The organism is Microcoleus harperi Pol14_C6, assembly GCF_036701295.1.
Classification (GTDB): domain Bacteria; phylum Cyanobacteriota; class Cyanobacteriia; order Cyanobacteriales; family Microcoleaceae; genus Microcoleus.
This window is the reverse complement of sequence record NZ_JAUBQN010000019.1, coordinates 57,672-115,342: the sequence shown is the minus strand read 5'-3', so window position 1 is coordinate 115,342 and position 57,671 is coordinate 57,672. Positions and strand designations below refer to the sequence as shown.

At 45.3% G+C, this 57,671-nt stretch carries 41 protein-coding genes and 1 pseudogene (2 of these 42 cut by a window edge); 26 read left to right on the top strand and 16 right to left on the bottom strand.

Translation table 11 applies throughout. The annotated features are described in order from the left end of the window. Positions 1-2,812, bottom strand: the 5' portion of a protein-coding gene (locus QUA27_RS15050; protein ID WP_333068831.1) for an nSTAND1 domain-containing NTPase. The gene continues 1,277 nt to the left of window position 1, outside the view; 2,812 of the gene's 4,089 nt are visible here — the first part of the coding sequence; it begins with the start codon at positions 2,810-2,812; its stop codon lies beyond the left edge, outside the window. 637 nt (positions 2,813-3,449) lie between these two features. Here QUA27_RS15050 and QUA27_RS15045 point away from each other — a divergent pair. Further along, positions 3,450-3,929: a hypothetical protein gene (locus tag QUA27_RS15045; protein ID WP_333068830.1), complete on the top strand. Its 480-nt coding sequence runs from the start codon at positions 3,450-3,452 to the stop codon at positions 3,927-3,929. Between the two features lie 74 nt (positions 3,930-4,003). On the opposite strand, the gene QUA27_RS15040 is transcribed toward QUA27_RS15045, so the two are convergent. The 3 genes from QUA27_RS15040 to QUA27_RS15030 all read right to left on the bottom strand — a co-directional run bounded on the left by QUA27_RS15040 (position 4,004) and on the right by QUA27_RS15030 (position 8,726). Next, positions 4,004-4,906, bottom strand: coding sequence for a peptidoglycan-binding protein (locus QUA27_RS15040; RefSeq protein WP_333068829.1), 903 nt, complete (start codon positions 4,904-4,906; stop codon positions 4,004-4,006). A gap of 139 nt (positions 4,907-5,045) precedes the next feature. After that, positions 5,046-5,891 (bottom strand): glycoside hydrolase family protein, encoded by an 846-nt coding sequence (locus QUA27_RS15035; RefSeq protein WP_333068828.1) that lies wholly within the window; start codon positions 5,889-5,891, stop codon positions 5,046-5,048. 507 nt (positions 5,892-6,398) lie between these two features. Continuing rightward, positions 6,399-8,726 (bottom strand): S8 family serine peptidase, encoded by a 2,328-nt coding sequence (locus tag QUA27_RS15030; RefSeq protein WP_333068827.1) that lies wholly within the window; start codon positions 8,724-8,726, stop codon positions 6,399-6,401. A gap of 377 nt (positions 8,727-9,103) precedes the next feature. On the opposite strand from QUA27_RS15030, the gene QUA27_RS15025 reads away from it, so the two are divergent. The 3 genes from QUA27_RS15025 (at position 9,104) to grxD (ending at position 10,555) form a co-directional block, all read left to right on the top strand. Beyond that, positions 9,104-9,727 carry a hypothetical protein gene (locus tag QUA27_RS15025; protein ID WP_333068826.1) on the top strand — a complete coding sequence of 208 codons (624 nt, stop codon included), beginning with the start codon at positions 9,104-9,106 and terminating at the stop codon, positions 9,725-9,727. A gap of 42 nt (positions 9,728-9,769) precedes the next feature. Further along, entirely contained in the window at positions 9,770-10,030 is a 261-nt protein-coding gene (locus tag QUA27_RS15020; protein WP_333068825.1) for a BolA family protein, read from the top strand. Positions 10,031-10,231: 201 nt separating this feature from the next. Then, a complete protein-coding gene (gene grxD / locus QUA27_RS15015) occupies positions 10,232-10,555 on the top strand; it encodes a Grx4 family monothiol glutaredoxin (protein WP_172192602.1) in 324 nt (107 codons plus the stop codon). Between the two features lie 312 nt (positions 10,556-10,867). Here grxD and QUA27_RS15010 read toward each other — a convergent pair whose 3' ends face one another. Then, a complete protein-coding gene (locus tag QUA27_RS15010) occupies positions 10,868-11,116 on the bottom strand; it encodes a DUF6761 family protein (protein WP_006634037.1) in 249 nt (82 codons plus the stop codon). A gap of 595 nt (positions 11,117-11,711) precedes the next feature. On the opposite strand from QUA27_RS15010, the gene QUA27_RS15005 reads away from it, so the two are divergent. Continuing rightward, complete coding sequence (locus QUA27_RS15005) at positions 11,712-12,446, top strand: response regulator transcription factor (protein ID WP_333068823.1); 735 nt, start codon at positions 11,712-11,714, stop codon at positions 12,444-12,446. A gap of 26 nt (positions 12,447-12,472) precedes the next feature. Here the strand turns inward: QUA27_RS15005 and QUA27_RS15000 are convergent, their stop codons facing one another. Further along, positions 12,473-12,823 carry a 4a-hydroxytetrahydrobiopterin dehydratase gene (locus QUA27_RS15000; protein WP_333068822.1) on the bottom strand — a complete coding sequence of 117 codons (351 nt, stop codon included), beginning with the start codon at positions 12,821-12,823 and terminating at the stop codon, positions 12,473-12,475. A gap of 362 nt (positions 12,824-13,185) precedes the next feature. Beyond that, positions 13,186-13,455, bottom strand: coding sequence for a hypothetical protein (locus QUA27_RS14995; protein WP_333068821.1), 270 nt, complete (start codon positions 13,453-13,455; stop codon positions 13,186-13,188). A gap of 59 nt (positions 13,456-13,514) precedes the next feature. Between QUA27_RS14995 and QUA27_RS14990 the strand changes: the two genes are divergently transcribed. Next, entirely contained in the window at positions 13,515-16,670 is a 3,156-nt protein-coding gene (locus tag QUA27_RS14990; RefSeq protein WP_333068820.1) for a tetratricopeptide repeat protein, read from the top strand. 146 nt (positions 16,671-16,816) lie between these two features. Here the strand turns inward: QUA27_RS14990 and QUA27_RS14985 are convergent, their stop codons facing one another. Then, positions 16,817-18,184: an aldehyde dehydrogenase gene (locus QUA27_RS14985; protein WP_333068819.1), complete on the bottom strand. Its 1,368-nt coding sequence runs from the start codon at positions 18,182-18,184 to the stop codon at positions 16,817-16,819. 178 nt (positions 18,185-18,362) lie between these two features. Between QUA27_RS14985 and QUA27_RS14980 the strand changes: the two genes are divergently transcribed. After that, positions 18,363-19,283: a glycine betaine ABC transporter substrate-binding protein gene (locus QUA27_RS14980; protein ID WP_333068818.1), complete on the top strand. Its 921-nt coding sequence runs from the start codon at positions 18,363-18,365 to the stop codon at positions 19,281-19,283. 139 nt (positions 19,284-19,422) lie between these two features. On the opposite strand, the gene QUA27_RS14975 is transcribed toward QUA27_RS14980, so the two are convergent. From QUA27_RS14975 to QUA27_RS14965, 3 genes are all read right to left on the bottom strand, one after another. Further along, on the bottom strand, positions 19,423-19,539 hold the full coding sequence (locus QUA27_RS14975; protein ID WP_333068817.1) for a DUF4926 domain-containing protein: 117 nt from the start codon (positions 19,537-19,539) through the stop codon (positions 19,423-19,425). Positions 19,540-19,633: 94 nt separating this feature from the next. Further along, positions 19,634-21,907, bottom strand: a complete 2,274-nt coding sequence (locus QUA27_RS14970; protein WP_333068816.1) for a RelA/SpoT family protein — start codon at positions 21,905-21,907, stop codon at positions 19,634-19,636. 151 nt (positions 21,908-22,058) lie between these two features. After that, positions 22,059-22,196, bottom strand: a complete 138-nt coding sequence (locus QUA27_RS14965; RefSeq protein ID WP_333068815.1) for a hypothetical protein — start codon at positions 22,194-22,196, stop codon at positions 22,059-22,061. Positions 22,197-22,370: 174 nt separating this feature from the next. Between QUA27_RS14965 and patD the strand changes: the two genes are divergently transcribed. The 9 genes and pseudogenes from patD (at position 22,371) to QUA27_RS14920 (ending at position 30,307) form a co-directional block, all read left to right on the top strand. Next, complete coding sequence (gene patD / locus QUA27_RS14960) at positions 22,371-22,769, top strand: heterocyst frequency control protein PatD (RefSeq protein ID WP_333068814.1); 399 nt, start codon at positions 22,371-22,373, stop codon at positions 22,767-22,769. Positions 22,770-22,814: 45 nt separating this feature from the next. Next, positions 22,815-23,399 (top strand): TFIIB-type zinc ribbon-containing protein, encoded by a 585-nt coding sequence (locus QUA27_RS14955; protein ID WP_333068813.1) that lies wholly within the window; start codon positions 22,815-22,817, stop codon positions 23,397-23,399. Positions 23,400-23,816: 417 nt separating this feature from the next. Then, entirely contained in the window at positions 23,817-25,490 is a 1,674-nt protein-coding gene (locus tag QUA27_RS14950; RefSeq protein WP_333068812.1) for a dipeptide ABC transporter ATP-binding protein, read from the top strand. Positions 25,491-25,616: 126 nt separating this feature from the next. Then, positions 25,617-26,690: an RNA polymerase sigma factor, RpoD/SigA family gene (locus QUA27_RS14945; protein WP_333068811.1), complete on the top strand. Its 1,074-nt coding sequence runs from the start codon at positions 25,617-25,619 to the stop codon at positions 26,688-26,690. Positions 26,691-26,866: 176 nt separating this feature from the next. Beyond that, positions 26,867-27,352: a GNAT family N-acetyltransferase gene (locus QUA27_RS14940; protein WP_333068810.1), complete on the top strand. Its 486-nt coding sequence runs from the start codon at positions 26,867-26,869 to the stop codon at positions 27,350-27,352. 193 nt (positions 27,353-27,545) lie between these two features. Next, the gene (locus tag QUA27_RS14935; protein WP_333068809.1) at positions 27,546-27,752 is read left to right on the top strand and encodes a glycogen debranching protein; all 207 of its coding nucleotides are present in this window, start codon (positions 27,546-27,548) and stop codon (positions 27,750-27,752) included. A 374-nt stretch (positions 27,753-28,126) separates the two neighbouring features. Beyond that, positions 28,127-29,122, top strand: a complete 996-nt coding sequence (locus QUA27_RS14930; protein ID WP_333068808.1) for an AEC family transporter — start codon at positions 28,127-28,129, stop codon at positions 29,120-29,122. Between the two features lie 75 nt (positions 29,123-29,197). Continuing rightward, positions 29,198-29,680: pseudogene (locus QUA27_RS14925) on the top strand (PDDEXK family nuclease); the annotation flags it as partial. A 213-nt stretch (positions 29,681-29,893) separates the two neighbouring features. Further along, positions 29,894-30,307, top strand: coding sequence for a nuclear transport factor 2 family protein (locus tag QUA27_RS14920; RefSeq protein WP_190657739.1), 414 nt, complete (start codon positions 29,894-29,896; stop codon positions 30,305-30,307). 286 nt (positions 30,308-30,593) lie between these two features. On the opposite strand, the gene QUA27_RS14915 is transcribed toward QUA27_RS14920, so the two are convergent. Together QUA27_RS14915 and QUA27_RS14910 are read right to left on the bottom strand one after the other, a co-directional pair. Beyond that, a complete protein-coding gene (locus QUA27_RS14915; RefSeq protein WP_333068806.1) occupies positions 30,594-32,126 on the bottom strand; it encodes an ATP-binding protein in 1,533 nt (510 codons plus the stop codon). A gap of 43 nt (positions 32,127-32,169) precedes the next feature. Continuing rightward, a complete protein-coding gene (locus QUA27_RS14910) occupies positions 32,170-37,509 on the bottom strand; it encodes a trifunctional serine/threonine-protein kinase/ATP-binding protein/sensor histidine kinase (RefSeq protein WP_333068805.1) in 5,340 nt (1,779 codons plus the stop codon). A gap of 413 nt (positions 37,510-37,922) precedes the next feature. Between QUA27_RS14910 and QUA27_RS14905 the strand changes: the two genes are divergently transcribed. Then, positions 37,923-38,411, top strand: a complete 489-nt coding sequence (locus QUA27_RS14905) for a hypothetical protein (RefSeq protein ID WP_333068804.1) — start codon at positions 37,923-37,925, stop codon at positions 38,409-38,411. Between the two features lie 123 nt (positions 38,412-38,534). Here the strand turns inward: QUA27_RS14905 and QUA27_RS14900 are convergent, their stop codons facing one another. From QUA27_RS14900 to QUA27_RS14890, 3 genes are all read right to left on the bottom strand, one after another. Then, positions 38,535-39,203, bottom strand: a complete 669-nt coding sequence (locus tag QUA27_RS14900) for a 2OG-Fe dioxygenase family protein (RefSeq protein ID WP_190663232.1) — start codon at positions 39,201-39,203, stop codon at positions 38,535-38,537. 188 nt (positions 39,204-39,391) lie between these two features. Next, positions 39,392-40,156 (bottom strand): HpcH/HpaI aldolase family protein, encoded by a 765-nt coding sequence (locus QUA27_RS14895; RefSeq protein ID WP_333068803.1) that lies wholly within the window; start codon positions 40,154-40,156, stop codon positions 39,392-39,394. 89 nt (positions 40,157-40,245) lie between these two features. Then, complete coding sequence (locus tag QUA27_RS14890; protein ID WP_333068802.1) at positions 40,246-40,758, bottom strand: hypothetical protein; 513 nt, start codon at positions 40,756-40,758, stop codon at positions 40,246-40,248. 161 nt (positions 40,759-40,919) lie between these two features. Between QUA27_RS14890 and QUA27_RS14885 the strand changes: the two genes are divergently transcribed. The 9 genes from QUA27_RS14885 to QUA27_RS14845 form a co-directional block, all read left to right on the top strand. Continuing rightward, positions 40,920-42,992 carry an FAD-dependent oxidoreductase gene (locus QUA27_RS14885; RefSeq protein ID WP_333068801.1) on the top strand — a complete coding sequence of 691 codons (2,073 nt, stop codon included), beginning with the start codon at positions 40,920-40,922 and terminating at the stop codon, positions 42,990-42,992. Between the two features lie 292 nt (positions 42,993-43,284). Beyond that, on the top strand, positions 43,285-49,101 hold the full coding sequence (locus tag QUA27_RS14880) for a HAMP domain-containing protein (protein ID WP_333068800.1): 5,817 nt from the start codon (positions 43,285-43,287) through the stop codon (positions 49,099-49,101). Positions 49,102-49,259: 158 nt separating this feature from the next. Next, entirely contained in the window at positions 49,260-50,087 is an 828-nt protein-coding gene (locus QUA27_RS14875; RefSeq protein ID WP_333068799.1) for a CheR family methyltransferase, read from the top strand. Continuing rightward, the gene (locus QUA27_RS14870) at positions 50,059-50,766 is read left to right on the top strand and encodes a chemotaxis protein CheB (RefSeq protein WP_333068798.1); all 708 of its coding nucleotides are present in this window, start codon (positions 50,059-50,061) and stop codon (positions 50,764-50,766) included. The genes QUA27_RS14875 and QUA27_RS14870 overlap by 29 nt, the downstream gene beginning before the upstream one ends. A 7-nt stretch (positions 50,767-50,773) precedes the next feature. Further along, positions 50,774-52,840 carry a hybrid sensor histidine kinase/response regulator gene (locus QUA27_RS14865; RefSeq protein WP_333068797.1) on the top strand — a complete coding sequence of 689 codons (2,067 nt, stop codon included), beginning with the start codon at positions 50,774-50,776 and terminating at the stop codon, positions 52,838-52,840. Positions 52,841-52,981: 141 nt separating this feature from the next. After that, the gene (gene map, locus QUA27_RS14860) at positions 52,982-53,809 is read left to right on the top strand and encodes a type I methionyl aminopeptidase (RefSeq protein ID WP_333068796.1); all 828 of its coding nucleotides are present in this window, start codon (positions 52,982-52,984) and stop codon (positions 53,807-53,809) included. A gap of 205 nt (positions 53,810-54,014) precedes the next feature. Beyond that, entirely contained in the window at positions 54,015-54,707 is a 693-nt protein-coding gene (locus QUA27_RS14855; RefSeq protein ID WP_333068795.1) for a response regulator transcription factor, read from the top strand. Positions 54,708-55,302: 595 nt separating this feature from the next. After that, positions 55,303-55,662, top strand: a complete 360-nt coding sequence (locus QUA27_RS14850) for a hypothetical protein (protein ID WP_333068794.1) — start codon at positions 55,303-55,305, stop codon at positions 55,660-55,662. A gap of 548 nt (positions 55,663-56,210) precedes the next feature. Beyond that, positions 56,211-57,671, top strand: the 5' portion of a protein-coding gene (locus QUA27_RS14845; RefSeq protein ID WP_333068793.1) for an nSTAND1 domain-containing NTPase. The gene runs 3,723 nt beyond the window's last position; only the first 1,461 of its 5,184 coding nucleotides appear in the window; the start codon lies at positions 56,211-56,213; the stop codon falls past the right edge of the window.

Here is a 57,671-nt window from a genome sequence, read left to right as displayed (position 1 = left end):
CACTGCCAGTGGCCAGCAGCTTGCCATTGGGGCTGAAACTGACAGCATAAACCGAGTTTGTATGCCCGGTGAGGGTTTTAATTTCTTTGCCGGTAGTGGTATTCCACAGCTTGACGGTATTGTCATGACTGCCAGTGGCCAGCAGCTTGCCATCGGGGCTGAAACTGACAGCATAAACCGAGTTTGTATGCCCGGTGAAGGTTTTAATTTCTTTGCCGGCGGTGGTATCCCACAGTTTCACGGTGTTGTCATCACTGCCGGTGGCCAGCAGCTTGCTATTGGGGCTGAAGCTGACAGCATTAAGTAAGTTTGTATGCCCGGTGAGGGTTTTAATTTCTTTACCCGTGGAGGTATCCCATAGTTTCACGGTAGTGTCACCACTGCCAGTAGCTAGCAGCTTGCCATTGGGGCTGAAACTAACAGTCCTAACCGAGTTTGTATGCCCGGTGAGGGTTTTAATTTCTTTACCCGTGGAGGTGTCCCACAGTTTCACAGCGTTGTCGCCACTGCCAGTGGCCAGCAACTTGCCATTGGGGCTAAAACTGACAGCCGAAACCCAGCTTGTATGGCCGCCCAAAGTGTTTGGTGCTGCCACATTGGAAACTGTATTTAATAATGACAGTTCTACGTGGGTGTGGGTATGGACATCTACCCAAGGTGTACGTCGCATTTGCAGAACTGCTTTTAAACTTGTTTTGATAGCTTTTGAGCCATCTAAATGTAAAAGCGTATCGGAATATTGAGCCAGAGAATTAATTTCATTAATAGCAGCACGCCACCAACCAATACCAGCTACTCCAGCTAAACCCAAAGCTATTACCGAAAAGCCACTTAGTCCAATAATTGTTAGTCGCCGTCCGCGTTCCCGTTCCTGTCTCTCTCTATCTCGTTCTTTAACGCTAACCTGAATAAAATCTCGCTCCTCCTGTGTCATCTCATCTGCACGTTTACGCAACCAATCTTCCGCCACAGTCAACGGCACACCACGCAACAATGCCCCAGAGTCATGGTTATCATTTTTCCACTCCCGCAGGGCCACCTTCAACCGTTCTTGCCAAGTCCGAAACTGACGGTTAGCATTCATCCACTCCCGCAGAGTTCCCCATTCCCGAATCAGTGCTTCATGCACCACTTCTACTGTATCTTCCTCTTCTTGTCGTCCCGTTACTATCAACCGCGCTTGATATCCCGCTAAATAACTCACCAAATTCCAGTTATCTTCCCCCACTTCCGCACGGCTAGCAACGCGCCTGGTATCCTCCGTTCCTTCCCCCGGACGCACTAATTGCACAAATATTCGCTGTGCCTGTTTTTTCTCGGTTTCACTCAGTTTTTGATAAACCTGTTCGGCATGATTGGCAATGGCTTTTTTCACTCCGCCAATTTCTTCATAAGCTTGGTGAGTTAACTCTCGGTTTATTTGCTTTTCCCACAAGCGAGTTAAGGCAAATTCTAATAAGGGTAAATTCCCTGGTTCTTCTCCCACATCATCGAGAATGCTTTGGGTTAATTGTCCCTCTAATTGTACTTCCAATTTTTGAGCAGGTAATTCAATCGCTGCCTGTAATTCCTCCCGTTTCATGGAACTGAGTAACTGCGGTGTATACTCCTGCAAGGCATCGCGCAACGGACGATAAGAAAGCACATAACCGTAAAAATCAGCTCGTAAAGTCAAAACCAAGGTAATGTTTTCTTGAGCAATTGCCGTTAGCAATCCATCAGCAAATCGTTCCTGTTCTTCCTTGACCTGACAAAGGGTGTACAGTTCCTCAAATTGGTCTGCAACTAACAACAACCGTTTACCTGGGTTGCGCTCAAAAATGCGAGATATTACTTGCAGCAAGGTAATTTTACCTTGCTGCATATCACTTGCCAATCCCACCGCTGACCGCAGTTGTTGAGTTTCACCTGCTTCGGGTTCTAAGTGCCGCACCAAGGTAAAAGCTAACTGCACCAACGGTTCTTTGCCGGGACGGAAAGATTCAATTAACCAGTTTTCTTCTTTTCGCAATTTGGGAATTAATCCTGCATATACCACAGAAGATTTACCACTGCCACTTGGCCCAACCACGGCTACCAAAGGTTGTTTGTACGTTACTTCTACTAAATTACTGACAAATTTTTCCTGTCCGAAAAAGAAGTTGGCATCTTCTTCGCCAAAGGCAGACAATCCTTGGTAAGGATTGGGCGGAATCTCATCTTCAACAGCAATTACACCCTGAGCAATCGGAGCATAAATTAAATTCTTTTTCTTGAAAACAGGAGTTTCATGCTCTCGGAAACTCATCATCTGCGAGCAACCTAACTCGTAGGATTCTTCGAGCGTATATCCAGCAGCAATCGCATCATAAAACCCTACAGCAAAGGCAAGGGCTGCTCGATCTCCCACGGCTCGATTCATGCCAATGACATAATTAACGTATTGGCTAATTGCCTCCGCCTGTACTTCGGAATAACAAGCATTGAGAATTACACAATCTACACCTTTCTGGGCAAACAATTTAAACATACTAGCTAGGGCGTTTGTCTGCACCAGCGCCATTTTTCCGGTATCGTCTTCTAGGACAATTCCCTCTGAGCCAGCACCATGTCCGCAAAAGTGGACAATGTTGGGTTGATAATCTAAAATAGCTCGGTAAAAGTCACGGGAACGCACGGCCCATTTTTGTTCTAATTTATACTGTTCTCGTTTATTTGCCCGTCGCAATCCTTCGTCAATTTCCCGGATCTCTTGCTCCAATCGCAGGGGAACGGTATTGGTGGGATTGGCTGCCAGAATCAGAATTGTTTTGACTGGGGTGTTGTTAGTCATGGGTTCGGGAATTGCTCTGGTTTTCTGGAGCTTTTACCTTTGTTTGCTTAAGGAGAGTTCTTTTACTTAAACGGGTAAAGGTATTTCTATTACTATACAGTTCAGTCTTAGTACCAATAGTCCGGACAGTTTTTATATGGCCCAATGGCTTATTCTCGCTTGACTTTGAGCCACTGCGGATAATTAAATCGATGTCAGCTCCACCCCTGACGCGGCATTTAATTCGACTTTTTTATGATTCTTGCCCTCTAAAGCTTATAGTATCGTTCCAAAAACTGTCCCGAGTATTGTTAGTATACTAAGCTGGCAATAGAATCTTTGATGTGCGTTAAGTAACTTTAAAGTGTGACAAAATGTAAACCAATCATAACCAGTGGGATTGATTTGCTTGAGTTCTTCAACAAATTTAACTGTGTTTGCTTTATTTCCGGTTCGATAGTAACTTTCTGGCGATTTAAAGGTTACATACTTAGCAGCAGTTTGATGGGTCGATCGCACTTGTCTAAAGAATGGTTAAGATTGCCGATGTGTAGCTAGGCATTCGTTAAGCTATATTGACGGGTTTTCACTCATCAGCTTCGCAGGCAAAGGATAATCAGCAATATTCTAGTTAACCATAGTCGGGAGACAAGTAATCATGGCAGAAATTGAAGTTATTGTAGAAAGTTTGTGGGAACTTGATGAGGATCAGCTAGCAGCACAAATTGGCGATCGCGCTCAAGCCATAGAGGATGATGCGGCTGGACGTGGAACCAGAGGGATAGACTCAGCTTCCCTGGATTCTATTGATGTGAATGTTGCCGCTAGAGCATCGATCGATCTCAAGCTCCTAGAAGCTGGCCAGCGGTTGTTCGATCGCGTTAATCCCTTAGTTTACGAGCTGATGTGCCAACCCCTCGGAAACGATCCGCAGACTCAGAAAATCCTGGATGAAGCGATCGGCCAGAATTACACTAAAGCTGCTGGGATGTTAGCTCCTGTTCTCATCTCTGGACTGGGACTTGCTCCTGCTATTGCTACTCTCCTCGCTACGTTGATTATCAAAAAGATTGCCAATTATAGCGCTACTGCAATTTGTGACACTTGGAAGCAAAACCTGCCCAAACCCACAAGCTGAGCTATAAACGGAACTTCCACCGAAGGCGGAGGAAGTTCTGTTCCAGGTTTGGTGAACTCGATCGCGCTAACACCTCAAGCCATTTGTTCGCGGGTTTTGAGAGCGACAATTCCGTCGGGCTTCAAACCTTTTTTCTGCTGAAATTCCTTGACGGCTGTATCTGTTCCCGGCCCAAATTCACCATCAACCCCAACTACAACGCCAGCCTTTTTCAAGCCTTCCTGAAGCTTGATTACATCTGAGCCTTCCATTCTGGGCATCGCCAAGCGCAACGTTCTGGGCTTGTCATCCCACGGCGCTTTAGCAAACCCTTGAGCAGGCGATCGATTAAGTGCATCCTCGGTTTGGGGGCCAAAGCCGCCATCCTCGCTAATCTTTGCATCCGGGTTGTTCTGATTCCAAAGCTGCTGAAATGCGAGTATTGAGTTACTCCGAAGATCGATCGTCCCGTCGCCTATGTAGTCGAAGTGAGGCGGATCGCCCGGTAATGGCTGCCAGCCATATTGCATCAAATAAGATTCCCAGCCTATGGCATCTTCAATGTCGATCGCTAGCCCTGTTTGGTGATTGCTGGTGCCTGGTGGCGCTACAGGATTAGCGTTGTTGAAGCGATCGTTATACAATAACATTTGCTGGGCGATCGTGCGGTAAGCAGAGTTCACCTGCATCGTTTGACCTCGATCTTGAATGGCTCTCTGAAGAGCCTCTTTTGCCGGGGTTTGTACGTAGGGAAAAGCTGCATCCAGCAAGTCTACATTAAGGTCATCAAAACTGACAAAGGCATCTGGCATCATCAGTTGTAGTTGATAAATCAACTGTTGAGATAAGCCGTTGACCACGGCAGTCGAAGACATGGGGGCATCTTGGAGCAATCCCGGAAAACTGCCTCTAAGCTCCAACATATCCCGTTGGACAAATTCTTCACAGGCTTCGATAATTACAGGTTGATTAAATAGAATGTCGCTTGAGTTAGTCATGGTTTTATCCAATCAATTTGAATTTGGTCAGTCCTGGATTCATAAACTCTATCCGTAGGCGATGCACACCGCACCTTACCTCCACATAGCTTTTGAAAATTACTTGATTGTGGCAGTCTAATTGGTTACACAATCGATTTTATAGTCCCAATTCTTTGCGTGTTTGGACACCGACAACACCGTCCGCCGTTAGCCCTTTTTGCTCTTGAAACTGTCGCACACCACGATCGGTGTCTTTACCAAAAACGCCATCTGCTGAAACATTTATTCCTGCGGCGATCAGCGATTCTTGGACTTGACGCACATCCTCACCTTCGATTATTGGCTCGGTAAGTGTGAGAACCCGAACAGCAGGCATTCCTAAAAACAGAGCTTGCTCGGCCAAGCGCCTGCGTGTCAGCCCTAGCCAGGGTTCACCATTGACTTTATTCCACACAGGAAACTGATTGGCTGCTCCTTGATAATCTCCGTCGTTCAATAACTTTAGAAGAGTTGAACCTCCAAAACCTTCTGTTCCTGGCCCCACGTTGAAACAGAAGCAAACCAGTGCAGAAAACTGGTTGTCATCGATCTCAACTTCAACGGCATCCTCAACATAGGATTCAAACTTTTCTAAATCTTCTCTCAGCAATTCTTCTGCTTGCGTTTGGCTAATAGTAAGTCCTGGATAAACATCATCGCCAGTGTGTCCGTAACCAATTGTCCAAACTCCACCGCCATCATCATAAGCAGTGAGTTCACATCCTTCAAAGGTAGTGAGAAGCTTGAAACCTTCTTGATTGATATGCTTTGAACCTCTGGGTTCTACCACATCAGGAGGTTGTTCGTCTGGAGGATGAATATGATATGTTTTAGCCACACTGAAGCTTAAAGCATCAATTAATGCTTTTACTTGCCCATTAGTCTCCGTGACTTTAATAGCTAGGTCGTCTTTGATTTCGTATACGCGACCATCGCCGAAGAGTTCCAACGATCTTTTTGGCATTTGAGTTTTTCCTTTTTACAAGGTAGGTTCAGTCAAAAGAGGCACCTTGAAGATCCGAACGCAAAAGATTTGCCTATTTGGAAAATGAGTGAAAAGAGCCTATTAATTAATGATTTCGATCAAAAGTCTTGGCTTGACGGGTGATTGGGTTATTATATAGGTCTGTGCCACAGTAATGTTCGCGATTTCCGCAAACCTTTACAAAAGTTCATTCACCTTGACTCTCGGCTTTCCCAATCTCTCTGATTCACTACGCGCAGTTGTGGCTCATATTCTGCAGATGTAACTCATCTTATTGCAATAGTCCGGACTGTTTTTAATTCGCAGTCTGAAACCCTGGATTTCCCGGAAAGTAACTCGATATGTAAAGCTATCATCGCAAGAGCGATCGCTTCGTCAGGACTTACCCACAAAGTGCTTTGACTGGCCGCGAATTATAGCGACTTCAGTCCTCGGATTTTATGAGGACTGAAGTCCGAACGATCGAACCAGTTTTACTGTTTTTGGCTAGACAATGTAGGGAGAATCGATCGCCTTAGCCCGATTAATTGCCACCAAAGTCTGGTAAATCAAAGCCGAAATCTCGCCGCGGGTAATATCCCGCTGCGGCGAAAGCCAATCGCGGGAAGGATAATTAACCACAATCTTCAAAGCAGTTGCTGTGGCGATCGCACTCAAAGCATAATTAGGAATTTGAGAACGATCGTTGTAAACTTTCAAAGAATCAGGATTGCCGCCCTTGAGTTCCAAACCGTTAACCAAAGACACGATCGCGTCAGCCTTAGTCAAATTCTGATTCGGGCCGAACTTCAACCCCGGAAACCCCGCCAAAAACCCCCCCCGATTTGCCCGTTCGATCGCACTTCTCGCCCAAAAACTAGCAGAAACATCAATAAAATTTGTAGCCGGCACCCTCGGAATCGGACTAAACGCACTCACCAACAGCGCCGCATATTGAGCACGGTTTAAACTATCATCAGGTCTAAAAGAACCGTCAGGAAAACCGCTAATTATATTCGCTGCAGCCAAAGCTTCAATAAACTTCTGTGCCCAATGTCCAGAAATATCGCTGAACACCGCACCCCCGATATTCGGATTGCCGCCGCCCTTTCTCACCGCAGCTTGCACAGCTTTAAAAGCATTCACTTTCCCGTAACCAAACCAATCGCTGCGACCGTTGTTAGGATCGTAATTTCCCAGGCGATTGCCCAACTGGGGATCGGGATCGAGATCGACAATTTTCTCAGCAGTTTGTTCGAGAATTCCCCGCACTTCCCGCGCCGTCAAACGGGGGTTAGCCGAAAGTATCAACCCTGCAACCCCAGCGACTACTGGAGTGGCGCTGGAAGTACCGCCAAAAGTATCAGTATAGTCCCCCATGTCGTAGCCCCGATCGCCCACTCGATCGGCAGTAAACACCCCCAAACCGGGCAAATACTGCCTTACCTCCGGCGGCGTGGCGATAAATCCGGTTTCTGGCAACCAAGTTCCCGGCGGTGCGTTGTTGCTGGGGGCGCAAACCGAGATGCTTGTGCCCCAATTGCTGTAGGCTGCTTTTTTGTTGAGGGAAGTGGAAGCGCTGACGGCAATTACATCTGGGTGAACGGCAAATCCTGCCAGCCATCTAGTTTGACCCTCCACGACGTTGTTGGGCCAGCCTTTCTCGTTAACAGTACCGTTGACTGGGCGGTTGGCATTGCCCGCCGCGAACAGAATAACGCAGCCTCTGCCGCCCCGCCCTTGGGTTGCTGCTTTGGTGATGACGGCACTCTGTCGCAGGGAAAGGGGATAGTAAACTGCTGAAGGCCCCCAACTGCAAGAAATGACCGCGGCACCTTTATCTATTGCCCAATTAAATATTTTTTCGACAGAATTGTCATCGAGAAAACCACTGGTACGGATGGGCATCAGGGCGCAGCCGGGGGCGACGCCGACAATGCCTTTGCCGTTTTCTTCAGCAACGGCCACGCCGGCACAACTTGTGCCGTGGTTGTCTGAGTCTGCGACTGGCATCGGGGAAGTGTCGCCCTCTTTGAAATCGATGGGTGAGACGATTTTGCCTTGGCCTTGAAAATCTGGGTGGGTGATGTCAACTGAATCGTCGGCGATCGCAATTACGATAGATCGAACTCCGCGAGTCATGTCCCAAGCTGGTTCGGCATAAATTTGAGCGCCGCCGACAAGTTGGTTGCCGCCTTTGTTGTTGAGATACCACTGTTTGGGATAAAGCGGATCGCGGGGCGTGTAATGCTGCTGCGTCTCTACTAAAATGTTGGGTTCCGCTACCAGAACTTCTGGATATCTTGTCAGGCGGTTGGCAATTTTGACCGGGTTTTCTGTTGCTTGTTTTGTGACTTCGCAGACGAAAGTGTTGGGAATTCCTTCTACTGGCCGGACTATTTTTAAAGCTGCTGCATTGGCGATCGCCTTTCGCGATTGTTCGTCTACTTGTTCGCCAAATTGAATTGTAATTTGATCGGTTAAATAAAAGAATGTACTCGGATTGTTCGCGGGGCAATAGACGTGGCTGGCAAAAGCTACAGCATCGCTGGCACGGGCTGCTTGCATTGCTGCTTCTAGGCTAGAGGGCGCAACGAGATATTCTTCGAGATTGCTTTGGCCGACGCGACGGTTGAGTTTTGCCCCAGTTGTTGCAGCCCAATCGTTTGAGGCTGACGCTGTTGATGAGGGGCGGACTGTAAAGCGATCGTCCGCTTTTGACAGCAGCAATTCATCGCCACCGCGCTGCAAAATTACTGCCAGACTTTCTTCTGGAACTCCGATACCTTGATAATTTTGGAGAGTTTCGGAGGTCGGTTTGGTTGGTTGTACCATCACAAATGTTCCTGTTGAATTTTGATGTAGATTTATCAAACATATTTATAAGCTGTCAGGCAGGTTTTTACCCTGAGGGGTTTGAAACTGTAACTAACAGCGGTAGGGTTCGCTATAAGCGCCTTACATAAATCCATTAGCCTGTTATAGAGGGACGAAAGTTTGTGTAGGATCGGTTTCAACCGCCGATTTTTATTCGATAGCAGTGCGTTTTTCAGATAGACCACCTCACAGAAAACTCGTTTTGAGCCTTTTGCCCGATCGAACCCTTTGACATTTCAACAAATTTGGTTTACACTTAGCCGGTTGCGATCGCCAATGGTAAGATCGGCTCAAGCTAAATATTTTTTTAAAGCGCACAGGCGCAAAGTAATTTCATGGTATACTCTGGAACTGTTTGCTGGCTTCGCTCCACTGCCCGGATTACGATCGGGGCGATCGCAGCTTTTACCCTGTTGCAACCGCTCTCAGTCCAAGCACAACAACCTTCTGGGCCAGAGAACCAACTGCAAGTTGAACCCGCCGACGACCCCACAGACCCTAACAATCTTCGCCCTCTCACGCAAGACAGCAGCTTGCTGAGCGTCCAAGGAGGCCAGCGTTTGATGACAGAAGCCAGCAGTGCTATTTCCACTCAGAATTACGCACTCGCCAGTCAAAAACTCCAAGAATCCCGCCAAATTTTCAATCAACTGTCCAACTTCTACCAACAACTGGGGAGCAGTTTTGCCGGAATTGACATCCGCTTGGCCGAAAGCCACCGCACCAAAGCTGTAGAAACGGCCCAAATGCGCGACGAAGCTACCTACCGGCTGGCGTTGGTACACCGGGCGCAAAATAAGCCGGAACTGGCTGTGCCCCTGCTGATTCAGATTATTCGATCGCAGCAGCCAACTCGCGACTTGGGCAAGAAAGCTTACCAGCAGTTACTGGAATTGGGTTTTGTGGATTCGCCCTTTCCCCGGCCTGCCAGCAGTCAACCGAGCTCATCGAAAAAATAGTTCCACTAAAATCTAAATTACAGCCGTTTATCAGAGAAACCAATGGTTACACCGTCTCAAGTAGCAGAAATGATTAAGGCAGGGTTGCCCGACGCTAAAATACAAGTTGAGGATTTAACCGGTGGCGGTGACCACTACCAGGCGAGAGTTGTCTCTGCAGCCTTTGAAGGAAAAAGCCGAGTACAGCAGCACCAACTGGTCTACGGCGCTCTCAAACAGGCAATGGCTAGTGAAGCCATCCACGCTTTGGGCTTGGAAACCTTAACTCCCGCAGAATGGGAAGCGAAAAGTCAAGTTGCTTAATTGTTGAGTAGCAATTGGGTATCACAAGTTTGTGCTGGTGTCAAGAGTTGCTTGAGAGACAACTGCTGCACTTACGCGCGCAAACCAAAGAAACCGGTTTTTTTAACCGGAATCTATGGCTGTAACGAAAGATTTTCGTAAAAAACCCGGTTTCTGCGTCAATCAACGTTTAAAAATTTTCAAACAATATTAGGAGCTACCATGACTACAGCAGCACATGAAAGAATTGACGAGTTGGTTAAGCAAAACAAAATCATGGTATTTATGAAGGGCAATAAGTTAATGCCCCAGTGCGGTTTCTCTAATACTGTGGTGCAAATTCTCAATACTTTGGGAGTGCCTTACGAAACTGTCGATGTTTTAGCAGACCAGGAAATTCGTCAAGGCGTTAAAGAGTATTCCCAATGGCCGACAATTCCCCAAGTCTATATCAACGGGGAGTTTATTGGGGGCTCGGATATTATGATCGAGATGTATCAAAAGGGCGAATTGCAAGAAGTTGTAGAAGTGGCTTTGGCTTCTTAAATTAGACAGAAAAAACATCTCCCCGACCTCTTAAAGAAGTCGGGGAAATAACAGCAATCGCGTTTTACGTTGAATTAGGTTGTTTACTTAATTTTTCGTTACCAGGCAGAGCCTAGGAACACAATGCGGTCGGCTCGACAACATCCAATTTTTATGCTCCGAAAGCGAAGCCGAGCCTCTGGACATCGGTTCCCCAGCACGGCGAGGGCACGAGTTAAGCGCAGTACAAGTTCCCAATTCCCAATTCCCAATTCCCAATTCCCAATTCCCAATTCCCAATTCATCAAGGGTTTATCAAACCGAATTTGCTATTTAATAGTAGTCGGCTTCAGTTTGGGTCTGTGGCATTGCAAAATTGGAGGGGTCGTGAATGTAACGCGCTGCTTCTTCCTCTAGTCTGTGAATCAGATAGGGTTCCAGACCGTTGGAATGCCGCAGGGCTGCTAAATACCCGTCTAAGTAAAGCCGCAGGTCATCGAAGCGATAACCTCTATTCCACATTTCGACGAGGGCGTCGGTGAGTTTCTGGTAGTGCCGGATTGTTTGGGTGTCTTGTAGCATGGTGTGAGGTTGAAATCCTTTGTGGTTTGTATAATGACGGCGGGATTTAGGAATGGCCTCGATTGATGCTGAGTGGCTCAGCTTCAGGCTATTTCTAAATAAAAGTTTTTACCCTGCTCAACAGGCTACCCTCCATAAAAAATTTCACTCGTTGCAATGCAGTTGCTCGACTTTTTGCGCGCACCTAGATAATTCGCTGTGCGTTGAATGGAGTCGGGATGTTGCTGAATTTGGCGGTCAAAGTGGCTGAGTGTTCCGGCTACCGAGCGAACGGTTGGAGGAATTCTAGTTTCACTTGCGCGATTTGTCAACCTCCTGGGAGTGGGGGCTGGGTCGGGGGGATCGCTTTTAGCAGGCGGTTGGGGCATGGGGTCGATCGGCTTTACACTGTCTTATTTTCATTGTAAGCTCATCGCCATAATGATTTAACCTTTCTGCAGGCTGACCCTGCCAAATTAACCCAATCTTTAACATTCGTACCCTGGGTGTGTCCGCTGCTTTAAACGCAGCTCATGCTTGAGTAGCGATGGTTACAAAAGCTTGACAAAAGCTCTGTTAACCTTGTAGCAATTAGTGATATGGGAAGCTCGCCTCTGTGGAATCTGCAAGTATTTCAATTGTTGAAGGGAATCCGCACCTGCGATCGCTCTTGGGCTGGCATCTACAGCAAGTCGGTCACTGGGTGCACCAGTCAGCGGATATCAGTCACGCTAGGGAAATATTTTTCAGCCGCCAGCCAACCCTAGTCATTCTGGATGCCCAATTGCCGGATGGGGACGGTTTGGAATTTTGCCAATGGCTGCAACAGCAGCAGCAGTCACTGATTTTGATGCTGTCGGCGCGGAATTCGGAATCAGATATTGTTGAAGGTTTGAAGGCGGGGGCAGACGATTACCTGACTAAACCCTTTGGGATGCAAGAATTTATGGCGAGGGTGGAAGCTTTGATGCGCCGCAACCGCACGATGATACCGCCGGCGACGCTGGAGTGCGGGCTGCTGAAAATTGATTTGGTGCAGCGCCGAGTCAGGTTGTACGAGGAACATATTGAGCTGACTCCCCAGGAATTTAGCCTGCTGTACGTGCTAGCTCAAGCTGGGGGAGTTCCGCTGTCGCGCTCGGATTTACTGCGTCGCGCCTGGCCCGATGCTATTGATAACCCCCGGACGATCGACACTCACGTACTCTCTCTGCGTAAAAAAATCGAAATCGACCCGCGACAGCCGAGCCTGATTCAAACTGTACGGAATGTCGGCTACCGACTGAATCTGGAGTTGTTGAATGGGAATCAACGGCTTTCTCCGCTGGTACCCGGAGCTGTGAGTTCTTAGACTACGATCGGGCTATAAGTCGGATTTTATTTTGAGAATTGATTGGCGATCGCATCTGTTTTCGCAGCCATAATAAAGTCATTGCGGTGCAGTCCAGAAATCGCGTGAGTCCACCAAGTAACGGTAACTTTTCCCCACTCGGTTAATAGTGCGGGGTGATGTCCTTCGGTTTCTGCTGCTTCGCCGACGCTGTTTGTAAAGGCGATCGCACTTTTGAAATCCGGGAATTCGTAGGTGCGTTCTATTTGGGGAATGCCATTTTTTTCGATTAAATTCCAGTCGGGAATTTGAGGTTTTAGCTGGACAATTTCGTAAGCTGTGACGCGGGGAGAGTTTGGGCTGCACGCGGCACAGCGTTCTTTTGCTAAAGGTTCCATAAATTGCTTTTTAGCTAGAAGATGCTAAAAGATATTATAGGCATTTTCTAATCGCAGCAAGTAGCTGGGTGCAACGTAACTAGCAAAAGAGGCAGAGGCGATCCCTGTTTTGCTCAGAAGTTATAACACCCGTTTCATGTTATTATAATATGCTAATCTGATTTTGAGGATGAATTTTACTAGACTAAAAGTTTGTTTGTAAAGTTCAATTCACGATTGGCGAACGTCCTTTTTTACCTATACTGATTAAAAGAGCGATCGCACTTTCGAGTTAAGATCCTGAATAAATTTTCTTGTAGGGTGTCCCGCCCGCCCGTCAGCAACAGGCTTTCCGGGCTGTTCCACATTAGATGCACCACAGTTTACTCACTTTCTTCTTCAACTTTTTCTACATCAATCGCCGCTTTCTTCAAAGGACAATCATTACAAAAATAGAGTTTCGATACTTCCTCGCTGTTTAAAGTTTGTTCGAGAGGGCAACGCCACACTTCCTGTTGATTTTTGTCAAAGCAGAGGTGAAAACCTATTAACCCAAAAGTCAACAATATCCCCGCCGAAGAATTGATGGCACCGACTACAGTACCGAGAATCGCCTCTCCAATCATCCATTGCTGCTGTTTTGATAATCCCATAAACCATTTCCAACTCAACTAAATTGAGTGTGGAATTTCGGGATACCCGAAGGCAAAGAATGGCTGGAACTGTGCTAGAATCGGCATTAGGGATATTCGGGACTGTCATTCGGTATCGGGAATCCCGAAACTTTCCCGAAACTTTTTTTAGCAATTTACTTTCCGAAGCTATGCCCAAGCAGGGAAAAGGCGAAAAGTCTTGGCAGCGAGTCAGTTATTTGGTTGAGGCGCTAATAGATTATGCGTTGAATGATACAAATCGCATCTCTAATCTCAGCGTCAGTTGGAAAGATAAGACCACTGATTTACAAGTCACGGCGAAGCTGGAAGCCCTGCGCCACTTGCTGAAAGATAAAGGCAGCTTTAAACCAACTGAGAAAACATCTCAACAGCAAGTTAGAAACAATATCGGTGAGGTACTGACTGATTATCTCAGAGATTTGCTAAAAATTCTGGACGATCACCGCCCGGAGACGGCAAAGCGGGGTTGTAGGGATTGGAATTTTACTCTGAAGCTGTGGAGTAGAGACAAAAAAGAGAATTTGCAAAAGTTGGCAGAAGTGTGGGGCGTTAACGGCGAACCCGGTATCAGCAGTCAGATTAACAGCGGACAAAATACTGACGGCAAAAGCGAGAATGATGATGTGCCCGCAGATGCCCCTCCCGACAAAGCCAGGGTGGCTTTCTCTCAACTACCTGACTCTATTCCTGTGTGGAAAGGGCGGGATGAATTGGTGGAAAGTTTAACGGCAAAATTAGTACAGGTGTTGCCCGATCGCACTTTGCCGCCGAAAGTATTGGCGATAATCGGGCAAGGCGGTATGGGCAAAACGAGTTTGGCTGTCAAACTTGCAGAAGCATTAGGAGTGAATTGGCAGAAGTCTGTTTCTCAAAAGGGGGAAACTTTGCCCGGTGGCGATTATGAGTGCGCGATGTATTTCGAGGCAAAGGAAGGAACGAGTTTTGATGACGTGGCTGGGTTTCTGTTAAGTGAAGGTTTGGGGATTCAGGCTGCGGAAGTGTTAAAAACTGCCGATGAAAAGATAGCGAAAATTATGGCTGGTTTGCAACAAACTCGCTGTCTTTTGGTACTCGACAACCTGGAATCTATTTTGCATCCTGCTGTTGAGGCGGGAAATCCAGACATTTTGGCTGCGGCGCAGGTACATCGAGCAATTTCACCGGATTGGGGTAAGTTGCTGAATGCTTTGGTTTATCAGCAGCACCAATCGCAAACGATTTTAACCAGCCGGGAAGTGCCTGCGGATTTGGCAGATAGTCGCTATCCGGGGTTAGCACCGGATTCGGAATTGGTGCATATAGAAGTGTTGCAAGGTGTGGATTTTGCGGCGGGTGTCGAGATTTTGCAGCAGCGAAAGTTGACTGATAAATTAGCTGATTTGCAGTGGATATCTCAGCAGGTTGAAGGTCATGTTTTTTTATTAACTCAATTGGCGGCTCTGGGCAAGGGAAAACCGGGGTATCTGGGGAAGCATCCCGAATTGGTAACGAAGAATGCAGAACCGATGTTGCGAGAACAACTAACAAGGCAAAGTGAAGCGGCAAGAGATTTACTGCGTCGGATGTGTGTTTTGCGAGTGCCGATAGATGTCAGGGGTTTAACTTTTTTGCGACTGTATACGGATGATGTTGAAAAAGATCCCCGCTTTGAATTAGCAGCAGAATTAGGAGCACCTGCGGAATTGACAGAGGCAGAAATTAGCGAGACAGAATCAATTTTAAAGCAATTAGTCGATGCGAGTTTGGTGCAAACTCGTTATGACGAGGAGAAATGTGAGGATTTTTATGATTTGCACCGGGTGATTGAGGAGTTTTTGCAAGGGGAATATAGAGAGGAACTGCCAAAGCTGCTGGAAAGTGTTTATAAGTTTTACTGCACTGGTAAAAATGTGAACAATCCTCAAAGCTTAGCCGATTTACAAGCTGTTATAGAAGCTCAACATTTTGCCTTTAGGCTGGGCAACTATCTCGAAGCTTACTACTTAATCCCACGTAAATACTTAAGAAGGTGGGGATACTGGAATTTATCAAAAAAATTGGACGAGGAAATATTACCTTATGTTGAAGGCGAGCGACGTTGTTATTGCTTGAGAGTATTAGGTGCAATTGATCGGGATTTGGGGAATTGGGATTTAGCAGAAAAATATTTTAAAGAGGCGTTGTCTATTGCAGAAGAAGAAAATAATAAGAGTGGCATGGCATATTGTTGGGGATTGTTGGGAGATATCGAGGGAAATCGCGGTAATTGGGATGAAGCTGAGAAACTCTACCGGCAATCTTTGGCATTGAGAAAAGAATTGGGCGATCGAGCGGGCATGGCAGCTTCTTGGGGATTGTTGGGATATATAGAGCAATGTCGCGGCAACTGGGATGAAGCTGAGAAACTCTATCGGCAACATTTGGAAATGATGACAGAATTGGGCGATCGATCGGGCATGGCAACTTCTTGGGATGTGTTGGGATATATAGAGCAATGTCGCGGCAATTGGGATGAAGCTGAGAAACTCTGCCAGCAATCTTTGGCATTGAGAACAGAATTGGGCGATCGATCGGGCATGGCATTTTCTTGGGGTGCGTTGGGATATATAGACCAATGTCGCGGTAATTGGGATGAAGCTGAGAAACTCTATCGGCAATCTTTGGCATTGAGAACAGAATTGGGCGATCGCCCTGGTATGGCATCTTCTTGGGCATCGTTGGGAAATATCGAGCGAAATCGGGGCAATTGGGATGAAGCTGAGGAACTCTATCGGCAACATTTGGAAGTGATGACAGAATTGGGCGATCGCCCTGGTATGGCATCTTCTAGGGGATTGTTGGGAAATATCGAGGGAAATCGCGGCAATTGGGATGAAGCTGAGAAACTCTACCGACAATCTTTGGAAATGATGACAGAATTGGGCGATCGCGAAGGGATGGCAAAGTTGATCGGTTGTCTGGGAGAAAATGAACTCGGTAGAGGCAATCTAGATACAGCAGAACAACTGTTAACAGAAGCTTTAGGAAAAATGCAAAAACAGGGGATGACTTGGCATATTGCCGAAACTAACTACGATTTAGCACGACTTGAGCGAAAGCGCGGCAACACAGAAGTTGCTCAACAACTTTACGATACAGCACATCAAATTTTTCAACTATTGGGAGCCGCCAAGGATTTGGAGAGAATCGAGAAAGAATGGCACAGCACCGATTAGAACAGGGATATGGGATTGAAGGAGGCGATCTTTGCTAACAACAAACACGTCAAACATTCAGTCCGGCAGGGGTTGAAACCCCTGGCCGACTTGGGGAGAAAGAAACAGCTCTGGGGGGTGAGGAGGAATCTGGTGCTTAGGCAATATCAACCGATCATCTTTTTAATCAAATCCAACTTACCCTTATACGGAGCATACCGCCATTTCAAGTCAAGCCAAAATGATTTTTGCAGCACGCTTTTGTAATGAGAAAAAGTATCAAAAGTCGCTTTGCCATGATAACTCCCAATCCCGCTGTCGCCAACTCCTCCAAAAGGCAAACTTGTCACCCCGTAGTGCATTACAGTATCATTTATGGAAACTCCCCCAGAGGAAGTTTCCCGCAAGACTCGCTCTTGTTTTTCTTTATCCTTCGAGAACAAATACAATGCTAAAGGTTTGGGACGGGCGTTGATTTGGGCGATCGCTTCCCCGAAATCATCATACTCCAAAACAGGCAAAATCGGTCCAAAAATCTCATCCTGCATCACAGGCGAATCCCAGGAAACATTATCTATAACTGTCGGTGCAATATATCTATCTTCCGGCTTAACTTTCCCGCCGGCAACAATTTCTCCGTCTTTAATCAACGCACTCAAACGTTCCAATTGCCACTGATTGATAATTCGGGAATAGTCGGGACTTTTCTGCGGGTCGTCGCCGTAAAATCCGTGAATTGTTGTTTTAATTGCCTGCATCAAATCTGGTTTAACTTTTTTATCAACTAACAGGTAATCGGGAGCGATACAAGTTTGACCGGCATTGATAAATTTGCCCCACGCAATGCGTTTAGCAGTGTATTCAACTTGAATATCTGAGTCTACAATGCAAGGACTTTTGCCGCCTAATTCTAATGTGACAGGTGTCAGGTGTTTGGCGGCGGCTTCCATCACTATCTTACCGATTTTTGTGCCGCCTGTAAAGAAGATGTGATCGAATTTTTCCGCTAATAATTGTTGGCTGATTTCGACACCTCCTTCGACGGCGGCTACGTAGGCGGGATCGAAGGTTTTGGTAATCATGTCCGCGACAACTTCCGACGTGTGCGAGGCGATTTCAGAAGGTTTGAGGATGGCGCAGTTGCCAGCGGCGATCGCCCCGACCAATGGTGATATCATGAGCTGAAATGGGTAATTCCAAGGCCCGATGATTAAAACTACGCCCAAAGGTTCTGGGTAAATGCTGGCTGAGGCTGGGAATTGATCGATCGAAGTAGGCACTTTTTTCGGCTTTGCCCACGATTTTACATTTTTGATGGCATAATTAACTTCTGCTATCGCAGCAATTTCAAAATAAGCCTCGTACTCCGGCCTGTTCAAATCAGCCTTGACAGCATCCACAATCCGTGATTGATTGGAGGCGATCGCACTTTTGAGATTCTTGAGTTGTTCGATCCGAAAATCCACATCCTTAGTTTTCCCAGTCGCAAAAAATTGCCGCTGCTGCTGGATAATATCGCTGACTCTGATTACCATATTTATTCCTCCATGTCTATCAATAAATGTTACAACAGGAAAACGGAAGTTGGGTAAAGTGCGATCGGTGTTAGAGCCGCGACTTATTGAAGAAGCCCGGGTTCTTGCCTTTACAAATGATTGATAAATGCTATAAATTAGAAGCTAATAATTGTGGAACTGACAACGGAGTTCGCTTATGAAAATCTCTAAGAACGATTTTTTTTTCTATTCCTGCTGGCTGCTTTGCTTGCTTGCAGTAGCAGGATGTACCTCTAAGCCCCAAAAGCAAGTTGTCATCTGCTCGAAAGACTTTACCGAACAAGTCATACTCGCAGAAATTTTAGCACGCCATATCGAAGCTAAAACAGATATCAAAGTAGAACGAGAACTGAATCTCGGAGGTTCGCTTTGCCATCAATCCCTAACAGCAGGTAAAATCGATTTGTACGTCGAATACACGGGGACTGCTTACGCCAACCTGCTCAAACAGAAACCGATTTCTGACCCCAAAAAAGTCTTCGATTACCTCAAACAAGAATATCCCAAACAGTTTAAAGCAGAATGGACGGAACCGCTGGGATTTAATAACAGTTTTGCGATTATTGTGCGGGGAGACGATGCCAAAAAACTCAATTTACAAACTCTCTCGCAACTTGGGAAAGCTGCACCTAAACTCCGGGCTGGTTTCGGACCAGAATTTAACGAGAGAGAAGATGGATTTCCCGGGTTGGCTAAAACTTACGGGATTAAGTTTCGAGAAGAACCGAAGGAGTTGCTGTTAGGATTGCTTTATCAAGCGCTGCAACAAAAAGAAGTAGATGTGATTGCTGGTAATACGACGGACGGTTTGATTCAAAGTTTAGGTTTAGTAGTTCTCAAGGATGACAAGAACTATTTCCCGCCCTACGAAGCAGTTCCGGTTGTGCGATCGCAAATTTTGGAGAAATACCCGGAATTGCGTCCCGTCCTCGCAGAATTGGTCGGCAAAATCTCCGAGGAAGATATGCGGAAACTAAACTATCAAGTTGACGGAGAACAGCAGGAAGCGGGACAAGTGGCGCGGGAGTTTTTGCAGCAAAAGTTGGGCGAGCCAAAGCCAGTCGCTCCGGCGAAATAAAGGGTTTAAATTTTAGTATATTCCCACGTCAACTTAATTTGCCAAACTGCAAAACAGAAGCTTTTATGGGATCAATTTGGGACTGGGCAGCTTCAACTTTAAGTGCTTCGACATTGAAACCCTCTAAGCTATAACTGTATTATTGATTTTCCGGCATCGGGTACTTCTCAAAAATAGTGCCTGTAGCACCTTTTTTTAGATTGTATTTGGGGATGTTTTCGCGCAATGCTACTTGTGAAAATAGTGCAAATTTCATTGCGACTTAGACAATTTTATATTTTAAATTAAAGAATTAGGAACATAGGGTAAGGTGCGCGGGGCGCACCCTACAATACAGTTAGGCTATCTTCTTAAGTCCCTTCACTCAGCCTCCGCAAATTCAAAATATCACTCATCTTTTTAATTTGCATACAAGTGCGCTCGAACTGTTGTTTATCCTGGATATCCATGCACAAGTCAATTAAGGCCGGCAATCCGGGGTAGGTTTTGACTTGAGCGCTGCGGACGTTTACTTGGTTGTCCTTCAAATGCGATAAAACATCATTGAGAACTCCCACTCGATCGAGGGCTTCAATTTGAATGTTAACCGGATAAGTGTTGGGTCGAGATTCATTGCGGTTGCTGGAATTCCAACTCACAGGAACCAACCGATCCCCAGGTACGCTCTCAACATTTGAACATCCTTGCCGGTGAATCGAAATTCCGCGAGTGCGAGTCACAACTCCAATAATTGATTCCCCAGGAATCGGACAGCAACAGCCGGCTAAATGGTAGAGCAATCCCTCTACACCTGCGATCGGCGATTTGCTCGGAGATGAACTCGGTACTGGTTTCGGTGCCGTCGATGCAGGTATTAGCTGGGGCAATTCCTGTCCTCCTGCGGGAGCAGCTTCAATTTTTTGCTGCACTTTTACTAAATCTCGCAGTCGATTTACTACGAGATTTAGGGTGACTTCGCCGTAGCCCAAACCGGCGATTAAATCTTCGACGCTGTGGTAGTTGCAGCGCTGAGCAACAGACTGCATGGGTTCAGATTTCAGCAAAGATTCTAAGCCGTTTTTACCTAATTCTTTTTCCAGCAATTCCCGCCCGCGAGCAAGATTTTCATCTCTGTGCGATCGCTTCAACCACTGGCGAATTCGGTTTTTGGCGCCGTTTGTCTTGACAAAATTCAACCAGTCGGAACTCGGATGACCATTTTTTTGGGTCAAGATTTCTACAATATCGCCGTTCTTTAAAACCTTGTCTAGTGTTACCATCCGCCCGTTGACTCTCGCACCGGTGCAGTGATTGCCAATTTCTGTGTGAATGCGGTAAGCAAAATCTACGGGAGTTGAGCCGCTATTGAGAGCAATCACGTCTCCGTTAGGAGTAAAAACGTAAATATCTTCGTCGAATAAGTTGTCCTTAATACTTTGTAAATATTCGCGATCGTCTTTGAGGTCGCTTTGCCATTCTAGGAGTTGTCGCAGCCAAGTAAATTTCTCGTCGTCGCCGGTGACTGTTGTGTTAGAACCGCCAGTTTCTTTGTATTTCCAGTGCGCGGCAATGCCGTATTCTGCAATGTGGTGCATTGCTACAGTGCGGATTTGCACTTCGATGGGGCGGCCGCTGGTTCCGATTACTCCGGTGTGCAAAGATTGATAGCGGTTGGCTTTTGGTAAACCGATATAATCTTTAAAGCGGCCGGGAATCGGGCGGAAAGAATCGTGGACGATCGCCAAAGCGCGATAACAGTCATCATTGGTTTCTACTATGATCCGCACCGCAGCAATATCGTACACTTGGTTAAACCCTTTCTGGCGGCGCTGCATCTTCCCATAAATCCCGTACAAATGTTTGGGACGGCCGCTAACTTCATAGCATTTAATGCCTAAATTGTCAAGCCTTTCTCGCAAACTATCTGTGACTTCTGCGAGTTGAGTTTCTCGATCGGCCCGCTTCACTGCCACCAATTCCTGAATTTCGCGGTAAGCTTCCGGTTCTAGGTATTTAAACGCTAAATCTTCCAATTCCCACTTAAAGCGCCCGATACCCAAACGGTTCGCCAGGGGAGCAAAAATATCTCGGGTTTCTAAGGCAATACTGCGCTGCTTTTCTTCGGACAAATGCTCCAAAGTCCTCATGTTGTGCAGCCGATCTGCGAGTTTGACGACAATGACGCGAATATCTTTAGCCATTGCTAGGAACATTCGGCGGAAATTTTCCGCAAGGCGCTCTGTTTTGCTGGAAAAATTAAACTTAGAAAGCTTGGTGACACCTTCAACCAACTGTCGCACTTCCGCACCGAACCGCTGTTCTATTTCTTCGAGAGTAATATCTGTATCTTCAACAATGTCGTGGAGGAAGCCCGCGGCAATCATGACGTTGTTGCCGCCCATATACCGGAGTATTCCAGCGACAGCTACCGGATGGCAAATGTAAGGTTCTCCTGATTTGCGGTATTGTCCTTCGTGCAAGTCGCGGGCAAATTCAAAGGCCCGACAAATTAAGCTGTCGTCAGCCGAACAATTCGGGTTAGGACCCCCATCAGGCTGCGATCGAGCATTCAGGCATTCTTGCAGCCAATCGGGAACTACAGCAGGATCGATCGAAGGAGAGGGAGTCAGAGTGTTCGCGTTCATGGGGTACACCTTTAAAACTTAGAAATACAAATGGTTAAAAGCCGGTTTCCGGTTGAATTGCCGAAATTATGTGTTTAGCTATACTAAACTAATTGAATGCCACAATTTGCAATTCAAAAAAATAGTCGATTTTTCTGTTAACTATACCTATCTACTTCCGAGTCGCCCCCCCTCGCAGGTAGGAAAATATAGTGACACCACTGCCGCCGCCGCAGTCTGTCGATCGGGTAAAATCGGGTAAAATAAGCATATTTTGGCGGTAGCAGTTGAGGTAGCGGGGGCTCGGCATTTACCGGCAACGCTAAACAGAAAGCAGCAGCCAGAAGGGTAGAGTTAGGGCAGAAAATCGAAAAAAGTTCTCACAAAACAGGGAATTGCTCCAAAAACGCACGGCTTCCCTCCATATGAGCAAACTTAAGTAAGTATCTACTTTGATTATAAATACAAATTTCTTTACAAAATCATGATATTGTCCGAAGACCGCCGCCAGTGCTACCAAAAATTACAGCAAGCACTAGAACAACTACAAAGAACTGCTGCACAGGATAATCTGGATCGGGCCGCGCTGGCGATCGAATACACAAAAGTGCAACAATTTTTCGGAAACCAAATTATGAGAGCCGAAAGCGATGAGTTAGACGCCTCAGAAACACCCCCAGAGCAGTCCTATTTGACGGAAATTCACAAGCAACTGCGGTTATTGGGGACAGATGTCACGTTTTTGCAAGCGTCGCGCCAGCCAGCGACAGCAAAGGCGAGGCAAACTGCGGCGATCGCGCGGCTCAACACGCTAATTGGCTACTGTGGCGCGCTGCTACAAAAAAATTCTGGTTCTTCAGGGCCCGCCCAGATACAGAATTAATAATTGAATTAACAGGGAATTAAGAAGGCAAGGAGAAATAAAGCGGTGGAATGTCCAAAATGTAAACATCCCAACTTAGAAGGCGGCACCTTAGCCGGCCGTATGGCGGTGCAGTGGTGTCCCAACTGTTACGGTATCTGGATTCCAGGCAGAGAATACGAAGCTTGGCAAAAAGAGCAGAGCCAGTGGTACAACAAATCCGAGAAGCCTGATGCGACAGGGACTCTCGGCATAGAATTCACCCCGTCTGTATACGACAGCAAAGCAGCGCTGTGTCCTGAAGACGGTCACTATCTGTCGCGGGCGAAAGTTCCTTTCAGTAGAGTGCCCTTTTACATAGAGCGCTGTATGTTGTGCGGGGGCATTTGGTGCGATAACGGCGAGTGGGACATTCTCGAAAGTCTGGGATTCCACACCGAGATTGACAAGATGTTTTCTCCGAATTGGCAAGCTAAGGCCCGCGTGCAAGAACTCGCCTCTCGGGAACGTCAAGTGCTGACTGAGAAGCTGGGGCCGGATATCGCCGGATATGTGTTGGAACTCGCGGAAGTTTTAGCAGACCATCCTCACGCAGATTGTGCCGCTACTTACATACTGCGGAGAGCTGAGTTGAAGCGAAGGGAAATTTAGTCTGTTGGCTGTTGACAGTTGACTGTTGATGGTTGACTGTTAACGGTTGACTGTTGTTAGTAAGCGGTTGGTCGGTTAATGCTCTAGTGATAAAATATTTGTTTGTATCAATTTCTATTGGTATTTACAAACAGCATAGTTGACGGTTGACTGTTATTAGTAAGCGGTTGGTCGGTTAATGCTCTAGTGATAAAATATTTGTTTGTAAAAATTTCTATTGGTATTGACAAACAGCATATAGGTCTATTGGTAATAACTAATAAGCCCAAAAGAATACTAATAACTAACAACTAACCGCCAGTATATTGAGAAATAATAAATAACAACAGGCAACAGACAACAGACAACAAACAACAGCAAACAGCCAACAGACAACAGACAACAGCCAACAGACAACAGACTAAGGATTAATAACTAATGACTAATGACTCTTCTCTATTTTCCGTTGAAAATCTGCGAGTAGCTTACCCTCAGCGGCGAGGCCAATCCGGTTGGGCCGTTGACGGGGTTTCGCTGACGCTGAAACCGGGGGAAAAGCTCGGATTAGTTGGGGAGTCTGGCTGCGGTAAGTCTACTTTGGGAAGGGCGGCGATGCGGTTGTTGCCGGATTCGACGCTGATAGAGGGGCGAGTTAGTTTTGCTGGAGAGTCAGTGTTTGATATGAATGCTTCGCGGCTGAGACGGTTTCGGGGCGAAGCTGTAGCATTGATTTTTCAAGATCCGATGACTCGTCTCGATCCGTTGATGACTGTAGGAGAACATTGTATCGAGACTTTGCAAGCTCACAGACCGAATTTGGATCGCAAGCAAGCTAAGAAACGGGCGATAGAAACTCTGGAAGCTGTGAAAATTCCCGCCTCTCGCTGGTCGCAATTTCCCCACGAATTTAGCGGCGGAATGCGGCAAAGAGTAGCAATTGCTTTGGCTCTTTTGCTCGATCCAAAATTAATTGTGGCGGACGAACCGACTACAAGTTTGGACGTAACTGTAGCTGCTCAGATTTTGCAGGAATTAACCAGACTTTGCGAGGAACGGGGAACGGCTATTTTGTTGATTTCTCACGATTTGGCGATGGTGGCTGAGTATTGCGATCGCATTGCGGTGATGTACGGCGGTAAAGTCGTAGAAACAGGGCCGGTGCAAAACGTTTTTGAAAAGCCGCAGCACGAATATACTCGATCGCTCCTCAAAGCAGCTTTGCACATTCAAGCCGATTCTGACAAAGGGTTAGCATTCGAGGAAATCACGACTGAAGTCGTTACTGCAAACTCAACAAATTCGCCTCTTTTGACCGTAACGAATTTGCAGCAACACTACAGTTTAGAAAGCAATTTATTAGATCAGTTGTTTTCCAGGAATCGCCAGGTAATTAAAGCAGTAGACGGCGTTAGTTTAGAGCTAGAACGGGGAGAAACCCTAGGGCTGGTGGGGGAGTCCGGCTGCGGCAAAAGTACCTTGTCACGCACGATTTTGCAGCTAATTACTGCGACGGGCGGCAAAGTGGAATTTCAAGGAATAGATATAACTGCCCTGAACCGCGATGCTGTGAGGAAGCACCGCCGCGAAATGCAAATGATCTTTCAAGACCCCCACGCTTGCCTCAATCCGATGATGACTGTGGGGCAAAGTATTGCTGACCCTTTATTTATTCACAAATTAGCGAATGGTAGCGAAGCTAAAAAACAAGTAATCCAAATGTTAGAGCGGGTGGGTTTAACTCCAGGGGAGGATTTCTTTCGCCGCTATCCGGGGGAATTGTCAGGAGGACAACAGCAGCGAGTTTCGATCGCGCGCGCTTTGATTACTCGGCCGCAACTGATAATTTGCGACGAACCCGTGAGTATGCTGGATGCCAGCGTGCAGACTCAAGTATTAGAACTGATGTTGGAGTTGAAGAAGGAATTTAATTTGACTTATCTGTTCATTACGCACGATTTGTGGGTGGCGAGATTTTTTTGCGATCGCATTGCGGTAATGAATGCTGGAAAAATTGTTGAAATCGGTAAGACTAGGGATATTTTTACTAATCCGCAGCACCCTTACACTCAGCAATTATTGCAGGCAGCTCCTTTACTGGCTCGAACTCAATAGAAAGGTATAAAATTGGGGTCATCTAATTTCTGTCACGAGCTTCTAAATGGATTTCGGAAATTTTCGGTTAAATTGGTTAAAGTTAAGGGATACTTTTCAAATCATTCCACCGACACCAAGCACGATATGGCAGAATCTGACCTAGGCAGTTTTGCGGTGGCACCCGAAGCCTCATTCGCGATCGCACAAGATGAAGACACTGAGATCGATCGTCCCACGGTAACTCGCTCGTCAGCATACAACAACTGGTCGGCGGACGATCCAGTGGGAGCTTTGTTCAAGGAAATGGCTCGCTATCCTCTACTGACTGCCACCGAAGAGGTGGAGTTGGCGCGCCGCGTTCAAGAATTGGTAGCCCTGGATGAACTAGAACAGCGTTTGCAGCAGGAATTAGACAGAGTGCCAACAAAAGCTGAACTCGCAGCGGCTTTGGGAGTGAGCGAAACTCAACTGCAACAGCTTCGCCATCAGTGTCAGTCGGCGAAACGGAAAATGATCAGCTCGAATTTGCGCTTGGTGGTTTCGATTGCCAAACGCTATCTTAATCGGGGCGTGCCTTTTCTCGATTTAATTCAGGAAGGAGCTTTGGGTTTGAACCGGGCCGCCGAAAAGTTCGATCCGGAGAAGGGTTACAAGTTTTCTACTTATGCCTATTGGTGGATTCGCCAAGGAATTACCCGGACAATTGCCAATCAAGGGCGGACGATTCGCTTGCCTGTTCACATTGTGGAACAGTTAAATAAACTCAAAAAAGTTTATCGAGATTTGAAGCGTTCTCTTCAACGCAATCCAAATGAAACTGAACTGGCTAGAGAAATGCAAGTTTCTTGCGAACAGCTTCGCTACCTCCAGCAAGTACGTCGACAATCTTTGTCTCTCAACCACCGCATCGGCTCAGAAGAAAGTTCGGAACTTTTGGATGTTCTCGAAGATAACGCAACGCAATCTCCAGAAGCTCAGATGAATGAGATGATGATGCGCCAAGATATTTTGGAGGTGTTGGACAGTATTTTGACTGAGCGGGAAAAAGAGATTGTTGCTATGCGTTACGGTTTGCTGACCGGCGAACCTTACACTTTAGAAGAGGTCAGCAGTTTGTTCAATTTGTCCCGCGAACGAGTCCGTCAAATTCAAAATAAGGCAATGCGAAAGCTGCGTCGGCCTCAAGTGACGGAGCGATTGAAGGGCTGGTTGAAATAAGCTAAAAAACATTGAGTTTGCATTGTGAAAAATCTTAAAGTTATTGTGGGTGGGCACTCCAACGTCGCCCTAAATATGTTAATTCAAGGTTGACCAACTTAATTAAAAATTACAAATCAAAAATGTCTTGATGTGGTATTTTTAATTGTTGATTGTCGCGTCGTACTTACTTATTTATGTCTTCTGAGGTAATTTTGCGCCCAGCTACCCGCGCCGACGTGCCGGTGCTGTTTGATTTGATTAAAGCTTTAGCTGAGTACGAAAAATTATCTCATGCCGTTACTGGCAATGCGGTTGATTTGGAGAATCATTTGTTTGGCGATCGACCTTTTGCTGAAGCGATTTTAGCCGAGTGCGAAAATCGGGTTGTGGGCTGGGCGCTGTTTTTTTACAATTATTCTACTTTTTTGACTCAGCCGGGAATTTATTTGGAAGATTTGTTTGTGATCCCTGAGTTTCGAGGACGGGGTATTGGCAAGTCTTTGATAGTTTATTTAGCGCAGTTAACCGTTGAAAGGGGCTGCGGGCGTTTGGAATGGAGTGTTTTGGATTGGAATGAATTGGCGATCGGATTTTACAAGGGTATCGGTGCTGATGTGATGCCCGACTGGCGGATTTGCCGGGTTGCGGGCGAGTCTTTGGCAACTTTGGCATCGAAGTAATTCAGGGCGGGCTAGAAGCCCACCCCACAAAAAACTCATCTTTTGTGGAACAGGCATCTTGCCTGTGTGTGGAACAGGCATCTTGCCTGTTAAGCTAAAAGGCCGCACTTCGGTTAATTAATACCGACCTACTTAAGTGGCAAAAATATAGGAAAATTTAAGTAACAGTAGATTTTGATTGAGAGAGTAGATCGTGATTATTTGGGTAAACGAGCAAATCGATCCGTCGGGTATTCTTTATTCTTGCATTGCTTGTTGCGATGAAAGCCAAGCGAAGGATTGCCACGAATCTTTTGAGAAGAATTTGACGGCAGATCAAAAACAGCAGGGCTGGGTTGCTACTTTGCGGACTGTTAGTTCTTGGGATGAGGTGCCTGTTAATGCTTTGAAATTGAATTAAGGAGTGCAAGTCACTAGCAGCTTTAGTGTCGCCCTGTTTTGGTTCGAGAGAAATGGCAGGAAAACGTGGGACATCAGTTCGTCCAAGGCAAGATAGCTCGATCGCACATTTTTCAAATTACAAGAGGTTTGGTGAATGTGAAGGTAAAAAGCTGCAATCTTTTGGGACTGCGAGTCTGAAAATATTGTCCTGCAAGATGCGGGAATGTGGGCAAAAATTTTTGGGCCTGGAGTGTGACCAACACCCTAGGACGAAAAAGCGTGCAAGTGCGATCCTCTTCGAGGGGTCCGCTAACGACAATTCGCATTTTTCAAATGGATTTTACCATTATTATTAATAGATAAAGGCATTTCAAATTGTCAAGTTAAATTTTTATGATTGAAACCTTATTTCACGCTTATACGCCTCTCGTTATCTGGACTGGCTTGGGACTGCTGCTGTTTCGGTACATCCCAGTTGATTTTCCCAAGCTGCTGAGCCACTTTCTTTTCTGGATTGGGATACCGCTGCAAATTCTAGTTTTAGCCCGTCAAAGCGATTTTTCGGGTGCTGTGGGATTCACGCCGGCGATCGCCATATTCGTGTTATTTCTGAGTACGAGTTGTGCTTGGCTGACTTGGGTGTTATTGCGTAGGCTGAGTGCGGCCCACATCAAAAAGCCCTATTTTCAGGGCAAAAATTCTCTAGTAAATTTATTTTTGTTAAATATAAATTCCTTGAAGCGATCGAGCGAAGGGAGTTTTATCCTAGCTGCAATGTTAGGGAATACAGGCTTTGTGGGATTAGCAATCACCCCCTCTATCATCAGCACCCAGAACAACAACTGGGCAGTCTTGTACAGCGTCACTAACAACGTTATTGGAACTTATTGTTTTGGTGTATTTATTGCTAGCTATTTCGGAAATTCAGAGCAAAAAAAACACTGGCGGACTTCGATCCGGGACGTGCTGACAGTTCCCGCCCTTTGGGCTTTTTTAATTGGTTTTTATACGAGAAACATCCCCCTGCCGGAAACAGTAGAATCGGGATTGCAGACTGCTGTTTGGGTCGTAATTGCCAGTGCTTTGCTGCTGGTTGGCATCCGGCTGAGGTCTATTAAAACATGGGAAAGTTTTGAACTGGCGTTAATCCCGTCGCTGTTAAAAGTGGTAATTGTGCCGGTGCTGATCGGATTGGGTGCTAGTTATTTCGGATTGAGCGGCGATCCGAGGTTCGTGTTGGTGTTGATGTCGGGAACGCCCACAGCTCTTTCCGTGCTGATTTTAGCAGAAGTCTACGAGCTCGATCGCGATTTGTTAGCTAGCAGCATCGCCATCACTTCTGTCGGGTTGCTGTTGATGCTTCCGCTGTGGTTAGCTGGGTTTAGTTAATATTAGCTAGAGTTTCAAATCGGATTGCTTTAAAATTTCGCAGTAGAATCAACCATAACTGCACGGAAAACGACGATGAACGAGACAATAACTGCTACTGGTCTGCCTCTTGCATTCCCCGACCATAGCCAATTGCCAGACGAAGACGGTACATTTGTAAAAAATTTTCAGGAGCATCCCCAGAGTATCATTCTGACAGATTCGATCGGGCCGGTGGTAGAGCGGCTGCATCCAGACGGACAATATGCGATCGGGCAAGATTGCGGCATTTACTGGCGAGAAACTGACCCGCCAGAGCGAGGTGCAGAAGCACCGGATTGGTTTTACGTGCCGAATGTACCGGCAACACTGGACGGTTTTCGCCGTTCTTATGTACTTTGGCCCGAACACATGGCTCCGTTCATTGCTTTAGAATTTGCTAGCGGTAATGGAGAGGAAGAGCGCGATTCCCTTCGGAATAGCTTCGCTTCACGTACTCCCTTGACTGTGGCCGTTGACGGTACAACAACTAAACCCAGTAAGTTTTGGGTGTACGAGAGAATTATCTGCATTCCTTACTAGAATATTTATGAAATGAGAACTGGCAATAAAGAACTCAACAAGAACGGGAAAGAGCCGAACAAGCAGAGCGAAAAGTCACCCAGTTAGCGGAGCGACTGCGAGCAATGGAAATCGATCCCGATGCTGAGGATTGATATGAAAGTCCCAAAACTCTCTCTGTAGCGCGAGCATCCCGCACCTTACCTTTTACAATCACAAAAAACAAAGCTTATGGAAACTAAACCACCTCTACCGCCCTTTACGTTGGAAACGGCTAAAGCCAAAGTTCAAGCTGCTGAAGATGCCTGGAATACCCGCGATCCAGAACGAGTAGCCTTAGCTTATACGGAAGATTCTCAGTGGCGAAATCGTGCCGAATTCTTCAGCGGACGGGAAGAAATCAAGGCTTTTTTAAGACGAAAATGGGCAAAGGAACTAGATTACCGTTTAAAGAAAGAACTGTGGAGTTTTACAGACAATCGGATTTCTGTTCGATTTGAGTATGAGTGGCACGATGATTCTGGCTACTGGTATCGCGCCTATGGTAACGAACAGTGGGAATTTGCAGAAAATGGGTTAATGCGAAGACGTGAAGCTAGTATTAATGATGTTCCCATTCAAGAGTCAGAACGGAAGTTTCGATAGGAGTTATGTGTGAGTTGCTTAATGAAACTTAGACATTTTCTCACCTTTTTAGGGGCTGAAAACCTCTCCCTCGCAAAAGAAAGAGGTCTATGGCCTAAAAATGCCTGAAACCAGTGTAAATATTAGATTCATGCCCCTTCGAGGTAAAAGTCTTTCTCTATCTAGGTTTTAAGCCTTTTTGGCTTCAGTTTTTGTCTCAGCCCGTTACCGCAACTTTCGGAATTACTGCTGATTTCTCCCCTGCAACTGAAAACCGCTATATGATGAATTGGGCCCAATCAGTTTCCTAGACCATAGATACCGCGAAATTGCTTGGTGTACAGATAGTCGGCATCTCAATAATAAACTGCGTTCCCTGCTCTGGCGTAGAAAAACACTGTAGTTGAGCGCAGTGTTTTTCTAGCAGAATTTTTTTGCTGATTGACAATCCCATGCCTGTACCTTTTCCGATTGGCTTAGTAGTAAAAAAGGGAGTGAAAAGTTTTGAACGAACTTTCTCAGTCATGCCAATACCATTATCAGCAATTGTGACCCGAATGTCTGAACCAGTGCTAATGTTGTCATAGGAATTGCCCGGTACGACTTCAGTACGAATCAAAATTTGGGGGTGAAAAACTTTACCCTCTTCTCTACTTCCCCGCTCTTCCAAAGCATCTATAGCATTCGCTAAAAGGTTCATAAACACCTGGTTGAGCTGACCTGCATAACAGGTCACAAGTGGCAATGGACTATACTCTTTAATCACGTTAATAGCAGGACGATCTGCCCTAGCTTTTAGCCGGTGCTGCAATATCATCAAGGTGCTATTAATACCTTCGTGAATATCTACTGATTTGATTTCAGTTTCATCTAAGCGCGAAAAATTTCGTAGAGACTCCACAATCACACGAATGCGTTCGATGCCTAACTGCAAGGAAGAAAGCAACTTTGGCAAATCGTCCATGATAAATAACAACTCTCCATCTTCTATCGCTTGGAGAATTTCTGCTTCGGGTTGCGGGTAATGCAGTTGGTAGAGATTCAACATATAGATGAGTTCTTTAATATAATCTTTGGCATAGGAGATATTGCCGTAAATAAAGTTAACCGGATTGTTAATTTCATGAGCGACACCTGCAACTAATTGACCGAGACTCGACATTTTTTCACTTTGAACTAGCTGGAGTTGTGTTTCTTGCAGTTCTTTGACAAAATGCTCTAAGGCAAGAGCTTTTTGGTGTTCTTTTTCTTCACTGATACGCAGTGCTTTCTCTACTTGTTCGCGCTGCTCTATTTCTGACTGCAATTTATGACCGAGACAAAAACTTCTCAAAGCTGTTAGCACTGTAGTGTATAGCTTTGATGTCGTTAATTCAGTTTTAGTTTTATAGTCATTAATATCGTAATTGATAATAACGCTTTTTTCAGGTACTTGTCCGGGTTGGCCGGTGCGTAAAATAATTCGCACTAACTGATTGCCTAACACTTCGCGGACATATTTAACAAACTCTAAGCCAGCATCATCCGTTTCCATGATTACATCAAGCAGGATGATGGCTACATCAGGATGTTCTTGGATTAACTGTCTAGCTTCAGTAGCGGAATAAGCATTAATAAACTTTAAGGATTTATTTTCAAACACAAACTTTCTTAAGGCAATATCGGTAGCTGTGTGAACGTGAGCCTCATCATCTACAATCAAAATTTTCCAGCTTTCAGTCGAGGTATCTTCCGATACTTCATCGGCAAAAAGTACATCCTCATCTGAGTCAACTTCTTCAATAAAGAACAGTTCTTGAGATGATTTGTCAGTTGAAAAGCCGTAAATATTTTGCTCCATTACTACTCACCCTTTTTTATTACTAATGCTTTGATTGGGAAAACTACGGTTTTGACTCGATTTGTAGGGGTAACTTAATAATAAATTTCGTTCCCACTCCCACCTCACTTGTACATTCTACTTCACCCAGAAGTTTTTGGGTAACTAAATTGTAGACAATATGCAATCCTAATCCGCTACCACCCTGACCGCGTTTGGTAGTAAAGAATGGTTCAAAAATTTTAGTTAAATTTTCGGGAGGAATGCCTTTACCATCATCGGAATATTCTAAGCAAAGTTGCTCCTTATCTTGTTGCCAATCAAAAACAAGCTGACCAGATTCGCCCGGTTCGTAAGCATGAATCAGAGAGTTCATCAGTAAATTTGTGACAACTTGGGATAAAGCACCTGGATAAGAATCTATGGCAATCTTGGTGTCTCCCTTAACTTCGATCGAATGTTGGCTATTTCTCAATTTTGGTTTTAATTGGATTAAAATTTCATCCAGATAATCTCTGACCCCGAAAGTTCGTCGTTCTTCGCTAGAGCGATCGACTGCCACTTCTTTAAAGCTCTGAATCAATGCCGCAGCTTGATTAAGATTAATTAGAAGGGTGTTACTGCTCTGGGTTGCTATATCCAAAAATTCTTCTAGCTCGGAGCGTTTCATTTTGCCACTCTTATAAGTAAAAGCAAAATCTGTGCTATGTTCGACCAAAGCTGACGCAATGGTGACGCCGACGCCGATGGGAGTATTAATTTCGTGGGCGACACCAGCGACTAATCCTCCTAGAGATGCCATTTTTTCAGATTCTACTAGCTTACTTTGAGCCGCTTTTAAAGCATCCAGCGTGTTGGATAATTCGTAGGTGCGATCGCTCACTAATTGCTCTAAGTTTTGATTGAACTCCTGCAAGTTATTGTAGAGTTGGGCATTTTCAATGGAAATGGCTATTTGAGCTGATAACAATTTTAACAGTTCTAGTCTATCTGTGGTGAAAGCTCCTTCTGTCAGGTTATTTTCTAGGTAAAGAATGCCTGTCAGTTTGCCTTGGTGCAGCAGAGGAGTGCAGAGAATCGATTTCGGTTGAGTGGCTGCTATATAAGGATCGCAGGTAAATTGTCCCTCTTGGGTGGCGTTATTTAAAACTACGTTTTCCTGGGTGCGGATGACGTAGTGGGCGATCGCACTTGCCAGTTTTGGCATTTCCCCAGAAGCAGCTTCTGCATTGAGGGGAAGCGATCGCAGCACGCTAACTTCATCCTTGTTAACCGAACCTTCTGCCTCGATCGCCCAATTTCCCGCTTTTTCTAAAATCAAAAAGCCTTTTTGGGCCCCGGCATTCTCGATCGCAATTTTCATCAACCTTTCCAGTAACTTACTCAAAACAATTTCCCCTGAAATCGCTTGAGAAGCTTTCATGACTGTGGCTAAATCTAGCGTCTCCCCCAAATTAGTGCTAGTGGTCGTAAGCGCAGTTGTTGTGTGGTTAACTTGTGTTTGAGTTGTTGTCTTGGCTGATGTTCTCGCTATTAATTGGGGGTATTTTTCTTCTAAATCCTTAACTTTAGCTATAGCGCCCCAGAGTTGGTAGCTATAATGAGCGTTTTGCATATAAGCTTGGGCGATCGTTTCTTTGCCCCATGACAGGTAGAACTTGGCAGCCAGTTCGTGAGCTAGTGCTTCTTCGTTGATGTACTCGTTTTCTTTAGCAAGGGAAATAGCCTTGTCGTACATTTCGATCGCCTCTACTTTTTCCCCTAAAACCCGATGCCGTTCTGCCTCTACTAGATAGAATTTATGCAAATAATTCATTTGCCCATGATGCGCCCATTTTTGCATTTTTTCTTGATTAGCTTGTACTCGCTTCAGAATGACCTGTTGCTCTGACTGTGGAGTATCAGAATACACTGCCAACCGCACCAAAGAATCGTAAAAATGGAAGATAGGAATAACGGGCAATCCTACCATTGCATCTAAACACGTCTCTGCTAGAGCAGTATTTTCAATGCCTTCTGAGTAATTTTCAAACAAATAACAAAGGTAAATTTTGTTCAAATATATGTATGCAACTGCCGATTTGTCCTTTGCCTGCTGGTATAATGGCAACTTCAGCTCCTCATCACAGGCTTCACCCTTCAGAATGCAAGTTTTTTCGCTTTTTCCCAACAAATTTAATATAGCTTGCCAATTTATTTCTATATAATTAAGCGCTATTTCTTGCTTGACATTATAAATAGCATCTCTGTTAATTGCTATCTCTCTGTCCAGCACAGTCAGTTCTTGGCCGCTATAGTAAGCTGCACAGGAGGAATGTATTAAACTAAAGCCTGCATATTCTAAATCTCCTGTCTCTATTCCGCTAGAGTAAGCAGACATTAAAGGCTCGCAGGTTTCTCTCAGAGGCTCTTTCCAATGTTGGGTAAATATATTTACATGGACAACTGTCTTGGCTTTAATTTCTTGAGCATTTAACTTTGACAATAGACTTAAAGCTAATTGACCGAACTGATAACCCGAATCAATATCCTCGACAATTCCACAAAGAAGAAAACCATAATTGGCATAAGCAAAGGGAGAAACAGAAGCATTACCATATTGGACGGATAAATCTACTTGTTTGCACACCGTCAAGAGCAACAGTTGTGGAGCAGCAATGTATGCAGGAGCAAAGATACTTGATATAAGTCTCATAGCTGCTAGTTTATATGGATCGGTCATTTGAGGCAGGTCACTTAAATCCTCAATTCGCTTCCCCTTCAAAATTGCCGCCGTTTCCCCCAGTGCTTGCCCAATATCTGACGGGTTTGGCTCTTGGGGAAACTCCACCCCTAACAGCTTTAAAACTTGTAGCCCTCTATTAACTGCTTCTAGTAGCTTTTTCTGCGACACGGAAGCTTGAATCTGGACTTCATAGACTTTTATTTTTTCCAATAGGGTTTTGGCACAGTTTTGCACGACTGATGCTAATTTCTGCATCCGGTCAAAATCACCACTCAGAAATGCTGCCTCTGCTGCTTCGGTATGTAGTGCTAATGTCAGTTCGTAATGATGAGTCCAGCTAGAATTTGCTAGCAGTCCCAAACCTGCTTGCAAATATTGGGTAGCCGCAGCATGAGCCGTTGCTGCTTTAGCTTTTTGACCTGCGGTTAAATTAAGTTTTGCAATTTCAGTTCGTTCCGATTCATCACTAATGAGTTCAATTCCCAGATTCAAATGATCGACGATCGCAAATATATCTTCCGCTCGTTTCTCTGGTGATGTATTTTGCCACAGCAGGCGACCGATTTGTAAGTGAACAGTTTTTTTAGAACTTTCCTCAATCAGAGCATAAGCTGCTTGTTGCACGCGATCGTGTAAAAACTTATAAGTAGTAATCACCAGATGAGCTTTAACTATCTCTTCTTCCGTTGCGCCTAATTCAGAAGTGGCTAAAATTAATCCGTTTTGGATGGCTGGCACTAGCTCTTGAAAAGTTTCGGCGGTTGATTTTTCGTTGACTATCGACAGAGTATTTAAGTCAAAACTATTGCCAACACAAGCAGCTAACTGTAAAACTTGCTGAGTTAAATCTGACATTTTTCTCAATTTACCGACCATCAACTCAACGACGTTATCGGTAATCCCTACTGCTTCGATTTGTGAAATATTCCAATCCCAATTTTTTTGCAATGAATTAAAAATTAGGAGATTTTCTTCATAGAGAATTCTGAGAAACTGATTGACAAAAAAAGGATTGCCTTGAGTTTTACCGACGACTAACTCAGTTAGGGGCATGACTGTTCCTCTATCCCTACGCACAGTATCAGCAATCAACTTAGCTATCTGTTCGATATTTAAGGGAGTTAAAGTAATTTGGTTAATAGTCGCTTCTTGTTTGTGCAGCGCATCCAGAGTCATTATCAGAGGATGCGTGGGGTTAACTTCGTTATCTCGATAAGCACCAATTAGGAATAAATATTTCGTTTCCTCATCTGCCATCATTACTTGCAGCAATTTCAGAGTAGCGGAGTCAGCCCATTGCAAATCGTCCAGAAAGATGACTAAGGGATGCTCAACTGAGCCAAATATCCGAATGAATTTTTGAAAGACTAAATTAAAACGGTTTTGCGCTTCCGTAGCACCTAATTCTTGGACTGGTGGCTGTTTGCCAACGATGAGTTCTATGTCGGGAATGACATCTATAATTATTTGACCGTTATCACCAAAAGCAGCTAAAAGTTTTTCTTTCCAGCCATTGAGTTGAGTTTCACTTTCGCTTAAGAGTTGCTTGACTAATGACTGAAAAGCTTTAACAATAGCTGAGTAAGGAATATTGCGTTGAAATTGATCAAACTTCCCCGCAATAAAATAACCCCTAGCTTTAGTAATCGGTTTATAAACTTCTTGCACTAAGGCTGATTTGCCAATGCCAGAGTAACCCGACACTAACATAATTTCTGTCGTGCCATTGCTGACGCGATCGAAGCCGGCTAATAAGGTTTCTACTTCTCGTTCTCTACCATAGAGTTTTTGCGGAATTTGAAACTTATCCGTAATATCTTTTTGGGCGATCGCAAAATCTACAATCGTTCCTGTAGCCTGTAATTGTTCCAGGCATTCTTCAAAATCTGCGACGATACCCCAAGCACTTTGGTATCTTTTTTCAGCCGTTTTTTCTAACAGCTTCATCACCATATCAGAAACAACTTTAGGAATTTCTGGAGTGATTTCATGGGGCGCTACTGGTTGTTTAGCAATATGACAGTGCACTAATTCCATTGCATCGTTGTAATCGCAGGGTACTTGCCCCGTTAGCAGTTCGTAAAAAGTGACCCCTAGTGAGTAAAAATCCGTGCGGTAGTCTATCGATCGGTTCATTCTGCCTGTTTGTTCCGGCGATATATAGCTCAGAGTGCCTTCTAAAAAATTAGGATTTTTTAGGGTAGGATTCTCACGAGTTAAAACAGTAGAGATGCCAAAATCTATAATTTGAACTAGCCCTGTTGTGGAGTTAATAATAATATTGCTGGGGTTGATATCTTTATGAATAATGTTATGTTGATGAATTTGACCTAAAGCTGTGGTTATTTTAATAGCTGTTGACAAAAACTCTTCTAAGGTAAGTTTTTGAGAAGTCAACCACAGCTTTAATGATTCTCCACCACTATCCTCGAAAATGATAACCAAACTGTTCTGGTATCTTTCTAAGCTGTAGGTTTTAGGCACACTTTCTAGGTGAAGATTGCGTGTAATTTCGTATTCCTGCTTGTATCTGACTAACGAAGCTGGCATCGGATAATCTTGCTTGAGAAATTTGAGAATTATCGGTTGGTTGTCTTCCTTTCTCAGTCCTCGGTAAACTAAAGAATTGTTAGTTTCATGAATTTGGCTGGTGATTTCGTAGCCGGCTAAGTTAATCATCCTTGCAGTCTCTCTTAAATATTAATACACAGGTTTTTTTTTAGGAAGTGTCAATTTGTAAGTAGATTTATGCTCTGATACCTAATTCTACTGTGTACTTTAAAGCAAAACTTAAGCTTTACTTTAAATTGTATTTTTTAACATTTCTTAAAAAAAATACAAATAAATAAAGATTCATGTTAGGAGTGCGATCGCTCTACAGTTTCTTCCACAAGCAAGCAAAACAGAGTGAAGGGCGGGCGTTGACCTTCATAGGACATTTGTACGGCTTGTTATAGTTACTATATCTATAGCCAGATATGGGAGGACTGGCGGGGATGAATTTGACTTTTGCAAGAACTCTAAAGAAGTTTATAGAGCATCTGCGATCGTGTAGAATCTGAAAAAATAATTTTAATGGAGTTTTATTGCAAATGAAATTTTTGGCGATCGAAACACTAATTTTTAGTTCTATCCTTCTGTCAATCTCATCATTGTCATCTGCTCAAAGTAATCAACAAGGCTCTACAATTCTACCCACAGGAGCTTACTACGCTCAAGGAACGATGTTCAATAACTCCCGTAGAGAGATTGCACATCAAAACAATAGAATCTGCATCAAGATCGTCGATGGCCCTGCAAATCCCTACAAAGGAGTCGAATCTATCACAATTAGCAGCGTGTCTTTGGAAAATGGGAAATTCTATATTGATGCCACTGGCACAGAGCTTGTATTAAACAACAATGGAAAAGCATTCTCTGGCGACATTCGCGGTACATGGGAGTATAGAGGTATCTCCCCCGATCCAAGGAGTCAACCGATACAAGCTAAAAAAATGGCAGAATGTGTAGCGGCTCAAGGACGATATGTGCAGAAGATGGAAGGAATATCCATTTCAGGAATCGATTTTCCCAAGCATTAACCGCGATCGAGAGGGGTGGGGGCGCAACCCAAAGGCGATCTGTGGGATGCAGTAATGGGTAATCGGAGTAAGGTGCGCACTGCGCACCCTACATCATTAGGTTATGCGTCCTGGACTGTATCCTCAATCGGTAAGCAAACTCGGAGAAGTCAGCACAAACACATCCCTGGTTCCCACCCCTTCAGATTCCGGTTTAATCGGTGTAGTAAAGTGGAAAAACTCGTGGTCGTTAACTAACAGCAATTCCCCTGGCTGCAGAACTTTATTAAAAACAGGCTTCTCTTTTTTAGCCAAGTACAAATGCGTTTCCCCGCCTACAATATTAGTTCTGTCAACCGAGAAAATCCCGATAAAATCAGTACCGTCTTGGTGAATGCCTTCCGGTGCGGGGTTTCCGAAATTGTGCGGCGAACAAGTCGTCCTGATTTGATGGATGCCGATTTCAGCTTCCGGGTGAATTTTGCAGGAATCGAAAAAAGCAAAAATCATCTGTTTGAAATTATCGAGGGCGATTAGCCGATCGTCCAATTCGGCAAATTCCCGCCTGATATCACCCACTAGCGGATTGTATGTTTTGCTTTGAAACAAATAGCCGTGAGGTAACTTAACTAACTCATCTCCGTTGACTGTAAACCGCGATAATCTTCTAGAACGATACTTACCTTTTACATACGGATCGACAGGCATATCGTCAAAAAATTCCTTGAAACCTTCTAGCTTAATAGAGTTTACTTTTTTGAAAGTAAACATGAAGGCATAATCCAAATGAATGGATTCTAATACGGTTTTCATAGATTTTACTCCCTGAAGCCTTGCTCCCCTCCCTAATTTTGCCTTGAGGAGGTGTATGCTTCTACTCTAGCGCAGGTTTTTTGTATGTGTCGTAAAAGACATTACAAAAATTGCAAAGATATCGTAAAGCTTGCAAGATGAATCCGGGGGCAGGTTCTTCTTTTAATTCAAAATCCCAAATCTAAAATCTAAAATCGCTTGACCGCTTTCACCAGCGACTGACAGGCCCCCAGGAAAACGGCAACATCGACCCCAAGTGTGACGTACTGAACGCCAGCATCAATCCACTGCTGGGCGATTTCGGGGTTGTCAGCAAAAGTACCCGCGGCTTTGCCTGCTTTGCGGATGGTTTGCACTGCCTCCTGCATCATGTCGATGACTCGGGGATCGCGGACTTGGCCTGGAATGCCGATCGACTGTGACAGATCGTAAGGCCCTAGAAAAATCACGTCCACCTCTGGGACAGTAACAATTTCTTCCAGGTTGTCAATGCCAGCTTTGCCTTCGACATGAATCACAACCAAGGATTCTTCGTTGAGTTTGTCGGTGATATTTGTACCTGCGGCGGTGTAAAGTCCCGCCCGCGTAGCGAAGGAAAGGCCTCGCGTGCCCAGAGGACTGTATTTAGCGCTTTTGACAGCGGTTTCGGCATCAATTTTGCTTTCTATTTGAGGTACTTGAACGCCTGCACTGCCGATGTCGAGAGCTCGTTGAATTTGCGGCCCGTCGTTTTTGCGGACGCGAATAATCGGTGCAATTCCAGTGCAGTCGGCGGCGCGACACAAATCTTCAGCAGCAAGCGGGTTCAGGGGGCCGTGTTCCATATCGATAACAGCGAAATCGAATCCAGCGTGACCGCATATTTCCATGAATGCGGGATAAGCGCAGTTCATAAATAAACCGAGGACGGTTTCGCCTTGTTTAATTTTTTGTTTGAGTTGGTTTTGACGCATAAATTGGGAGTTTTTTTACCGCCGCTGACGATCGATGAACCTAAATTATTTTTAATAATACAGCTAAAACATTGCCGTTACAAATTACTTTAGGTTAAGAGTATAGACAAAAATTTTGTAGCTGCTTTTGCTTCTATTTTAAAGGGAATCAAGCATAAAAGCCAGCCCAAAATAAACATTCCTAAAATTGGTAAAAATATTGCTCCCACGGAGGGTTCGACTAACCAAGCAAATAAAGAAAACATTCCAATACTGCCAGTTGTCCACAGCCAAAGAATCAGAATTCCTATAACTATTTTATGTAAAGTCATCCTAATTTTGATGGAACAACCGAACTGTTGGCTATGTATATCTCCTTCTATAATTGGGAACAATAAATTTCGACCGATGATGATGCGATTAATTTTGAATGTTTTGCCAGAAATTGTTCCTTCATAAGGTTTGGGAGGTGGCGGACCAAAGGGTATAATTATTCTAAAAACTTTGGGAGGAATAACAACTTCGTCCAACCTGCGTAAAACTTCCGAAAAAGTTAAACTGGTGGTAATTGTTAAACTCTCAAAAGGAATCAATGATCTAAAAATTTTGACAATTTTGAGCATAAGGTAGAGCCGGCTGTTCAATAGTTGTTGCTGGTATTAATGCCTCTTATCTAAAAAAGTTTTCCCTGACAACACCGCGAAATACCAGTATACTGCAAAATAAACATTTAGATGGCATGAGTGTTTTTCGCGCTATGTCAAAATTAATTCCACAATCTCTGATGAAACTTAGACACTATCTATTTTTGCTCAAAGGTCGATCGATCCTTAGCCTCACTCTCGGCATCATTTCCGCGATTGGGAGCATTTCGCCAGTATTTGCCGCACCTCCGCGAAATCCAGACAATGCAGAAACTTGCGACATTCTAGTAGCAGGCGGCGGGCTCGCAGGCGCTGCTACCGCTTACGAAGGTTTACTGGCGGGGCGCACAGTTTGCCTTACTGAAATTACTGACTGGGTAGGCGGTCAAATTTCCTCCCAGGGAACTTCCGCACTCGATGAAAGAGAGACTCAGCGATCGCTCTTATTTTACCCCCGCGGCTACCTAGAATTGCGGCGGCGGATCGAGCAACATTACGGCCGGCTAAATCCCGGAGGCTGTTGGGTTAGCTATTCCTGTTTCATGCCCTACGACGGTCACAAAATTCTATTTAACATCTTGCAGGATGCCGCTAGAAAAGGCAAAGGCACGCTGAAATGGTTTCCCAATACGGTTATTAAAGAACTAGCAATTACTCCTGCTGTGGCGGGGAATGCGGTTGGGGGCCAACAAATTAAAAGTGCGATCGCCATTCAACATAAAGCCGCGGCCAACACGCCACCACTCAACACGGAAACTCTGTCTCAGACGATCGAAGATGCCTATCGCTACGAAAATTCTCCGCGATTTAATAAAACTATTATTCGGTTTATTCCTAAACCACCTAACCCGTCAAATTCTCAACCTAAAGGTGCTGATTGGTACGTTGTAGATGCCACCGAAACAGGCGAATTGATCGGACTTGCGGATGTTCCCTACCGCCTCGGAATTGACCCGCGTTCCCCTCTCGAACCTTCCTCCCCCAGCGCAACCGGCGATTCTTACTGCACTCAAGGTTTTACCTACACCTTTGCGATGCAGGCAACGAAGGAACCCCAGCAGCATCAAGTGCCGTCTTTTTATCAACAATACGCTCCTTACTACAGCTACGAATTGCAGAGATTGGCGAGCTTTCCCTTAGTTTTCACCTACCGCCAAATTAGGAGCATGAGACCGGATGAAAAGCGACCTTCAGACCCGAAGCAAATCCCGATTTATCCAGGGGATATTTCGATGCAAAACTGGACTTGGGGGAATGACTATCGTCCCGGTTCTGCTGAGGATAATTTAATTTATTCTCGCGAGCAGTTGCAAGAGTCCGGTCAACTGCAACCGGGGGGATGGATGGGCGGTTTGCGAACGGAAACTTTGCGAAAGGGAGAGGAAAATGCCAAAGGATTTTTCTACTGGCTGGTAACAGGAACTACTGACTCGCAGCTAGGAGAGGGAGTCAAAAAGCCTAATCCAAACAATCGTTTTTTGAGCGGGTTGGATTCGCCGATGGGAACGGTGCACGGACTTTCTAAATATCCTTATATGCGGGAGGGCAGACGTATTATTGGGCGGCCGAGTTTTAATCAGCCTCAAGGTTTTACGGTGTGGGAAGTTGATATGTCTCGCACTGACTTTACGGCTGATTTTTATCGCCAGAATTTGTCGGAGGAAGAGTATCGGAATTTGTGGTTGGCTGTGGGTGGTTTGAATGCGCCGGCTTTGGCTGTGGGAAGTCAATCTGTTGATGATACAAAATCGCGATCGCGCGCTACGATTTATCCTGATTCTGTGGGTATCGGTCATTATGCGATCGACTTTCACCCCTGCATGACCAACAGTCCGCCGGAAGCACCGGGAAATACCGAACGCGAAGGCACTCGCAAAGCTCAAGGGCAAGCTTATCCCTTCCAAATTCCTCTGCGGGCAATGATTCCCCAGAAAATTGACAATATGTTAGTGGCAGGTAAAAGTATTGCTGTTAGCCACACAGCGGCGGCTGCTTATCGAGTGCATTCTTTTGAATGGTCTGCAGGTGCGGCGGCGGGAGTTACGGCTGCTTTTTCCCTAGAAAAGGGGATTCTACCTTATGAATTAGTGGACGAATTGCCCTCTCGCGAGCCAAACTTGGAAGTGTTACAGTTGCGGTTGCAACAAAATGCCAATCCCATCGCATTTCCGGGTACTTCTATTTTCAATAGTTCGTGGCAAAATTGGAAATAATCGCAGTTGGTAATCTGTAGGGCGGGCAGGATGCCCGCCCTACAATAAAATTCACTCTTTGTAGAACAGGGTGGAACAGGCTTTCGGGCTTGTTCCTGACACCCGACAATTAACTGGTTACCAACAAGAGCCTGCGAACCAGTATAAAATAATCAATAACAAAATAGCTGATAAACAGCAATTTGTCATCCATCTTTCGACAGAAGCAATCAGACACTGCTTTAGTCGGATAATATCAATAATCTCAAAAATATTCCCCCCTTCCCCTCCAAACTCGTCAAAGGTAACGGTCATGTCAACTGCACAGATAACAAGCCCCAATTCCAATAATGCTTATGCCAAACAGTTACTTAGAACCTTAGTGGCAGTCAAAAAAGGGGACTTTTCAGTTCGGATGCCCATAGACCAGACGGGTCTAGCGGGGAAAATTGCTGACGAACTTAACGACATTATCGATCTCAATGAGAGAATGGCGGCCGAACTCGATCGGATCGGCACAGTTGTCGGTAAAGAAGGCAAAATCGCCCAGCGGGCCACCATCGGCAGCGCCGAGGGGTCATGGGCAGCTAGCGTCAACTCTGTCAATACCCTAATTACAGATTTAGTGCAACCAACCTCTGAAACCGCCAGAGTAATTCGGGCCGTAGCAAAAGGAGATTTATCGCAAACTATCGCCTTAGAAATAGAAGACAGACCCCTCAAAGGAGAATTCCTCCAAACAGCGCAAATTGTTAACACAATGGTAGACCAGTTGAGTTCCTTTGCGTCGGAAGTAACGCGGGTGGCTAGAGAAGTAGGAACCGAAGGCAAATTAGGTGTGCAAGCTGAAGTTAAAGGAGTGGCCGGAACCTGGAAAGATTTAACGGATTCAGTTAACTCGATGGCGGGGAATTTAACAGCACAAGTGCGTAACATTGCCGAAGTGACAACGGCGGTGGCAAATGGCGATTTATCCAAAAAAATTACAGTAGATGTTAAAGGTGAAATTCTCGAACTGAAAAACACAATTAACATCATGGTGGATCAGTTGAGCTCCTTCGCATCTGAAGTAACCAGAGTTGCTAGGGAAGTGGGAACCGAAGGGAAATTAGGCGTGCAAGCTGAAGTGCGGGGAGTTGCAGGAACCTGGAAAGATTTAACGGATTCAGTTAACTCGATGGCCGGCAATCTTACCGCACAAGTACGGAACATTGCCGACGTGACGACGGCTGTGGCAAATGGTGACTTATCTAAAAAAATTACAGTAGATGTTAAAGGTGAAATTCTCGAACTGAAAAACACGATTAACATCATGGTGGATCAGTTAAATTCCTTCGCTTCTGAAGTAACGCGGGTGGCGAGAGAAGTGGGTTCCGAAGGCAAACTCGGCGGTCAAGCAGAAGTTAAAGGAGTTGCCGGAACTTGGAAGGATTTAACGGATAGCGTTAACTTCATGGCAGGCAGTTTGACAGCACAAGTGCGGAACATCGCTGAAGTGACAACCGCTGTGGCAAAGGGCGATTTATCTAAGAAAATTACCGTAGATGTTAAAGGGGAAATTCTCGAGCTGAAAAACACCGTCAACACGATGGTTGACCAGTTAAATTCCTTCGCATCTGAAGTAACCAGGGTTGCTAGGGAAGTGGGAACAGAAGGGAAATTAGGCGTGCAAGCTGAAGTGCAGGAAGTAGCAGGAACCTGGAAAGATTTAACGGATTCAGTTAACTCAATGGCCGGGAATTTAACAGCACAAGTTCGCAACATTGCTGAGGTGACGACGGCTGTTGCTAACGGTGACTTATCTAAAAAAATTACGGTACAGGTTAAAGGCGAAATTTTAGAACTGAAAAACACCATTAACGTGATGGTGGATCAGCTTAATTCCTTTGCATCTGAAGTAACCAGGGTTGCTAGGGAAGTGGGTTCCGAAGGTAAACTCGGCGGTCAAGCGGATGTCCGAGGCGTAGCAGGAACTTGGAAGGATTTAACGGATTCAGTTAATTTTATGGCGGGTAGTTTGACAGAGCAAGTACGGAATATTGCGGCTGTTACTACTGCGGTGGCAAATGGCGATTTGTCGAAGAAAATTACTGTAGATGTTAAAGGTGAAATTCTGGAGTTAAAAAACACCGTCAACACGATGGTGGATCAGTTAAATTCCTTCGCTTCGGAAGTAACCAGGGTTGCGAGGGAAGTAGGAACCGAAGGGAAATTAGGCGTGCAAGCTGAAGTTAAAGGAGTTGCGGGAACTTGGAAAGATTTAACGGATTCAGTTAACTCGATGGCGGGGAATTTAACAGCACAAGTGCGTAACATTGCCGAAGTGACAACGGCGGTGGCAAATGGCGATTTATCCAAAAAAATTACAGTAGATGTTAAAGGTGAAATTCTCGAACTGAAAAACACGATTAACATCATGGTGGATCAGTTGAGTTCCTTCGCATCTGAAGTAACCAGAGTTGCTAGGGAAGTAGGAACGGAAGGTAAATTAGGTGTGCAAGCTTACGTGCGGGGTGTAGGGGGAACTTGGAAAGATTTAACCGATAATGTTAACTTGATGGCGGGGAATTTGACCGCGCAGGTGCGGAATATTGCGGAAGTCACGAAAGCGGTGGCAAATGGCGATTTGTCTAAGAAAATTACCGTAGATGTTAAAGGCGAAATTCTGGAGTTGAAAGACACTATTAACGTGATGGTGGATCAGCTTAATTCCTTCGCTTCTGAGGTAACTCGGGTGGCGCGGGAGGTGGGAACTGAGGGTAAATTGGGCGGTCAAGCTGAGGTCAAAGGAGTTGCGGGAACTTGGAAAGATTTAACCGACAATGTAAACTCAATGGCGGGGAATTTGACAGCGCAAGTGCGGGGTATTGCTAAGGTTGTGACGGCGGTGGCGAATGGCGATTTGAAGCGCAAATTAATGCTGGAAGCTAAGGGAGAAATTGCGACTCTGGCAGATACGATTAACGAGATGATTGATACGCTGGCGACGTTTGCCGATCAAGTTACTACAGTGGCGCGGGAAGTGGGAATTGAAGGGAAATTGGGCGGCCAGGCAAAGGTTCCGGGCGCGGCGGGGACGTGGCGAGATTTGACGGATAATGTGAATGAATTGGCGGCGAATTTGACTACTCAGTTGCGGGCGATCGCCGAAGTGGCAATTGCTGTTACCAGAGGCGATTTAACGAGGTCAATTTCCGTCGCCACGGAAGGAGAAGTTGCGATCGTTAAGGACAACATTAACCAGATGATCGCCAATCTCCGGGAGACTACGCAGAAAAATACTGAACAAGATTGGCTGAAAACAAACCTTGCTAAGTTTACTCGAATGCTACAAGGTCAGCGGGATTTAGAAACTGTTTCTAAACTAATTCTCTCAGAATTGACGCCGCTGGTTTCTGCTCAGCATGGCGTCTTCTTCATGATGGAATCGGTCGAACACGATCCGTTTCTCAAACTGTTAAGTACCTACGCATACCGCGAACGCAAACAGTTAGGAAATAGATTTCATTTAGGCGAAGGTTTGGTAGGACAGTGCGCCCTGGAAAAAGAACGGATACTGTTGACAGAAGTGCCGGAAAACTACGTTAAAATTGGATCGGGACTGGGAGAATCTACGCCGCTGAATGTGGTGGTTTTACCCGTATTATTTGAGGGACAAGTGACGGCAGTAATCGAGTTAGCTTCGTTCCGCCGATTCAGCGAAATACACTTGACATTCCTCGACCAACTTACAGAAAGTATCGCCATTGTCTTAAATACAATTGCGGCGAGTATGCGGACGGAAGAGTTGCTGAAACAGTCACAGTCTTTGGCAGAAGAGTTACAAACTCAGCAAAAAGAACTAACGGAAACTAACAAGCGTCTCGAACAACAAGCGCAGTCACTCCGCGCATCTGAGGAACTGTTAAAGAGTCAGCAGGAAGAGTTGCAACAAACGAATGAAGAACTAGAAGAACAAGCGGAATTGCTAGCGCTGCAAAATAAGGAAGTGGAGCGGAAAAACCGAGATATCGAACAGGCGAGGGGGTTGTTGGAAGAAAGAGCAGAACAGTTGGCTCTAACTTCTAAGTATAAGTCGGAGTTTCTGGCAAATATGTCTCACGAGTTGCGAACTCCGCTAAATTCGCTGTTGATTCTGGCTCGATTGCTTTCTGACAATACTGAAGGCAATTTGACTCTGAAGCAAGTTGAATATACGCGCACAATTTACTCGGCGGGAAATGATTTGCTGGGGCTGATTAATGACATCTTGGATCTCGCTAAGATTGAATCAGGCACGATGTCGGTGGAAATTGAGCAAGTGTTGTTTACGGACTTGCGAGATCATTTGGATCGGACTTTCCGCCAAATCGCCCAGGATAAGAAGTTGAGTTTTAAAATAGAGCTTGAGGCTGGGTTGCCAAAAGGTCTCTATACTGATGCTAAACGGCTGCAACAAGTTTTGAAGAATCTCCTCTCTAATGCGTTTAAGTTTACAGAGCGAGGTGAGGTGAAATTGCGTGCCGAAGTAGTGCGGGAAGGGTGGAGTTTAGAGATAGAAAGTTTAAGGAGTTCCCCTACTGTTTTGGCTTTCTCAGTTAGCGATACCGGGATAGGGATTTCTGCTGAAAAACACAGGGTTATTTTTGAGGCTTTCCAACAAGCAGATGGTAGCACTAGCCGCAAATACGGGGGCACGGGTTTGGGTTTGTCAATTAGTAGAGAAATCGCTAATTTGTTAGGTGGAGAAATTAAGTTGACAAGTCACCCTGGTGAGGGTAGTAAGTTCACGCTTTATCTGCCACAAACTTACCAAGAATCGCGAATAATGAATGATACGGGATCGGGAATGGGCAAGCAAACGCCTCAATTATCCCCTGCTAATCCTCCCGCACTTCCTTTGCCGAATTTCCACTTGCCGATCGCGCCTTACCCCTCACCTTTAATTTCTGATGATCGAGAAAATATTGAGAGTGACGATCGCGTGCTTTTGATTATTGAAGATGATGTAAACTTCGCTCGAATTCTGGTGGATATGGCGCAGGAACAGGGTTTTAAAGGTTTGGTGGCTTTGCGGAGCGATATCGGTTTGGCAATGGCCCGAGAGTTCAAGCCAACTGCGATTATGCTGGATCTAAATTTGCCTGTGATGGATGGCTGGACAGTGCTCGATCGCTTGAAGCACGACCCAAGTACGCGCCACATTCCGGTTCACATTGTATCAGTTGAAGAAGGGCGGCAGCGCAGTTTGCAGTTAGGGGCGATCGCCTACTTACAAAAGCCTGTCAGTCGCGAAGCATTGAGCAAAGCTTTGACTGATATTAAGGGGTTTGTCGAGCGACCCGTGAAGAATTTGCTAGTCGTGGAAGACGACGAAACGCAGCGTCTAGGTATTGTGGATTTAATCGGTAATCACGATGTTTCTACCACGGCTGTGGGGAGTGGTGCAGAGGCGATAGAAACTTTGAAATCAGGGCATTTTGACTGCGTTGTACTCGATTTGGGACTACCAGATATGACTGGTTTTGAACTGATAGAGCAGATCAAGCAAGAGGCTACTTTGAAAAGTCTGCCGCTTATTATTTATACGGGCAAAGAGTTGACAAGAGCCGAAGAAACTCAACTCAAGCGCATGGCGGAAACAATCATTGTTAAAGATGTGCGATCGCCCGAGCGCCTGTTAGATGAAACAGCTTTGTTTTTGCACCGAGTGCAAGCAAATTTGCCCGAACCAAAGCGCCAAATGCTAGAGCAATTGTATCAGACCGATTCGACGCTGGCGGGCAAAACAGTCTTGATTGTTGACGACGATATGCGGAATATTTTCGCCCTCACAAGTATGCTGGAGCGCCATAAAATGGAAGTTGTGTATGCTGAGAATGGCAGAGAGGGCATTGCTAAATTGCAAAATACGCCTGAGATAAATATTGTGTTGATGGACGTGATGATGCCAGAGATGGACGGTTACGAAACCATGCAAGCAATTCGTAATATGCCTCAATTTGCTTCGTTGCCAATGATTGCTCTGACTGCGAAAGCTATGAAGGGCGATCGGGAAAAATGTATCGAAGCTGGTGCGTCTGACTACATTACCAAACCTGTGGATACGGAACAGTTGCTCTCGCTGCTGCGTGTCTGGCTTTATCGATAATGAAGTCAGTTGGAAGTTGACTGTTGACTGTTGGCAGTTGTCAGTTGTCATTAGTGAGCAGTCAACAGTCAACAGTCAGCAGTCAACATTCAATATTCAACATTCAATATTCAACACTCAACAGTCAAAAATGCCCAATAACCAATTAGTAATTAAAAATGCCCGAAAGCCATGAACTTGAAACCATCGAAATTCAACTCCTACTAGAGGGAATGTTTCGCTATTACGGATTTGATTTTCGCAATTATGCTCTTGCCTCTCTCAAGCGCCGTATTTGGAACACTATTCGCTCGGAACGGCTCACCACTGTCTCTGCTCTTCAGGAAAAGGTACTGCACAATCCTGCTTATCTAGACCGTTTACTGCTGGACATTTCTGTCAATGTAACGGCGATGTTTCGCGATCCCAGCTTTTACATTAGTTTCAGAAATAAAGTGGTGCCGCTGCTGCGTACTTATCCTTTTATTCGGATTTGGCACGCTGGATGTTCAACGGGAGAAGAAGTCTATTCTATGGCAATCTTGCTGCAAGAAGAAGGACTTTATGACCGTTGTCGGATTTACGCTACGGACATGAATGAATTAGTTTTGAAAACCGCAAAAACTGGGATATTCCCGCTAAAACAAATGCAAGAATATACGCAACTCTACCACCAAGCGGGGGGCAAGAAAGCGTTTTCTGAGTATTACACTGCTGCCTATGAAAACGCAATTTTTCGCTCTTCACTTAAAGATAATATTGTCTTTGCTCACCACAACTTAGCAACGGATAACTCTTTTAATGAATTTAATGTTATTTTATGCCGTAATGTGATGATTTATTTCAATTCACACCTCCAAGAGCGGGTACACAAGCTTTTTTATGAGAGCCTGGGAATGTTTGGAGTTTTAGGACTAGGACATCAGGAGTCTCTGACTTTTACACCTTATGAAAAATACTATGAACCCATTGAAAGTAGTGATAAACTCTACCGGAGAATTAAATAAAAAAAAATTTGAAATAGTGGTTGTGGGCACGTCTTTGGGAGGGCTAGAGGCTCTGACTGTTCTGCTGGCAGATTTGCCACAAAGCTTTCCTTTGCCTGTAGTTATTGTCCAACACCGCCATAAGAGTTCTCAGAATAGGCTTACTTATTTTTTACAAAAGCAAAGCTCTCTCCAAGTCACAGAGGCCCAAGACAAAGAGGAGATCGTACCTGGACGGGTTTACTTGGCTCCTGCTGACTATCACTTGCTAATAGAATCGCCCTCTGACGAGGAGTTGATCCTGTATGAAAACGACTTTACAGAATGGGGGAGCGTGGCAGTGGAGTCAATCCATAATTCAAACTCCCCAATCCGCAATCGCGGAACTCCTAAATTTGCACTATCAACTGAGGCTCCTGTCTGCTACGCGCGGCCCTCAATCGATGTGCTGTTTGAGTCTGCTGCGGATGCCTTTGGGGAGACAGTTATCGGCATAATTTTAACGGGAGCTAATTCGGATGGCAGTAAAGGGCTGGCAAAAATTAAAGCTGAGGGAGGATTGACATTCGTGGAGGAACCGGCTTCAGCTCTATGCCCGGCCATGCCAGCGTCGGCGATCGCAAATGTTGAAGTAGACTGGATTTTACCCCTCTCCAAAATCGCTCCCTGTTTAGTCAATTTGCTAAGAATGAAAGATTAAAAAATTTATGAATCTGCAGTCCCCCCATCGAGTAAATGTCCTTTTAGTTGACGATCGCCCAGAAAATTTGGTAGCTCTCGAAGCTATCCTCAACAGCCCCTCTTATCATCTAGTACAAGCTAGTTCGGGCGCGGAGGCTCTGAGATGTCTGCTTAATGAAGATTTTGCAGTAATTTTGCTTGATGTGCAGATGCCGGGAATGGATGGATTTGAGACAGCAACATTGATTCGCTCTAGAGATCGATCGCGATCGACTCCGATTATTTTTATCACAGCATTCAGCAGTAATGACACCCACGTGTTTAAAGGTTATTCTCTGGGTGCGGTGGATTACCTCTTCAAACCCTTGGAACCGGAAATATTGACCTCGAAGGTGCAGGTATTTGTGGAATTGTTCCAAAAAACAGTCGAGGTGAAGCAGCAAGCAACACAGTTAGCTACGGTTAATAGTGAACTAAGTAAAAGTGAAGAGCGGTTTCGCACTTTGTGTGCTTGTTCACCACTGGGGATTTACTTAGCTGACGTTGAAGGCCGCTGTACTTACATCAACCCGCGTTGTCAAGCGATTTGCGGGTTAACTTTGGAGGAAAGTTTGGCAGAGGTTTGGCAGCGGGAAGTTCATCCAGAAGATCGCGATCGCGTAGTAGCAGATTTGTTAGCTTGGATTAAAGAAGGCCACGAATATTCTAACGAGTTCCGATTAGCTGGTAGCGAAACCGTGAGGTGGATTCACGTGCAGTCGTCGCCAATGTTTTCGGATTTGGGAAAACTGATCGGTCACGTGGGCACGGTTAGAGATGTCACAGACCGCAAGCAAGCAGAGGAAGAACGCGGCAGACTAATCCGCGAACAAGTGGCACGACAAGAAGCTGAGAGAGCTAACCAGATGAAGGATGAATTTCTAGCTATTCTCTCTCACGAACTCCGCACTCCTTTAAATGCAATTCTCGGTTGGTCTAGGCTGCTTCGTACCAAAACCTTTGACCAAGACACTATTGAAAAAGCCCTAGAAACAATTGAGCGCAATGCTAAATCTCAAGCTCAACTCATCGAAGATATTTTAGATGTTTCGCGGATTCTGCGGGGGAAACTAAATTTAAACATGCATCCGATTCGGTTGGAATCTGTGATCAAGCTGGCAATAGATTCTTTGCAGCCCCTGGCTGAGGAAAAATCAATAGTCCTAGAATTAACCTGCAGTCCAAATGTAGGTGAAGTGATCGGCGATTTCGATCGCTTGCAGCAAATTGTGTGGAATTTGCTGTCAAATGCAATTAAGTTTAGTCCCCAAGAGGGTAAAGTAGAGGTGCGGTTAGAGTTAGTTGGCGATGAGGCTCAAATTGAGATAATTGATAGCGGCATTGGTATCGCTCCTGATTTTTTGCCTTATGTTTTCGATCGCTTCCGCCAAGCTGATAGCAGCACAACTAGGTCTTACGGGGGTTTGGGGCTGGGATTGGCGATCGTCCGTCACTTGGTGGAACAGCACGGCGGTAAGGTTCATGCAGAGAATAATCCGGGCGAAGGTGCGAAATTTACGGTGGTTCTACCTATTGCTCAGAGGAAGACCGCAAGTGCAGGGGATGGCTGGTCGGAACTCAATGACGCGACAGAGACTCTCCCCACTCTGGCTAATTTGCAGTTGCTGGTGGTGGATGATGACGATGACACGCGGGAGTTTTTGATTGCTTTACTCGAGGACGAAGGAGCTATGGTACGATCGGCGGCATCGGTGGCCGGGGCTCTAGCTGCACTGGAGAGTTATTGGCCGGATCTGCTGCTGAGCGACATTGGAATGCCGGAAGCAGACGGCTACGAGTTGATCGCGCAGGTGAGAGAAATGGAAAGGCTCAGGGGTGGAAAGATGCCTGCGATCGCCCTGACGGCCTACGCCAGAGAGTCCGAACGCAAGCAAGCGCTGGAAGCGGGTTTCCAGGTGCACTTATCTAAACCAGTTGACATAACTAAGTTAATTGCCGCAATTGCTAACCTCACAGGAATGCTCGGAAATCCTGAACCGACAGACTCGGCGCTTAAAACCGCTTTGTTGACCCCCCAATCCCGTGCCGATTAGTGAGAAAAATATTAAGCTAGCTAAAAGGACAAGCGATCGACAGTTCGGAACAAGACACCCGTTTTTCCACAAAAAACTGGATATTTGCCGTTTTTTGCTTCAACCTGCCGTCAAAGTACAAAATTACCCGCCAATCAATACATGAATATTTTTAGCAGTCTGCTTTCTGGTCCAACTCAAGCACCACAAGTCAAAAAACAGCGTCGAGGCATTGAAATTAAGTCGGAACGCGAAATCGAAATTATGCGACAGGCAGGGAAAATCGTTGCAACGGTACTCAAAGAAATTTCCCTAATGGTAAAACCGGGAATGACTACTGCTGATTTGGATGCTTATGCCGAAAGACGCATCCGCGAAATGGGTGCAACTCCCAGCTTTAAAGGCTATCACGGTTTCACGGGATCGATTTGCTCTAGCATTAATAACGAAGTTGTTCACGGCATACCCAGTCCCAAAAAAGTAATTCGGGCAGGAGATGTTCTCAAGGTAGATACTGGGGCATATTATCAAGGTTTTCACGGCGATTCTTGCATCACGATCGCAGTTGTGGAAGTGACTCCCGAATCTGCAAAATTAATCCGAGTTGCAGAAGAAGCTCTCTACAAAGGTATCGAACAAGTGAAGGCTGGAGCCTATTTGCTCGATCTGGCTGGTGCGATCGAAGATCATGTCAAAAGCAACGGTTTTAGCGTCGTTGAGGAGTTTACCGGCCACGGTGTCGGGCGAAATTTGCACGAGGAACCGTCGGTTTTCAATTTTCGCACGCGGGAAATGCCGAACGTGAAATTGCGAGCGGGCATGACATTGGCGATCGAACCAATTCTGAATGCCGGTTCTAAGTACACTCGGACGCTTTCTGACAAGTGGACTGCTGTAACGGTTGACAATGCTATGTCTGCTCAGTTTGAGCATACTGTGTTGGTGACGGAAACTGGTTATGAAATTTTGACAGATCGTTCAAAAGTTTAAGTGGAAGGGTTCAAGAATAATTTTGAGTTTTGAGTTTTGAGTTTTGAATTAAAGATTTAATCAGTTTTTAATCGTTAGATCAAAACCTAACTCAAAACTCTTGAGTTGAACAACAATTTTTTTAGTTTTTTCGATGGATGGAGTGACAAGAAGAGTAAAATTCGGCTAAATTAAAAAATAGTGGTAAAGCGTAAGGGTAACAACTATGTCAGCACGATTATTATTGGTAGATGATGAACCGGGCTTGCGGGAAGCAGTACAAGCTTATTTGGAAGATAGCGATTTTGCGGTTGAGGTTGCCAGTAATGCTCGCGACGGCTGGGAACTTTTGCAGCAGTACAATCCCGATTTGGTGATTTCAGACATTATGATGCCCCAGGTGGACGGTTATCAATTTCTCAAGCAAGTGCGGGAAGATCCTCGCTATAAGGCTTTGCCGGTGGTGTTTTTGACGGCTAAGGGGATGACGAGCGATCGTATTCAAGGCTATCAAGCAGGCTGCGATGCTTATCTTTCTAAGCCCTTCGATCCCGACGAGTTAGTAGCAATAGTAACTAATTTGCTGGCCCGGCGCGCGGCTGCTAAGGAGACGAGCGAAAACCCTGAAAGTCCAGATATTGCTGCTTTGACAAGCCAGATGGCGAGAATTGAGTCTTTGCTGAGTGGGCGGAGTTCGATCGCCCAAAGTCCTTCGCCGATTAAAATAGATTTGACTCCGCGAGAACAAAGTGTTTTGGATTTGGTTGCTCAAGGTTTGATGAATAAGGAAATTGCCCGCCGCTTGGAAACTAGCGTGCGTAATGTGGAAAAGTACGTCAGCCGTTTGTTTAGCAAGACGGGTACTAACAGCCGTACTGAGTTGGTTCGCTTCGCTCTCGAACACGGCTTGACGAAATAGGATCCCTTTCGACTTGGCTGGAGGCTGTGCCTCGCCGAGCTGCGTTACCAGGAAGAGCCTGGTAACGAAAATCATCCAAAAACGTAGAAATGTTAAGATATAAGTATTGACATATATCCGGCGACTGTGGTAGTGCACATCAGCTTGCTGGTGGCAGCGCGGGAGTGCGAAAACTGGTGTGCGATCGAACTTCTCACCCACTTTGCTTTGAGTCTGAGATGAACACTCGCAAAGGCTGGAGAATTAATTAACGGGAAAACCTGACTGTTTAAGAGTTTTCACGTAGTAAATAGAAAGGCAAACAGTTGACCGGATATGCTCAGTTAAGCAAACCTGCCGCGAAGAGTCACAGATAAGGTTAGATCCTGTGGAAAAACAAGCCACTATTAATTAATGACTCTGCTCAAAAACGGATACTTGTGAACTGCCACAGAGGTAAGCAGCGCACAATTTTAGATCAAAGTTCAAGCTTTCAGATTCATCTATGAAGTAAATCTAAAATCTCAAATCTAAAATCCACTCACAGCGCTCTAAAGTAGCGACGGATGTTGAATTTATAGCAGCACCCAAGTTTAGTTTATATCAGGAGGATACCATGAGAAAAATCACGGCGCGGCAAACCATAAGTGCCATAGTAGCACTGCCGATCGTATTAATAGCCAATACAAATCAAGCTTTTGCTACTGATACCGGTCAGCAAATAGATCCAATTAAGAAAGTTTCGGATTTTGGCGATGAGCTAGATTTTGATATTGGGCCACCAACAACCATCAGCATTGAAGAAAGCGAGGATTGGGATGAACCTGATTTTACAGCTACTTTAGATATGGAGATTAATAAATTTATGACAAAAAATCTTCAAGCTGTAATTGATGAGCCACCGCCCGTAGTTTATCTCAGTGATGCAAGGGGCCAGTCAACTCGGGAATGCCGGATTTCTGGGATCTGCGAATAACTGAATCGGATTGGTGCGATTTGGGCGATGAGTGGGAACCGTGCAAACAAAGACTCTTTTGCTGGGTAGAATTTGAGCAATCATCAAGATTTAAGTAAAATCCGGTTGATTTTGCTGGGAATATGCGAATAACAGAGTATGTATTTTTTTGGGTATGCTTTAATGCGATCGGCTAACATAATAAGTATGCAGGCCGAAATAAACTTAACTAATTGATAGTTGCCAGTGATTGGAAATCCCCCACAAGGGCAGAAATAAAATTAATCCTAGGGTTCTTCGCAGTGATTTGCCAACGTAAAAACGGGTAAAAGTAAACTGGGAGTAGCCGCTAAAATGGTTAGGAAGTTCTTAATTGTACTTCCCCTGTCGTCGATTCCTTCCATCCGTTACATCCGTTAAATAATCCGTTGCCGAACTGCCATCCGTTACATCCGTTACATCCGTTAAATAATCCGTTGCCGAACTTCCATCAGTTACATCCGTTACCGAACTTCCTTTTTTCGACAGTTGACAGCACCTATCCTGAGAAAATCTTTCAAATATTAATTATGCTTAATTCGCACTGCCAGCAAGACACCGCAGCACAGCAAAACACAAGTTCGCTGCAAACTCTCACCCGGACTCTGAGAATGTCTCAGGGGCAATTTTCGCTGATTTTGGTGCGATGCAATTACAGTGCGATGAGAGAGGAAATTGTAAGGCAATTGCGGGAGGAGTCGGGGATCGAGATTCGAGAAATTGTCCTCCCGCCATCTGTTAAAACTCTTTACACGACGATAGAAACCAAAGTTTCCTGCAGCTACCCGTCTGCTTTAATGGTGTTTGGATTGGAATCGGTAAGTGCGATCGATCGACTGCTGACATCTACCAACTACGTGAGGGAAGAATTTCGGAACAATTTTCCCTTCCCGGTGGTGCTGTGGGTGACAGACAAAATCTTAAAAAAACTGATTCGGTTAGTAACAGATATCGAAACTTGGACGACAAGTGTTGAATTTGTGATTGGTCCCGACGACTTGGCGGATTTCCTGGGAAAAAGTGCAGATCGCATTTTTTCCAACATTTTAGAAAGTGGCAATTGGCGTTTAACTAATTCTGCCATTCTCGGAGCCAATTCTTTGAGTGAACTCGAGTCGGCTAGCCAAGACTTGCAAAATTGCAACATTAGGTTAGAACCAGCTATTGAAGCGAGTTTGCAATTTATTCGCGGTAGGCACGAATATGCTTGTCACCGCATCCCTGCGGCTATTGAATTGTATCAAAAAAGTCTCAGTTTTTGGAAGCATCAAGTAGCGTTTATTGGGTCGAAAACACAATTTAGCGATTTGTTATTTACCGTTCACCCAGCACCGGTGTTAGAGGGAATTCTGCTATTCCACATCGGTCTTTGTTACCGCTTCCAAGCAGAACAACACCGCAGCGGCAACCGTCCTTACTGGACGGAGGCGAAGAATTATTTTCAGGAATGTATTGATGTTTTAGAACGGGCGGGACGGCCAGATGCCGTTGGTATATTCATCAATCAACTTGGCGAAGTATTGCAGCATTTAGAAGATTGGGATGCACTCTGGAATTTAGCTATCAAAGCTCGGAGGTTACATGAAAATATGGAAAATTCAGCAGTTAATTTGGCTCAAGATTACGGCTTTTTGGCTAGAGTAGCCTTAGAGCAAAAGAACTGGAAAGGGGCGAAAGAATGGGCTTTAATCGCTCTAGACGTTCTCAACTCAAATTTAGAAGCGACGGGACAGGGAACGCCTGTAAAGTCGCAGCATCTAGCCTTGTATCTGTTAATTTTAGCAGAGGCACAGAGTCAGTTGGGTGAGATGGAGGAGGCGATCGCGCATTTAGAGCTTGCTCGCTCCGAAACCGAAGCGTGCTACAACCCGCAACTGTATTTGCGGGTTTTAGAAATGCTGCGATCTCTATATTTTCAGCGGGGAGAATATCTCGAAGCATTTCAAATTAAGCAAGATTATCGAGCGGTGGAACACACGTATCGGTTCCGA

Coding starts and splice junctions, on each gene's coding strand:
- QUA27_RS15045 (WP_333068830.1), top strand. CDS start 3,450: ATGGCAGAAATTGAAGTTATTGTAGAAAGTTTGTGGGAACTTGATGAG.
- QUA27_RS14890 (WP_333068802.1), bottom strand. CDS start 40,758: ATGCTCAAAATTGTCAAAATTTTTAGATCATTGATTCCTTTTGAGAGT.
- QUA27_RS14875 (WP_333068799.1), top strand. CDS start 49,260: ATGCCCGAAAGCCATGAACTTGAAACCATCGAAATTCAACTCCTACTA.
- QUA27_RS14940 (WP_333068810.1), top strand. CDS start 26,867: ATGTCTTCTGAGGTAATTTTGCGCCCAGCTACCCGCGCCGACGTGCCG.
- QUA27_RS15030 (WP_333068827.1), bottom strand. CDS start 8,726: ATGGTACAACCAACCAAACCGACCTCCGAAACTCTCCAAAATTATCAA.
- QUA27_RS14985 (WP_333068819.1), bottom strand. CDS start 18,184: ATGGTAATCAGAGTCAGCGATATTATCCAGCAGCAGCGGCAATTTTTT.
- QUA27_RS14850 (WP_333068794.1), top strand. CDS start 55,303: ATGAGAAAAATCACGGCGCGGCAAACCATAAGTGCCATAGTAGCACTG.
- QUA27_RS14930 (WP_333068808.1), top strand. CDS start 28,127: ATGATTGAAACCTTATTTCACGCTTATACGCCTCTCGTTATCTGGACT.
- QUA27_RS15010 (WP_006634037.1), bottom strand. CDS start 11,116: ATGCTACAAGACACCCAAACAATCCGGCACTACCAGAAACTCACCGAC.
- QUA27_RS15000 (WP_333068822.1), bottom strand. CDS start 12,823: ATGGAACCTTTAGCAAAAGAACGCTGTGCCGCGTGCAGCCCAAACTCT.
- patD (WP_333068814.1), top strand. CDS start 22,371: ATGATATTGTCCGAAGACCGCCGCCAGTGCTACCAAAAATTACAGCAA.
- QUA27_RS14895 (WP_333068803.1), bottom strand. CDS start 40,156: ATGCGTCAAAACCAACTCAAACAAAAAATTAAACAAGGCGAAACCGTC.
- QUA27_RS14950 (WP_333068812.1), top strand. CDS start 23,817: ATGACTAATGACTCTTCTCTATTTTCCGTTGAAAATCTGCGAGTAGCT.
- QUA27_RS14975 (WP_333068817.1), bottom strand. CDS start 19,539: ATGAAATTTGCACTATTTTCACAAGTAGCATTGCGCGAAAACATCCCC.
- QUA27_RS15040 (WP_333068829.1), bottom strand. CDS start 4,906: ATGACTAACTCAAGCGACATTCTATTTAATCAACCTGTAATTATCGAA.
- QUA27_RS14865 (WP_333068797.1), top strand. CDS start 50,774: ATGAATCTGCAGTCCCCCCATCGAGTAAATGTCCTTTTAGTTGACGAT.
- QUA27_RS14980 (WP_333068818.1), top strand. CDS start 18,363: ATGAAAATCTCTAAGAACGATTTTTTTTTCTATTCCTGCTGGCTGCTT.
- QUA27_RS14970 (WP_333068816.1), bottom strand. CDS start 21,907: ATGAACGCGAACACTCTGACTCCCTCTCCTTCGATCGATCCTGCTGTA.
- QUA27_RS14915 (WP_333068806.1), bottom strand. CDS start 32,126: ATGGAGCAAAATATTTACGGCTTTTCAACTGACAAATCATCTCAAGAA.
- QUA27_RS14900 (WP_190663232.1), bottom strand. CDS start 39,203: ATGAAAACCGTATTAGAATCCATTCATTTGGATTATGCCTTCATGTTT.
- QUA27_RS14910 (WP_333068805.1), bottom strand. CDS start 37,509: ATGATTAACTTAGCCGGCTACGAAATCACCAGCCAAATTCATGAAACT.
- QUA27_RS14855 (WP_333068795.1), top strand. CDS start 54,015: ATGTCAGCACGATTATTATTGGTAGATGATGAACCGGGCTTGCGGGAA.
- QUA27_RS14920 (WP_190657739.1), top strand. CDS start 29,894: ATGGAAACTAAACCACCTCTACCGCCCTTTACGTTGGAAACGGCTAAA.
- QUA27_RS14905 (WP_333068804.1), top strand. CDS start 37,923: ATGAAATTTTTGGCGATCGAAACACTAATTTTTAGTTCTATCCTTCTG.
- map (WP_333068796.1), top strand. CDS start 52,982: ATGAATATTTTTAGCAGTCTGCTTTCTGGTCCAACTCAAGCACCACAA.
- QUA27_RS15025 (WP_333068826.1), top strand. CDS start 9,104: ATGGTATACTCTGGAACTGTTTGCTGGCTTCGCTCCACTGCCCGGATT.
- QUA27_RS14880 (WP_333068800.1), top strand. CDS start 43,285: ATGTCAACTGCACAGATAACAAGCCCCAATTCCAATAATGCTTATGCC.
- QUA27_RS14995 (WP_333068821.1), bottom strand. CDS start 13,455: ATGGGATTATCAAAACAGCAGCAATGGATGATTGGAGAGGCGATTCTC.
- grxD (WP_172192602.1), top strand. CDS start 10,232: ATGACTACAGCAGCACATGAAAGAATTGACGAGTTGGTTAAGCAAAAC.
- QUA27_RS14945 (WP_333068811.1), top strand. CDS start 25,617: ATGGCAGAATCTGACCTAGGCAGTTTTGCGGTGGCACCCGAAGCCTCA.
- QUA27_RS15035 (WP_333068828.1), bottom strand. CDS start 5,891: ATGCCAAAAAGATCGTTGGAACTCTTCGGCGATGGTCGCGTATACGAA.
- QUA27_RS15020 (WP_333068825.1), top strand. CDS start 9,770: ATGGTTACACCGTCTCAAGTAGCAGAAATGATTAAGGCAGGGTTGCCC.
- QUA27_RS14965 (WP_333068815.1), bottom strand. CDS start 22,196: ATGCCGAGCCCCCGCTACCTCAACTGCTACCGCCAAAATATGCTTATT.
- QUA27_RS14885 (WP_333068801.1), top strand. CDS start 40,920: ATGAAACTTAGACACTATCTATTTTTGCTCAAAGGTCGATCGATCCTT.
- QUA27_RS14990 (WP_333068820.1), top strand. CDS start 13,515: ATGGCTGGAACTGTGCTAGAATCGGCATTAGGGATATTCGGGACTGTC.